The sequence below is a fragment of the Janthinobacterium sp. GW822-FHT07H10 genome, assembly GCF_058798675.1.
Map to the genome: position 1 here is coordinate 341,109 of NZ_JBXAKS010000001.1, position 43,549 is coordinate 384,657.

The following is a 43,549-nucleotide window of genomic DNA, read 5'->3' on the forward strand; positions in this document are numbered from 1 at the left end:
ATTGCCGGTTGGCATGGCGCTGGACCGCCACGGCCCCCGCGCGGTCCAAGTGTGGCTGCTGGCGCTGGCGGCCGTGGGCGTATGGCTGTTCAGCCGGGGCCACAGTTTTGCCGAGCTGATGTGGGCGCGCGCCATCATGGGCGCCGGGCTGGGCGGCTGCTTCATGGCGGCCGTGAAAGCGATCTCGTGCGCCATCGCGCCGGCGCGCCTGCCGTCCGTGCATGGTTACCTGATCGCCGTGGGCGGCCTGGGCGCGGCCACGGCCACCATGCCCGTCAAGCTGGCGCTGCACTACACGGACTGGCGCGGCGTCTTCCTGGGCCTGGCGCTGGCGGCGCTGGCCATCGGCTGCCTGATCCGCCTGCTGTCGCCGGCTCTGCCCGCGCCCGCCGCTGCCGCCAGCAAGGCTGGCAAGGCTGGCAAGGTCAGTGTCTGGAGCGTGTACCGCGACGCGGCTTTCCGCCGCACCATCGCGCTGATCCTGCTGCCGCACACGGTGTTCTTCGGCGTGCAAGGCTTGTGGATAGGCCGCTGGCTGGCCGACGTGGGCGGCTTGTCCGACGATAACGTGGCGTATCTGCTGTACCTGGGCATGGCGGCCGTCATCTTCGGCGCCATCGGCATGGGCATGCTGACGGAATGGGCGGCGCGGCGCGGCATCACGCCGATGCGGCTGGCGGCCGCGGGCATCGCCCTGTTTATCGCCGTGCAACTGGGCATGGCGTGCAATAGCGTGCCCAGCCTGCCTTTGCTGTCCGTGCTGTTTACCCTGCTGGGCACGGTGACGGGCCTCGAGTATGCGATCGTCGCGCAAAGCATGCCGGCCAGCTTGACGGGCAGGGCGGCCACCTGCCTGAACCTGCTGATCTTCACGGGTGCCTTCCTGGTGCAGGCCGGCTTTGGCCTGATCCTCGGCTGCTGGCCCCTGAACAGCCAGCAGCAATATCCGCCGCAGGCCTACCAGGTGGCGTTTGGCGTGTTGGCGGCCCTGCAGCTGCCGGGACTGGCGCTGTTTCTCATCCGCCATGGCAGGACGGCTTGCATGGCGCCAGCGGCGAACGGCGAGCCAGGCTGTGCAAGGTCTTCATTGCGAAAATCCGGACAGGGCAACGCCGCGCCTGACCGATGAGGGCGGCAGCGTCGCAAGGTGAACCCGGCCTGGCAGCATCGACTCGTCATGGAGAAAAAATTTGCTTTTTTGATACTTGAATAATATACACTCCTCGCTACCGACTATTTCCATGGGGAAATTCAAGACATGAAGGCACTTTGCTATCTCGCGATCGTCTCGCCTTTGCTGGCCCTGCAACCGCCTGTTAGGGGCAAGCCGCCGGCGGCATCGGCCACGCAGGCCGCCACCAGGGAGCAGCAGGTGGACGCCCTGTTTGCAAAATGGAACCGGGCCGATACGCCGGGCGCCGCGGTGATGGTCGTGAAGGATGGCCAGCGCGTCTACCGGGGCAGCTTCGGCATGGCCGACATCGAGCAGAACCGTCCGATCACGCCGTCGACCAGCTTCCACGTTGCCTCGCTGTCGAAGCAATTCACGGCGTTCGCCATCCTGCTGCTGGCGCAAGACGGCAAGCTGTCGCTCGACGATGACGTGCGCAAGCATGTGCCCGCGCTGCCGGACTTTGGCCAGACCATCCGCATCCGTCACCTGCTGACCCACACCAGCGGCTTGCGCGACCAGTGGAATCTGCTGGCGATGGCCGGATGGCGCATGGACGACGTCATCACGGACGACGACGTGCTGCGCCTGGTGCGCCGCCAGCGCGCGCTCAATTTCGTGCCGGGCAGCGACTTCGCGTACAACAACACGGGCTACACGCTGCTGGCCGCCATCGTGCGCAAGGTATCGGGCCAGCCGCTGGCCGCGTTTGCGCGGGAGCGCATCTTCGATCCGCTTGGCATGCGGCACACTTTTTTCCACGAGCAATATGCCACCCTGGTCGCGGGCCGCGCGCAGTCTTACCAGCCGGCGCCGCAGGGCGGCTACAGCCGGATCGCCCTGTCGTACTCCACGGTCGGCCCGACCAGCCTGGTCACGACCGCGGACGATCTGCTGCTGTGGGCGAATAATTTCAACGATGCCCGCGTCGGCGGTCCTGCGTTGCTGGCCCGGATGCAGACGTCGGCCACCTTCAACGATGGCAAGGCCACCGGCTATGGCGGCGGTCTCGACATCGGCGCGTACCGCGGCCTGAAAACCATCGACCACAGCGGCGCGGACGCGGGCTTTCGCAGTTATCTGGTTCGCTTTCCCGACCAGCAACTGACGGTCATCATCATGGGCAATGGCGCCGACGTGCAGGCAAGCCGGCTGGGCCAGCGCATCGCCGACATTTATCTCGATGGCCAGCTGCAACCCTTGTCCAAGCCTATGCCCGACTATTCGGACGGCGTGCAGGTGCCGCTCGCGCCCGCTCGCCTGGATGCCCTGCTCGGCACCTACGCGCTGGAAAACGGTTCGGCCATCACTTTCGCCAGGGAAGACGAGCAGTTGCTGGGCTGGACGGCGGGTGACGACAAGATGCCGTTCTACCCGGCGGGCGAGCGTGAATTCTTTGTCAAGCTGAGCAACGCCAGCTTTCGCTTCGATGCGCCGGACGCGGCGGGCGTCATCGGTGGCGGCACCTGGCTGCGCAACGCGCGCGCCATCCGCGCCAAACGCATGGCGCCGGCGCGGCTGCCGGATGCCGCGCTGCAGCCCTTGCTGGGGGAATACTACAGCGATGAACTGCATGCGCTGTACACGGTGACGGCGCAGGAGGGCAGCGTCGTGCTGGGTTTTTCGCGGGGCGACATCGCCCTGGCGCCATTCGGAAAAAACAGCTTCGTGGGGCCCTGGCCATTCGGTCTCGTGAGCTTCCAATGCCTGGCCGCCAGCGATTGCACGGGTTTCACGGTGACGGAAAGCCGCGCCAGCGACGTGCAATTTACCCGCGTCGCCTTGCCCGGCTTGCGCGGGAGCACGGCCACGCCCTGACGGTGGATGGCCGCACCTTGCGCTGTTTTTCATCGGCCGCCACAGGCGTGCCGGGCCATCCGGTAAAATGGCTGCCTGCACAGCGGCAATGATTAACTCCAAGGAAGACTATGAAACTCGTTCGTTATGGACGTCCAGGCAAGGAAAAACCGGGCCTGATCGATGAAGAAGGCAAACTGCGCGACCTGTCCGGCGTGATCGTCGATATTGACGGCGCGCAACTGTCCGACAAGGCCCTGCGCAAGCTGGCCAAGCTCGACGAAAAGACGCTGCCCCTGGTGCGCGGCAACCCGCGCTTCGGCGTGCCGCTGGCCAAGGTCGGCAAATTCATCGGCATCGGCCTCAATTACGCGGACCACGCGGCCGAAGCGGGCATGCCGATCCCGGCCGAACCGATCGTCTTCATGAAGGCGATCAGCTGCCTGAATGGCCCGGACGACAATGTCGTGTTGCCGAAAGGCTCGAAAAAGACGGATTGGGAAGTCGAGCTGGGCGTGGTCATCGGCACGCGTGCGCAATACGTGAGCGAAGACGATGCGCTGAAATATGTGGCCGGCTACTGTGTCGTCAATGACATTTCCGAGCGCTCGTTCCAGCTGGAACGGGGCGGCCAGTGGGACAAGGGCAAGGGCTGCGACACCTTCGGTCCCGTCGGCCCATGGCTGGTGACGCGCGATGAAGTCATCGACGAGCAGGACCTGGACCTGTACCTGGAAGTCAACGGCAAGCGCATGCAGACCGGCAATACGCAAACCATGATCTTCACGGTGGCGCAGATCGTCAGCTACCTGTCGCAATTCATGACCCTGGAACCGGGCGACATCATCGCCACGGGCACGCCGCCGGGCGTGGGCCAGGGCCGCAAGCCGCAGCGCTTCCTGAAAAAAGGCGACAGCCTGCGCCTCGGCATCGCCGGCCTCGGCGAGCAGCAGCAGGACGTGGTCGCCTGGACCGCCTGATGGCCGGTAGCGATATCGACCGCTTGCCGCCGCTGCCGCCGGACCAGCTGGACCGGCAGCAGCGCGCCGCCGCGCAAGCCATCATCGATGGCCCGCGCGGTGCCCTGTACGGCCCCTTCGTGCCGCTGATCCGCAGCCCCGAGCTGATGGAAACGGCGCAGCGCATGGGCGAGTACCTGCGCTACCGCAGCGCCATCGGCACGCGGCTGTCGGAACTGGCGATCCTCGTGACGGCGCGCCAGTGGGACCAGCAGGTCGAGTGGGCCATCCACGCGCCGCTGGCCGTGCAGAATGGCATCGCGCAAGCGGCCGTGGACGCCATCGCCGCGCGCCGCGCGCCCCCTGCCCTGAAAGAGGACGAGCAAGCCGTGCATGACTTCTGCATCGAGTTGCAGCAGAACAAGCGGGTCGGCGATGCCACGTATGCGCGCGCGCTGGCCCTGTTTGGCGAGCACGGCGTGGTCGACTTGATGGGCATCAATGGCTACTACACCCTGTTGGCCATGGTCATGAATGGCGCGCAGACGGCCGTGCCGGCATTGGGCGTGCCGCCGTTGCCGGCCTGATTGGCGCGGTTTTTGTGGAAGATGGACAAATTGTAATAATATTGCCGTTATTCAATATATAATTTTGCTTCCCTTCCATTGCGAAAAAGCTCAATGAAAACTCGTCCGTGCTCCACCCTGATGGGCCGCGCCTGCCTGGCGCTGGCCCTTTCTTTTTGCCCATTGATGATGGTCAATGCCGTCGCGGCGGAAACCAGCGCCGCGCCCAGCGCTTCCGCGCTGGAAAACTCCGTCGTCAAGGTGTTTTCCACCCTGCGCCGGCCCGACCCGTACAAGCCCTGGAGCAAGGCCGCGCCCCAGGATGTGACGGGCTCCGGCGTCGTCATCGATGGCCGCCGCATCCTGACCAACGCGCATGTGGTCGGCTACGCGAGCCAGGTGCAGGTGCAGGCCAACGGTTCCGGCGACAAGATACCGGCCACCGTGCTGGCCATTTCGCGCGGCATGGATCTGGCCTTGCTGAAACTCGACGATGACAGTTTTTTCGACAGCCACAAGCCGGCGCCGCGCGCCAATGTCTTGCCCGACGTGCGCGATGCCGTGCTCGCGTATGGCTACCCGCTGGGCGGCACCTCGCTGTCGATCACCAAGGGCATCGTCTCGCGCATCGAGTTCGTGCCCTACCGCTTTCCCGCGTCCGGCCTGCGCATCCAGATCGATGCGGCCATCAACCCGGGCAATAGCGGCGGCCCCGTGATTGCCGGCGACAAGATGATCGGCCTGGCCTTTGCGGGCGCGCAAAATGCGCAAAACATCGGCTACATCATTCCGAATGAAGAAATCGAACTGTTCCTGCGCGAGCAGGCGGCGGGCAAGACGGACAAGGATGGCGAAGGCAAGCCGGCCATGTTTGACGTGACGCAAACACTGGAAAATCCCGCCTTGCGCAGCCTGCTCAAACTGGGCAAGAATGTGGAAGGCGTGGTGGTCATGTCGCCGCTGAAAAAAGATGCCGGCTATCCGCTGAAAGAGTGGGACGTCATCACGCACATCGGCGACTCGGCCATCGACAACCAGGGCATGGTCAAGCTCAATGCCAACAGCCGCGTGCGCTTCCAGTACCGCGTGCAGCAAGTGGCGAGCCATGGCGCGGTGCCGCTGACGCTGGTGCGCAATGGCGCCGTCATGAAGGTCAGCCTGCCCGTGTCGGCGCAGCGTCCCATGCTGATCGGCGACTTGCAGGGCGATTACCCTTCGTATTTCATCTATGGCCCCATCGTCTTTTCGCGCGGCACGGCTGAATTCCTCGCCTCGGCCAGCAGCAATGCGACGACGCTGGCCGCCATGAGTTTTTATGGCAATCCGCTGGTGACGCGGCGCGGCGATGCGCCCGATGCGGCGCGCGAGGAACTGGTGGTGATCGCCGCGCCGTTTTTCCCGCACAAGCTGATGACGGGCTACAGCAATCGCTTTGGCGCCGTGGTGCAATCGATCAATGGCGTGCCCGTGCGCAGCCTGGCGCACCTGGTGACCTTGCTGCGCGACCAGACCGATGAGTTACTGACGATACGCTTCGACCAGCACGGCGGCGAAACCATCGTCGTGCCGCGCAAGGAGATGCTGGCGGCGACGGAATCGGTATTGACGGACAACGGCATCCGCTCGGAAGCGTCGCCCGACATGCTGAAAATCTGGCAAGAAAAAACGCCGGCAGGCAAATAAGCCTCCGGCGTCCGTGATACTGGAAGGCATGGCGCACGCCATGCCTGTTTGACCTTAAGCCACTACTTTTTTCAGCCACGCGCCGATGGCGTCGATCTCTTCCTGGCACAGCGAATGCTGCATCCGGTATTCATGCCATTCCACCTTGTAACCCATGCCGGTCAGCAAGTCGCGCGACTGTTGTGCGCGGCCCAGCGGCACCACGGGGTCGTCCGTGCCATGCGCCATGAAGATCGGTGTTTCCAGGCTGGCCGGCGTGCGTTCGGCAGCCGTCTTGTCGGCCAGCGGCAGGTAGCCGGACAGGCACATCAGGCCGGCCAGCGGCTCCGCGTGGCGCAAGCCCGTCTGCAGGGTCATGGCGCAGCCTTGCGAGAAGCCGGCCAGGATGATGCGGCTGGCGGGGATGCCGCGTGCCTTTTCGCGCGCGATCAGCGCCTCGATCTGCGTCTGCGAGGCGCGCAGGCCGGCTTCATCCTCGCGACGCACCAGGTCGTTGACGAGGATGTCGTACCAGGCGCGCATCACATAGCCGTTGTTGATGGTGACGGGCATGGTGCCGGCGCTGGGGAAAATGAAGCGGGTGGCGGGGCAGCCGCGCAAGTCGAGTTCTTTCACCAGGGGCACGAAGTCGTTGCCGTCGGCGCCCAGGCCGTGCATCCAGATGATGGAAACGGTGGGGTGCGGTGCGCTGTCGAGTTCTATGGTTTCCAGCAAGGTGCTCATGTATTTTCCTCAGGTAAAGGTTGCGCCGGACGCAGCGCTGATTTGGGACGGAAGGCCTTGCAGATGGCCGTGTCGGTTTCCATGTAGGGGCCACCGATGAGGTCGATGCAATACGGCACGGCGGCAAAGATGCCGTTTACCAATTGATTTCCATCAACATCCTTCAAGCCTTCCAGGGTTTCCTTGATGGCTTTCGGCTGGCCCGGCAAGTTCATGATCAGGGCGGCGCGCTCGGGCGTCTCGCGGATCACGGCCACCTGGCGCGACAAAATGGCCGTCGGCACGAAGCGCAGGCTGATCTGGCGCATCTGTTCGCCGAAACCAGGCATTTCCTTGGTTCCCACGGCCAGGGTCGCGTCCGGCGTCACATCGCGCCGCGCCGGGCCCGTGCCGCCCGTCGTCAGGATCAGGTGGCAATGGTTCAGGTCGACCATGTCGATCAGGGTGTTTTCAATCTGCGAGCGGTCGTCCGGAATCAGCCGCTTTTCCAGACGGAACGGCGTGCGGATGGCGGCCGAGAGCCAACTTTCCAGGGCAGGGATGCCCTGGTCTTCATACACGCCGCCGCTGGCGCGGTCCGAGATCGACACGAGGCCGATAATCAATTCGTCTTCGATGGTGGTGGGCATCTTGCACCTATAGAGTCTGGAGTGGCGTAAAAACAATAAAACCGGGATTATCCCGGTTTTTTGTCCATCCCTGCGTTTCGGACGGCCGATTATTCGTCGTCTTCTTGCTCAACGCCATCTTCGTCAGCATCATCCTTGCCGCCGTTTTGCTTCTTGGCGATCTGTTTCAGGATCTGGAAGATTTCGCGGTAGGCTTTTGGCGGCTTGTTCTCGGCCTGCTCCTTGCGGGCATTGCGGATCAGGGTGCGCAAATGCTGCACGTCCAGTTCCGGGTTTTCCGACAGCAAGACGGTCAGGGCTTTGTCATCCGTCAAGAGCTTGTCGCGGCGGCGTTCCATCGCGTGCATGGCGGCCGTGTCGGCTTTCGACAAGCCTTTCCAGCTATCGATGGTGCGTTGGATGGCGGCAACTTCTTCCTCATCCAGGGTGCGCATCTTCTTGCCCACGTATTGCAGCTGGCGGCGGCGGCCTTCGTGATCCTTGATCAACTGGCATTCGAGGATGGCGTCGCGTACGTCTTCCGGCATCGGGACGCGCTTGACGCGGTCGCGTGCTTCATTGACGAGTTCTTCGCCCAGCTTTTGCAGGACGGTCATCTGGCGCTTGAGTTCCGATTTCGACGGACGTTCATATTCCTGTTCGAATTCGGACGATTGGAAGCCGCAAGCTCCCCGGTTTGGATTTGGCATGATATATAAGGCGGGAGAGGACTTGTGGACCGCTCCTGTAAACTGTAAACGACTGCTATGATAACCTTTTTAGCGGCTTTCCGAAGAAAACAGCACATGAACGACTCCGTATTTACCCATAGCCAAGAGCAATTGAAGCAACTTGCCCGTGATGTGTTGTCTTTTGCGCGGGAAGCGGGCGGCACCGACGCCGCCGTCGAAGTCAGCGAAGGCGGTGGCCTGTCTGTTTCTGTACGAAAAGGCAAGATCGAGACGATCGAGCAAAACAAGGACAAGGGCATGGGCGTGACCGTGTTTGTCGGCAAGAAGCGCGGCAATGCCAGCACGTCCGACTTTTCGCCGTCGGCCCTGCGCGCCACCGTGGATGCCGCCTACAACATCGCCCGCTTCACGGCCGAGGACGATTGCGCGGGCCTGGCCGATGCCGAGCTGCTGGAAATGGCGCCCCGCGACCTGCAACTGTTCTATCCGTGGCTCATTTCCGCCGAGGAAGCCGTCGTGCTGGCCCAGCGGGCCGAAGCGGCCGCGTTTGCCGTCGACCCGCGCATCACGAACAGCGAAGGCGCCGGCGTGCACGTGCAGCAATCGCATTTCGTTTCCGCCAATTCGCGCGGCTTCATCGGCGGCTACCCGTTTTCGCGCCACACGCTGTCCGTGGCACCCATCGCCGGCAAGGGCGCGAAGATGCAGCGCGACGACTGGTATTCGTCCGTGCGCGATGCATCGAAAATGTCGAGCCCGGAAGCCATCGGCCGCTATGCCGCCGAACGCGCGCTGTCGCGCCTGAATGCGCGCAAGCTGGGCACGCGCACCTGTCCCGTGCTGTTCGAGGCGCCGTTGGCGGCCGGCTTGCTGGGTACCTATGTGCAAGCGACCTCGGGCGGCGCGCTGTACCGCAAGTCCACTTTCCTGCTCGATTCCCTGGGCACGCAGGTGCTGCCCGATCACCTGCAGATCTTCGAAGATCCGCACGTGATCGGCGGCGTCGGTTCGGCGCCGTTCGATGAGGAGGGCGTGAAGACCGTCAGCCGCGACGTCGTCAAGGATGGCGTGGTGCAAGGGTATTTCCTGTCGACCTATACGGCCCGCAAGCTGGGCATGCAGACGACGGGCAACGCGGGCGGTTCGCACAATCTCTACCTGACGTCGTCCCGCACGGCCGCCACCGACGATTTCGTCGCCATGCTGAAAAAGCTGGGCACGGGCTTGCTGGTGACGGAACTGATGGGACAAGGAACCAATTATGTGACGGGCGACTATTCGCGCGGCGCCTCCGGCTTCTGGGTGGAAAATGGCGTGATTCAATACCCGGTGGAAGAAATCACCATTGCCGGCAACATGAAGGACATGCTGCGCAATATCGTCGCCGTCGGCGCCGACGTGTTGCGCCGCGGCACCAAGCAGACCGGTTCCATCCTCATCGAGAGCATGGTGGTGGCCGGCGGCTGAGCGCTGCCAGCTCCTCCTTCCGCAACAAGGCGCCGTGGGCGCCTTTTTTCTTGTCCGCGTGCTTTCTGCTCCGTGATCCTGGCGTCATACGGGTGAAATATTCGCTTCGTATGATGGCGCCATCTGACGTTATTTGCGCAAATTAGATGCTTTTAATGTAAGTAGGCCGAACTTCGTGATATTTCATGCAAGATGCGAATCTTGCCCATCACGCGTCGTTGTTGATCCAATCCTGCATAGTGACTCTTTCCATGACCTACTCCCGTACCCGCATCGCCCGCGCGGTGGCCCTGTTGTGTGCCATGAACGCCGTCTTCGCCAGCCAGGCGCATGCCGATGGCGATGCGCCCGCCGTTTCCGCGTCCGCCGGCAATGCCCTTGAGGCGCCGCAAGCCGTGATCGTCACGGGCACGCGCGGCAGCAACCGCACGCAGTTCGACACCATGGCGCCCGTCGACGTGTTCAACCGCGAAGATATCGGCGCCGTCGAGTCGTCGGACTTGAACGATGTGCTGGCGCAACTCGTACCGTCGTACGTGGTACAGCGCTTGCCGATGGCCGATGGGCAAGTCTTCGTGCGTCCTGCAACCTTGCGCGGCCTGTCGCCGGACCAGACCCTGGTGCTGGTCAACGGCAAGCGTTTCCACCGCAGTGCCCTGCTCGGCGCGCGCGGCGCGCAGGCGGCCGACCTGGCGCAGATTCCCGTGTCTGCCATCAAGCGCATCGAGGTGTTGCGCGACGGTGCCTCGGCCCAGTATGGTTCCGATGCGATCGCGGGCGTGATCAACATCATCCTCGACGATACGCTGGGCACGGAACTCTCCGTGCACCATTCGCAATACTCGGAAGGCGACGGCAAGGGTAACGAGCTTAACCTGAAAACGGGCTTTACCTTTGGCGAGACGGGCAAGGCGACGATTTTCGGCGCGCTGGCCAAGTCCGACCCCACTTCGCGCACGCGCCAGCGGGCCGACGCCATTGCTTTCCAGAACGCGCATCCGGAGCTGAAGGTGCCGAATCCCGTGCAGCGCTGGGGCCAGCCTGAACTCGACAGCAAGCGCCTCGGCTTCAATGCCAGCATGGCCCTGTCCGACACCACGGCGCTGTACGGCTTTGGCCTGTTCAGCCGCAGCGACGGCACCTCGGACTTCAACTGGCGCAACCCGGACACGAGCACGGGCGCGTACAAGACCAGCAGCCTGTTCCCCGGCTGGGACTTGCGCAGCATCTATCCGCTCGGTTTCAGCCCCAGCTATTCCAATGACCAGGACGACCTGCAAGTGGTGGCCGGCGTGCGCGGCCGCTTCAACGACCGCTTCGGCTGGGATGTGAGCGCGTCCTACGGCCGCAACCGCATCGATTACCACCTGGCCAATTCCATCAATGCCTCGATGGGGCCGACCAGCCCGACGGCGTTTTACCTGGGCCAGCTGTCGCAGGAGGAAAAGATCCTCAACGCCAATTTCAACTATGAATTACCGGTGGCCTCCTTGCCGCAGCCCGTCAATATCGCGTTTGGCGCGGAAGCGCGCAACGAAACCTATGGCGTGCGCGCCGGCGATGCGGCGTCCTACCTGGTGGGACCGGGCGCGGCCATCGGCCTCGATGCGAACTCGAATGGCGCGCCCGGTTTCAGCGACCGCCAGGCGGGCAGCTGGGGCCAGGACAGCTATGCGGCCTACCTGGACGTGGAAGTGCCGCTGAGCCGCGCCTGGAGCGTGGGCGGCGCGGCCCGCTATGAGCATTTTTCGGAATTCGGCAGCACCGTCAACGGCAAGTTGTCGGCCCGCTACGCGCTGAGCGAGGACTTCGCCTTGCGCGGCTCCTACTCGACGGGTTTCCGCGCGCCGACGCCGGGCCAGTCGAATACCAACAGCACGAATCAGGGCCTCGATACCAAGACCTTGCTGCTGTTTACCAGCGGCCGCCTGGCGAATAACGATCCGCTGGCCATCCTGCTCGGCGCGCAGGCGCTGAAACCCGAAAAATCGAAGAACCTGTCACTGGGCTTTACGTGGAAGACGCCGGCCGGTTTTTCCGGTTCCGTCGACGTGTATGACATCAAGGTCAGCGACCGCTTCAGCACGTCCGCCGCGTTTGCCGTGCCGGCTGGCGTGGCCAACCCGCTGCGCTACACCTCCGTCAGCTATTTCACGAACGACTTCGACACCACCACGCGCGGCATCGATATCGTCGGCAGCCACCTGAGCCGCATCGGCGACGGCAAGCTGAACCTGACTCTCGCCTACAACTACAACACGACGCAAGTCGATGGCGGCAAGTCCAGCCTGGTCACCAATCCGGCCCAGCGGCAAGTGTTCGAAGAGCGCCTGCCGCGCCAGAAGGCCACCGTCAGCGCAAACTATGATCTCGGCAGCTGGAATACCCTGGCCCGCGTGCGCTACTATGGCGCCTGGACGGACAATTCCGGCAATGCCACGGGCGATATCTTCCAGCGCTTCGGCGCCATGCAATTTCTCGACCTGGCCGCCAGCTACAAGATCAGCGAGCAGCAGTCGCTGCGCGTGGGCGTCGACAATGTGCTGGATAAGTATCCCGACGAGGCAACGTTCCAGGCCAGCCGCGGTCTGATTTACTCGCGCAATGCGCCGTACGACACGGATGGCCGCAACCTGTATGTGGAATATAAAGTGAAGTTCTAGGCGTCACATTCTAAGGGGCACTTTTTGAAAATGAATCCTCAACGCCGCGCGCTGCTGTGCGCCGGTTCGCTGGCGGCGGCGCTGCCGTTTGCTGCGGGCGCCGCCGGCGCCGCGCCGCTGGCAGCGGTCTTGCCGCCGCTGCCAACGGTGCCGCCCGGCACCACGCCGGACATGCTGGCGACCAGGCCGGCATACTGGCAGGCCGTGGCCGCCCAATACGACACGACCGATGCGGTCGTGCAACTCGATAACGCCTTCTGGGGTTCGATGGCCAGGCCCGTGCTGGCACATTACGAGCAGCAACTGGCCATGGTCAACCGCGACAACGCCTGGTATGCGCGCATGCGCTTCCCCGCCGACTTCGAGGCGGCGCGCGCGGCGGCGGCGAAGGCGCTGGGCGTGGCTACCGATGAAATCGTGCTGACGCGGGGCGCCACGGAAGCGCTGCAAGTGCTGATCGCCGGCTACAACCGCTTGCAGCCCGGCGATACGGTGCTGTACGCGGACATCGATTACGACAACATGATCACCGTCATGCGTTGGCTCAGGCAGCGGCGCGGCGCCGACGTGGTGGCTATCACCATGCCGGAACCGTTTACGCACGATAGCGTGGTCGCCGCCTATGTGGCCGCCATGGATCGCCAGCCCAAGCTGAAGCTGATGCTGCTCACGCATGTGAACCACCGCAACGGCATGGTCTTGCCCGTCGCCGAGATCAGCCGCCTGGCGCGCGAGCGGGGCATCGATGTCATCGTCGATACGGCGCACGGTTTCGGCCAGCTGGACATGACGATTCCCGACTTGCAGGCGGACTTTGCCGGCATCAACCTGCATAAATGGATAGGCGCGCCCGTGGGCGTGGGCGCCGCCTACATCAGGCGGGGCAGGGTGGCCGATATCGACCCGTATATGGGAGAAACGGCGGGAGAGGATATCCGCACGCGCGTGCACACGGGCACGGTCAATTTCGCCGCTTACCTGAGCTTGCCGACGGCGCTGGACTTGCACGCGCAGATCGGCGTGGCCAATAAGCAGGCGCGACTGCGGCTATTGCGCAACCGCTGGGTGGACGCGGCGCGCGGCATCGACGGCATCGAGGTGCTGGCCTCGAGCGACCCGCGCCTGACGAGCGCCATCGCGTCGTTCCGCCTGAAAGGCAGGACGAGCGTGGCCGATAACTTTGCCTTGTCGAAAAAACTGGTGGAGGAACACGGCATCTTTGCCGTGCCGCGCGACGGTCTCGCTTCCGGCGCTTGCCTGCGCGTGACGCCCGGCATCTTTACGCCCGAGTCGCACGTGGACAAGCTGGTGGAGGCCTTGCGCAAGGTTGCCAGGGGCTGATGCGAAGCGCGGCCCGCCTGCGCGGGGCGGGCCGCGTGACCGCGGTGATGCTTAGGCGCGCAAGGTCGACAGGATAGGTTGCAGCACGGCAGCCCCCAGGGCGGCGCTGCGTGCACCGCTCCAGCCCGTTTGCGGGTCCGGATCGTTGGCGTTGTCCTTGAACGGCAGTTCCAGGGTCAGCGACAGGCAGCCGAAGGCGTGGGTGATGTGGGGCGAACCCATGGTCAGCACTTCCGGCGTGAACGGGCCGTCTTCATAGCCGTGTTCATCCTGGAAGTCGGGGCTGGCCACCTTGAAGTCGGCGATGAAGCGGTCTTGCTCGGCTTTTTGTGCTGGCGTGAAGTTTTCCAGCGCATCGCTGCCGGCCACGAACACGTACGGCAAGCCTTCGTCGCCATGCACGTCGAGGAACAGGTCGCAGCCGATTTCATGCATCTTCTGTTTCACCAGGAACACTTCCGGGCTGCGCTCCATCGTCGGCGTCATCCATTCGCGGTTCAGGTTGGCGCCGGCCGCGTTGGTGCGCAGGTTGCCATGCACGGAACCGTCCGGGTTCATGTTCGGCACCACGTAGAAGACGGCGTCTTGCAGGCATTGGCGGGCAAATGGATTGGCCTGGTCCAGCAGCGCCTCGAGCATGCCTTCGACAAACCATTCGGCCATCGTCTCGCCCGGGTGCTGGCGCGCAATGACCCAGACTTTCTTCTCGGCATCGGCATCGCCGACCACCAGCAGATTCATGTCGCGGCCTTCCACGGTGCTGCCCAGGTCGATCAAGCGCACCAGCGGCGACGCTTGCGCGCTGTCGATCAGGGCCAGGTGGCGATCCCATGGGTACGGTTCGAAATAGGCGTAGTACACGCTTTCCTCTTCCGGCGTGTGTGCGATGGTCATCACGGTGCCGTCAAAGCTGGTGGGCACGCGGAACCATGTTTCGCGGTCGTAGCTGGCGACCGCCTGGTAATCCTTCCAGCCGTCCGGGTAGGCCGACTTGCCTGCATTCATGAAGCGGATCGTGCACGCCTCGCCCTGCGCGCCTTGCAGGCGGAAATAAAACCACTGCGTGATGTCGGCGTGGGAATCCTTGCGAATGTTCAGCTCGATGGATTGGGCATCGTTGGCGCGCAGCACTTCGATCGCGCCGGCATCGAATTGCTGGCTGATTTTAATGGTCATGAGTGTTCCTGATAAAAACAAGAGAGGTTTTGCATCGTGTGCAATGGCGCGATGATACCTGTTTTGTCTGCGTCTTTGTGCTGGCGCAAACGACGCGCGATGCGCTTTGCTAAGGTGATAGCTCGAACATCGGGAGATCATCATGGACGACAACGGTAAACACATACGCGAGCTGGAAAAGAAAGTCAGCGCCCTCAGCGACGCGCTGGCGCACCTGGGCAAGGGCACGACCTTGCAGGAATTGCTGCGCATCCTGCGCTTTCCCGGCTACACGACGCCGGCCGAATTCACCTTCAATGCCGCCATCCTCGACACCATGCTGGTGCAGGCCAATGCGCTGGAAAAGCTGGGGCAGGATTTGCTGGCCGGGGCGAAACAGGTCGTCGTCAAGTAATGAGCGTCTGATGAATCGTCTGATTGATCGTCTGATTGATCGTCTGATTAATCAGCGCCTGTTGCAGCACGCCTGCCGAACGCCTGCAAAATGTTCGGGGCCCGGCGCAGGGCCGCAGGCAGCGCAAACGTAGGCTTGGGCCCTGCAGCGCCGCCATGGACGTTTTCTCAGCTGTTCAACCCGCCGAAACGTTCGTAGAACCACGGCTCCACATCGGGCGCCTGTGCATCCTCGCGCCGCAGGGTGGCCAGGATATGCTCCTCGGCGGCCGCATACGTGATGCGGTACAGCGCGCGCGCCAGCGCGTAGGCCTGCGTGCCGGGCCACGGTTCGGGCAGCAGCTCGACGGGCAGTTGCGGATCGTGCAATTGCACGCGGCGGTAGGCGTGCGTCAACAGTGAGCGGATGACGAACGCTTGTTCGGCGTCGAACACGGGGTTGTCTTGCAGCAAGGTCAGCAGCGGCTGGAAGCTGGCGATGAATTTTTCATAGCCGGCCATCACTTCCGACAAATCCCAGCATTCGCCCACCATGTCGCGCAGCGGGCGCGTACTGACGCCCGGCAATTCCGTGGTGTGGCACACATACAGCTTGCCCTGCACTTCGTTGCGCGCGAGGATATCCTCGAGCGCTTCCGCATTGCTGGCCGGATGGCCGAAGATGCCGGGCGCGATCAAGCCATAGCCAGCCCACAGCAATTCCTTGCGCAGGGCGCCCCGCTCGGCGGCGCCGATGCTGCCGGCCGGGCCGATCACCAGGGTCCAGCTGCCATCCCAGTGCGCGACCAGCGGCGCATAGATGCGGCGGTAGGCGCGCTCGAAGCGGGCCAGCGCGTCGGGACGTATCGTATAGGCGCTGCGGCGGCCATCCCTTTGCGAGCTGAGCCAGCCTTCCTGCGCCAGGCGGAACACGCTGGTGCGCAGCAAGCGGTCGTTGACGCCGAACGGCGCCAGCAATTCGATCAGGCTGCCGAGCCAGATGGCGCCGCCGCGCGGCACGATGGCATCGCCGAAAATCGTCATTACCAGCGACTTCGAGCGGGGCGGGTCGGTGGCGAGGAAGGCGGCTATCCATGTGCTGCAAGCGGTGTTCTTCATGTGGTCCTGGTCTGGCCGTATTGGTCGTTTCAATAAAAGCAGCAGTTTACTTTGCCATGCGCCGGGGCGTGGACTATTTTTTCACATCATACCCCCGTAAAAGGCTCATAAGATACGGATTTATGAAATGATTCAAATCAAGTGTATGCAAATCGTTTTATGTATCGTATTATCCGTGTATCGCTTTGCGCTATAGCAAAGAAACACGACATGGGAGACACATCATGTACGCACAAATGGTTGAAACCGGCCTCAAAAACGTCCGCTCGATCGACGACATGGGATCGGAAGAACGCGCTTTTCAGGCGCGCATCGACGAAGGCATCAAGATCGAAGCCAAGGACTGGATGCCGGACGCCTACCGCAAGACCCTGATCCGCCAGATTTCGCAGCACGCCCACTCGGAAATCGTCGGTCAATTGCCTGAGGGTAACTGGGTCACGCGCGCGCCTACCCTGAAGCGCAAGTCCATCCTGCTGGCGAAGATCCAGGACGAAGCGGGCCACGGCCTGTACCTGTACAGCGCCGCGGAAACCCTCGGTGTCTCGCGCGACGAGCTGCTGGCTGCCTTGCACTCAGGCAAAGCCAAGTATTCCAGCATCTTTAACTATCCGACCCTGTCGTGGGCCGACATGGGCGCCATCGGCTGGCTGGTCGACGGTTCCGCCATCATTAACCAGATTCCCCTGTGCCGCTGCTCGTATGGCCCGTATGCACGCGCCATGATCCGCGTCTGCAAGGAAGAATCGTTCCATGCGCGCCAGGGCTACGACATCATGATGTCGCTGTGCAAGGGCACGCCCGCGCAGAAAGCCATGGCGCAGGATGCGCTGAACCGCTGGTGGTGGCCTTCGCTGATGATGTTCGGCCCGTCCGACGCCGCTTCCGTCAACAGCGCCCAATCGGCGCAATGGCGCATCAAGCTGTTTTCGAACGATGAGTTGCGCCAGCGCATGGTCGACCAGACCGTGCCGCAAATCGAATACCTGGGCCTGACCGTGCCCGACCCCGACCTGAAATTCAATGCCGAAACGGGCCACTATGAATTCGGCGAGATCGACTGGTCCGAGTTCAACAATGTCTTGAAGGGCAATGGCCCGTGCAACCGCGAGCGCCTGCAAACGCGCGTGAAAGCGTATGAGGACGGCGAATGGTTCCGCGATGCCTTGGTCGCGTATGCAGACAAGCAAGCCGCTAACAAAGCGGCAGCGTAAACAGATAAGACAGATAGGGGAGAGCAACATGAGCAAAGAATGGCCATTGTGGGAAGTTTTCATCCGCAGCCAGCACGGGCTGGCGCACAAGCATGTGGGCAGCCTGCACGCTTCCGACGCCACCATGGCGGTCAACCATGCGCGCGACGTCTACACGCGCCGCAATGAGGGCGTGAGCATCTGGGTGGTGCGCGCAGCCGACATCGTCGCCAGCAGCCCCGGCGACAAGGGCGCGCTGTTCGAACCATCGAACAGCAAGGTGTACCGTCACCCCACCTTCTTCCCGATGCCGGAAGAAGTCAAGAACCTGTGATGGGAGCGCCTGCGATGGATGACAAGGTCAATTACCTCCTGCGCCTGGGCGACAACGCCCTGGTCCTCAGCCAGCAGCTGTCGCAGCTGTGCGGCAAGGGCCCGGCGCTGGAAGAAGACATGGCGCTGACCAACGTGGCGCTGGACCTGCTGGGCCAGACGCGCTTGTGGTTCAGCTATGCGGCCGAACTGGAAAACGCGGGGCGCGACGAGGACGATATCGCCTTCCTGCGCGACGCCCACGACTTCAAGAACTGCCTGCTGCTCGAGCAGCCGAACGGCAATTACGCCGACACCATGATGCGCCAGTTCTTCTTCGACACCTGGCACTACTTCCAGCTGCTGGAACTGACGAAATCGGCTGACGCGCGCATCGTCGAAGTGGCGCAGAAGTCGATCAAGGAAGTCACCTATCACCTGCGCCGCAGCGGCGATCTTGTTGTGCGCCTCGGCGACGGCACGGAGCAAAGCCACGCGAAAACGCAGGCCGCGGCCGATGCGCTGTGGATGTACACGGGCGAGATGTTCAAGTACGACGCCGTCGACCAGGCCATGGTCGCCGCCGGCATCGCACCGCCGTCCGACATCCTGCGCCAGGCTTTCCTCGAGCACGTGGCCGAGATCTTCGCCGAAGCCACCCTGACCATGCCGGCGCCGGACGCCTGGATGCAAAAGGGCGGCAAGCAGGGCACGCACACGGAGCACCTGGGCTTTATCCTGGCCGAGATGCAGTTCCTGCAGCGCGCCTATCCCGGGGCGGAGTGGTAATGAACACGGCCACGGCAGCGCTGGACGCGGCCCAGGTCTGGGCCTGGCTCGGCGACGTGCCGGATCCGGAAATCCCCGTCATTTCAGTGGTGGACCTGGGCATCGTGCGCGCCGTCGAAGTCACCGGCGGCGATGCGTGCATCGTGACGATCACGCCCACGTATTCGGGCTGTCCGGCCATGCAGGTGATCGCCGATGCCGTCACGGATGCCTTGCGCAGCCACGGCGTGGCCAAGGTGACCCTGGTGAACCAGCTGTCGCCCGCGTGGACCACGGACTGGATGAGCGAGGCGGGCAAGGTCAAGCTGCAAGGCTATGGCATCGCCCCGCCGCAGCAGCAGGTGATCGACATCAGCGGCTTGCGTGGTGGCGTCAAGCGCCAGGCCATGCCAAGGCTGGACGTGATCTGCCCGAACTGCGGCTCGACGCATACGCAGCTGACCAGCCAGTTCGGCTCCACGCCGTGCAAGGCCCTGTACAAATGTCTCGACTGCCGCGAACCGTTTGATTACTTCAAGTGCCACTAGCCACGCTAAAACAAGGCACGAAGAAACTGGAGATGAAGCATGAGTAAATTTTATCCGCTGTCCGTGGCAAACGTGCGCAATGAAACGCGCGACACCATCGCCGTCACGTTCGCCGTGCCGGCCGAGCTGGAACAGCAGTTCCGCTTCCAGCAGGGCCAGCACCTGACCCTGCGCGCCAATATCAATGCGGAAGACGTGCGCCGCTCGTATTCGATCTGCTCGGCGGTGCAGGACGGCACCCTGCGCGTGGCCATCAAGCGCACGCCGGGCGGCGCTTTTTCGACCTGGGCCAACGACACCCTGAAAGCGGGCGCCACCATCGAGGTGATGCCGCCCATGGGCCACTTCAACGTGCCGCTCGACTGCGTCAACCGCAAGCACTACCTGGCTTTCGCGGCCGGCAGCGGCATCACGCCCATCCTCTCCATCATCAAGACCACCTTGCTGACGGAACCCCTGAGCCGTTTCACGCTGTTTTACGGCAACCGCGCCTCGTCCTCCGTCATCTTCAAGGAAGAATTGACGGACTTGAAGGATGTGTACCTGGAGCGCCTGAACCTCGTGTATGTGATGAGCCGCGAGCAGCAGGACATCGAATTGTTCAACGGCCGCATCACGCAGGAAAAATGCGAGCAGTTCCTGCAGCACTGGATCAAGGTCGAGGACTACGACAACGCCTTCATCTGCGGCCCGGAAGACATGATGCTGGGCGTCTCCGCCGCCCTGCAGGCGGCCGGCATGCCGAAGCAGAATATCAAGATCGAACTGTTCGCGGCCAGCATCCCGAAAAACGCCCACAAGCCGCGCGCCCAGATGGACGCAGGCGTCGTGCAGGAAACGGAAGTGACCGTCATCATGGACGGCAACCACACCACCTTCACGATGGACAAGGACAAGGAATCCATCCTCGACGCCGGCCTGCGTCAGGGCATCGACATGCGCTACTCGTGCAAGGGCGGCGTGTGCTCCACCTGCCGCTGCAAGATCCTCGACGGCAAGGTCGAGATGGACGTCAACTATGCGCTGGAAGATTATGAAGTGGCGCGCGGTTTCGTCCTCAGCTGCCAGAGCTTCCCGCTGACCGACAAGGTCGTCGTCGACTTCGACCAGGCAGAATAAAGCCGGCGCAGGGCTGGTGCCCTGCCGTACCCATTAAAAAGCGAGACGCCATGAGCTACCAAAACATCCTCTTCACCATCGAGCAGGGCATCGCCACGCTCACCCTGAACCGCCCCGACAAGCTCAATAGCTTTACCCAGGCCATGCACGAGGAAGTGCGCGACGCCATCGCCAAGGTCAACGCCGACAGCGCCGTGCGCGTCTTCGTGCTGACGGGCGCGGGGCGCGGCTTTTGCGCGGGGCAGGACTTGTCCGACCGCGCCGTGGAGCCGGGTTCGAAAGGCGTGGACCTGGGCGAGTCGGTGGAAAAAAACTATGCGCCGCTGGTGCTGGCCCTGAAGGCCTTGCCGATGCCCGTGATCTGCGCCGTCAATGGCGTGGCGGCGGGCGCGGGAGCCAACCTGGCCCTGGCCTGCGATATCGTCATCGCCGGCAAGTCGGCCAGCTTCGTCGAGGTGTTCTGCAAGCTGGGCCTGATCCCGGACACGGGCGGCACCTTCTTCCTGCCGCGCCTGATCGGTTCCGCGCGTGCCATGGGCCTGGCCATGCTCGGTGAAAAACTGACGGCGGAAAAAGCGGAAGACTGGGGCCTGATCTGGAAATGCGTGGACGACGCGCAGCTGGCGGAAGAAACGCAGAAATTGGCCGTGCACTTTTCCACGGCGCCGACCAAGGGCCTGGCGTTCACCAAGCAGGCGCTGGCCGCCAGCGGCGCCAACACCCTGCCGCAGCAGCTGGCGCTGGAAGCGCGCATGATGAGCGAACTCGGTAACAGCGACGATTACCGCGAAGGCGTGGCCGCCTTCATGGAAAAGCGCGCACCGCAATTCAAGGGACACTGATATGACCGCATTGGCACACAACAGCATTGTCGCCGTCATCGGCAGCGGCGCCATGGGCGCCGGCATCGCGCAGGTGGCCGCTGCCGCCGGCTACCGCGTAAAGCTGTACGACACGCGCGCGGAAGCCGTCAGCAAGGCCTTGCTGGATATCGGCAAGATGTATGCGAAGCTGGCCGAAAAGGGCCGCATGACGGCTGACGACGCGGCGGCCGCCACGGCGCGCCTGCAGGCGGCGGGCAGCCTGGCCGACGTGGCTGACGCTTCCCTGGTGGTGGAAGCCATCGTGGAAAACCTCGACGTCAAGTGCGGCCTGTTCGCCGAGCTCGAAGCGGTGGTCAGCGACGACTGCATCCTGGCGACGAATACCTCGTCGATTTCCGTTACGGCGATTGCCGCCAGGCTGCGCCGCCCGGAACGCCTGGTCGGCATGCATTTCTTTAACCCGGTGCCCTTGATGGCGCTGGTCGAGGTGATCAGTGGCCTGGCCACCAGCGCGCAAGTCGCCGCCACCGTCCACGATACGTCGATTGCCTGGGGCAAGAACCCCGTGCATGCGAAATCGACGCCGGGCTTCATCGTCAACCGGGTCGCCCGTCCGTTTTACGCGGAAGGCTGGCGCTTGCTGAACGAGCAGGCGGGCGACGCCGCCACCATCGACGCCGTGCTGCGCGAAGCGGGCGGCTTCCGCATGGGACCATTCGAATTGATGGACCTGATCGGCCACGACGTGAATTTCTCCGTCACGCAATCCGTGTTCGGCGCCTATTTCAACGATCCGCGCTTCACGCCGTCCGTGCTGCAGCAGGAAATGGTCAACGCGGGCTTCCTGGGCCGCAAATCTGGCCGCGGCTTCTACCCATATGGCGAAGGCGCGGCCGCTCCCGTGGCGCAGGCGGAAGGTCCGCAGCCGAAGCCGGAGTTCGTTGCCATCTCGGCGGCCATCGGCAGCGACGGGCGTGGCCACAGCGGCATTGTGCATAGCCTGGTGCAGCGCCTCGAGCACGCCGGCCTCACTGTCAGCCGCCGCGTCGTGCAGGAAGGCGAAACATGCGATGAAGCGCCCGCCCTGCATTGCAACGGCGCCGCGATCTACCTTACCGACGGGCGTAGCGCCACGCAGCGCGCGCACGACAACCAGCATCCGGACACGGTGCTGTTCGACCTGGCACTCGATTACGCCGCTGCCAAGCGCATCGCCGTGGCGCGCGCCGACCAGTGCAGCGATGCGGCCTATGCGGCTGCCGTGGGCCTGTTCCAGGCCGCCGGTTTCATCGTGACCCGCCTGGACGACGTGCCTGGCCTGGCTGTCATGCGCACCGTGGCCATGCTGGCCAACGAGGCGGCCGATGCCGTCAACCAGGGCGTGTGCACCGTGGCGGCCGTCGATATCGCCATGCAGAAGGGCGTCAATTACCCGCGCGGACCGCTGGCCTGGGCCGACCAGGTGGGCGTTGCCCACATCGTGACCGTGCTGCACAACCTGGCGCAGGGCTATGGCGAGGACCGTTACCGCGTCTCGCCGCTGCTGCGCCGCAAACTCGCCAATGGAGCACCGTTTCATGCCGAATGATATGTCGAATGAAGATCGCAACCTGACCGCCCAGGCCCTGGCCGAAGCTTCCGCCGCGTCCATGCTGTCGCGCGATAACGCCACCGCCGCCATGGGCATCGCCCTGGCCGAAGTACGCCCGGGCTATGCGCGCATGACGATGACGGTGCGCGCCGACATGCTCAACGGCCACCAGACCTGCCATGGCGGCTTTATCTTTGCCCTGGCAGACAGCGCCTTTGCCTTCGCCTGTAACAGCTACAACATGAACACCGTGGGCGCCGGCTGCGCCATCGACTACCTGGCGCCGGGCCGCGAAGGCGACGTGCTGACGGCCGATGCCGTCGAGCAGGCGCTGGCGGGCAAGAGCGGCGTCTATGACGTCAAGGTCAGCAACCAGGAAGGGCGCGCGATCGCGCTATTTCGCGGCAAGTCGATCCGCGTGGCCGGCGAAGTCATTAGCGATTGAAGTAGCACAAGAGCAGGTTTGAACTGCCGCAGCTGATTTGAAAAATTGAAGAACCGATTAGGAGACAATGATGGTCCAACGCTATCCCGCCCCGAATGACCTGGAAGCGATCGAGCGCGCCAGCAAGGATGAACTGCAGGCGCTGCAGCTCGAACGCATGCAATGGTCGCTCAGGCACGCCTATGACAACGTGCCCCATTACCGCGCCGCTTTCGATGCGGCGGGCGTGCATCCGGATGACCTGAAGTCCCTGGCGGACCTGGCCAGGTTTCCGTTCACGGACAAGAAGGTCTTGCGCGACAATTATCCATTCGGCCTGTTCGCCGTGCCGCGCGAGCAGGTGGTGCGCATCCACGCCTCGAGCGGCACCACGGGCAAGGCCACGGTGGTTGGCTATACGCAGAACGACATCGACACCTGGGCCAATGTGGTGGCGCGCTCGATCCGCGCCGGCGGCGGCCGCGCCGGCGACATGGTGCATATCTCCTACGGCTATGGCCTGTTCACGGGCGGCCTGGGCGCGCACTACGGCGCCGAGCGCCTCGGTTGCACGGTCATCCCGATGTCCGGCGGGCAGACGGAAAAACAGGTACAGCTGATCCAGGACTTCAAGCCATCGATCATCATGGTCACGCCATCGTACATGCTCAACATCATCGAGGAATTCACGCGCCAGGGCCTCGACCCGGCCGAATCGTCGCTGAAGGTGGGGATTTTCGGCGCCGAGCCGTGGACGGACGCCATGCGTTCGGAAATCGAGGCGCGCGCCGGCATCGACGCCGTCGACATCTACGGCCTGTCCGAAGTGATGGGTCCTGGCGTGGCATCCGAATGCATCGAAAGCAAGGACGGCCCCGTCATCTGGGAAGACCACTTTTATCCGGAGATCATCGATCCGGAAACGGGCGAAGTGCTGCCCGATGGCGAAGAGGGCGAACTGGTATTTACGTCGCTGTCGAAAGAGGCGCTGCCCATCATCCGCTACCGCACGCGTGACCTGACCCGCCTGCTGCCGCCGACGTCGCGTTCGATGCGCCGCATCGGCAAGATCACGGGCCGTTCGGACGACATGCTGATCATCCGCGGCGTCAACGTCTTCCCCACGCAGATCGAGGAACTGATCCTCAAGATGCCGCGCCTGGCGCCGCAATACCAGCTGGTGGTCACGCGCGACGGCCATCTCGACAAGCTCGAAGTCATCGCCGAGCTGCGCATCGACCTGACGTCCACCATCTCTGCCAGCGAGACGGACGCCCTGGCGCGCGAGCTGGAGCACCGCATCAAGACACACGTGGGCGTGAGCACGCGCGTGCGCCTGGTGGCCGCTTCCGGCATCGAACGCACGCTGACGGGCAAGGCCCGGCGCGTGATCGACCAGCGCCCGAAGATTTTCTCCTGATCAGACAGAATAGACAGAACAAGGACAAACATGAACGACGCTTTTATCTGTGACGCCGTGCGCACGCCCTTCGGGCGCTATGGCGGCGCGCTCTCCGGCGTGCGCGCCGACGACCTGGGCGCGCTGCCGATCGCCGCGCTGATCGCGCGCAACCCGTCCGTCGACTGGTCCGCCATCGACGACGTATTTTACGGCTGCGCCAACCAGGCGGGCGAAGACAACCGCAACGTGGGCCGCATGGCCGCGCTGCTGGCCGGCTTGCCGGATGTGGTGCCCGCCAATACCATCAACCGCCTGTGCGGCTCCAGCCTGGATGCCGTCGGCATGGCTGCCCGCTCCATCAAGGCGGGCGAGGCGGAACTGATCATCGCCGGCGGCGTGGAAAGCATGACGCGCGCGCCTTTCGTCATGGGCAAGGCCGACAGCGCGTTCTCGCGCGCGGCGAAAATCGAAGACACCACCCTGGGCTGGCGTTTCGTGAACGGCAAGATGAAGGCGCAGTACGGCATCGACACCATGCCGGAAACGGCGGAAAACGTGGCCGTGGAATTTGGCATCAGCCGCGCCGACCAGGATGCTCTGGCCTTGCGCAGCCAGCAGCGCTGGGCAGCCGCCCACGCGGCTGGCGTGTTCGAGCGCGAAATCGTGCCCGTCGCCGTGCCGCAAAAAAAGGGCGATCCTAAAATGGTCAACAGCGACGAACATCCGCGCCCGGACACCTCGCTGGAGATGCTGGCAAAGCTCAAGGGCGTGGTCAAGGCGGACGGCACCGTCACGGCCGGCAATGCCTCGGGCTTGAACGACGGCGCCTGCGCCATCCTGCTGGCGTCCGCGGCCGCCGTCGACAAATACAAGCTGACGCCGCGCGCGAAGGTGCTGGGCATGGCCACGGCCGGCCTGGCGCCGCGCATCATGGGCTTCGGTCCATCGCCGGCCTCGCGCAAGGTGCTGGCGCAGACGGGCCTGAGCATCGAACAGATGGATGTGATCGAACTCAATGAGGCGTTTGCCGCGCAGGCGCTGGCCGTCACGCGCGACCTGGGCCTGGCCGACGATGCCGCGCACGTCAATCCGAATGGCGGCGCCATCGCCATCGGCCATCCGCTGGGCGCCTCGGGCGCGCGCCTCGTGATGGCCGCGCTGAACCAGCTCGAGCGCACGGGCGGGCGCTATGCGCTGTGCACCATGTGCATCGGCGTGGGGCAGGGTATCGCCGTCGTGATCGAACGCGTATAACAAAGTAAAAACAAAAAAGGCGCAGGCTTGTAAAAAAGCGCCGACCATACATTGACCGCAGTGCCAACCTGGTGGAGACCACAATGATTGCCAATATCTTCAAGAAAACCCTAATCGCCGGCGTGCTGGCCATGTCTGCCGCGGGCGCGTACGCGGCCGAGAATATCAAGATCGGTTCCGTGCTGTCCGTCACGGGGCCGGCCGCCTTCCTGGGCGACCCTGAACTGAAAACCCTGCAGCTGTACATCGAGAAGATCAACGCGGCCGGCGGCGTCCTGGGACGCAAGCTGGAACTCGTGCACTACGACGATGGCAGCGATGCGGCCAAGGCCAATGGCTTTACCAAGCGCCTGATCGAGTCGGACAAGGTCGATGTGCTGATCGGCGGTACCACCACGGGCGCGACGATGGCGATGGCGCCGCTGGTGGACCGCGCCAGCATGCCGTTCATCTCGCTGGCGGGCGCCGTGGTCATCATCGATCCGGTGAAGAAATGGGTCTTCAAGACGCCGCACACGGACCGCATGGCGGCCGAAAAAGTGTTCGAGGACATGAAGAAGCGCGGCATCAGCAAGGTGGGCCTGCTGTCGGAAACGAGCGGCTTCGGCGCCTCGGGCCGCAAGGAATCGCAGATCGTCGCCTCCAAGTATGGCATCACCCTGGTGGCCGATGAAACCTACGGTCCGAAGGACACGGACATCACGGCACAGCTGACGCGCATCAAGAATACCAAGGGCGTGCAAGCCGTATTCGTCTTCGGCCTGGGCCAGGGCCCTGCCGTGGTCACCAAGAACTACGGCCAGCTGGGCATGGCTGCGCTGCCGCTGTACCAGTCGCATGGCGTGGCCTCCGACGAGTACCTGAAGCTGTCGGGCAAGTCCGCCGAGGGCGTGCGCCTGCCGACGCCGGCCCTGCTGATCGGCGCCATGCTGCCCGACAGCGATGCGCAGAAAGCCGTCGTCGTCGGCTACGACAAGACCTACAAGGAGCGCTACAAGATCGAACCGTCGACGTTCGGCGGTTATGCGCTCGACGCCTTGAACCTGTCGGTGGACGCCATCAAGCGCGCCGGCGGCACGGACCGCGAAAAAGTGCGCGCGGCGCTGGAGCAGACCAAGGGCTTTGTCGGCACCACGGGCGTGTTCAACATGTCGGCCAAAGACCATATGGGCCTGGACCTGTCGGCGTTCCGCATGGTCGAAGTGAAGAACGGCGAATGGCAACTGTCGAAATAATGTAAGCCGGAAGTACCTGCGCGAGGCCGCCCTCGAAGGCGGCCCGCGCGTAGCCGAACATAATGGAGACACCATGGAAGTCGCTCAATTTCTACAATTTCTGTATTCCGGGATGACGGTCGGTTCCGCCTACGCGCTGGCGGCGCTGGGCTTCACCATCATCTACAACACCAGTGGCGTGATCAACTTCGCCCAGGGCGAATTCATCATGTTGGGCGGAATGCTGGCCGCCGTGATGTCGGCCGCCGGCGTGCCGCTGCCGCTGGCCATCATCCTGGCCGTCATCGCCACGGGCCTGGTCGGCCTCCTGATGGAAAAAACCGTGATCGAGCCGGCGCAGAACGCGCAGGTCATCACGCTGCTGATCATTACCATCGGCGCCTCGCTGGTGCTGCGCGGCCTCGTGCAAATCTGGCTGGGCAAGGATACGCATTCGCTGCCAGCCTTTTCCGGCGACGCGCCGATCGAATTCCTGGGCGCCAGCCTGCTGCCGCAAAGCCTGTGGGTGCTGGGCGTGACCGTCGTCATCGTGCTGGTGCTGGGCTGGTTCTTCGGCCGCACCCTGATGGGCAAGGCCATGCTGGCCACCTCGCACAACAAGCTGGCCGCGCAACTGGTGGGCATCAACACGCGCAAAGTGCTGCTGTTTTCGTTCGGCCTGTCGGCCCTGCTGGGCGCCGCGGGCGGCATCCTCGTCGCGCCGATCACCTACACCTCGTACGACGCGGGCATCATGCTGGGCCTGAAAGGCTTTGTCGCCGCCGTATTGGGTGGCCTGGGCGGCGGCGCGGGCGCGATTGCCGGCGGCCTGATCCTCGGCATCGCCGAAGCCATGACGGCCGGCTATATCTCGTCGGCGTACAAGGACGCCGTGCCCTTCGTGCTGATTCTATTGATCCTGTTCTTCCTGCCGCAAGGCTTGTTTGGCGCCAAAAATTCGGAGCGTGTATGAAGACGCAGTTGCCAACCTTCTTTAGCCGTTCGCGCCATGGCGGGCTGCTGGTACTGGCACTCGTGCTGGCCATCCTGCCGCTTTTCCTCAGCAATGCGTTCTACTATGACGTGGCGATCCGCATCGCCCTGAATGCCATCGTCGTCATCGGCCTGAACCTGCTGATGGGCTACACGGGCCAGATCAGCCTGGGCCACGCCGGTTTCTATGGCCTGGGCGCGTATGCGTCTGCCGTGCTGACCACGCACTATGGCTGGCCGCCGCTGGCGGCACTGGCCGCCGGAGCGGTCGCCACGGGCTTGCTGGCCCTGCTGCTGGCCCGTCCCGTGCTGAAACTCAAGGGGCATACCCTGGCCATGGCGACCCTGGGCCTGGGCATCATCATTTCCATCGTCATCAACAACGAGACGCAATGGACGGGTGGGCCGGACGGCATCGGCGTATCCGCCTTCACGGTGGCCGGCCTGGAAATCGCCGGCGAAAAATCGTGGTACATCGTGTGCGCCGTGCTGCTGTTGCTGGTCACGTGGCTGGCCCTGAACTTGATCGATTCGCCGGTCGGCCGCGCGCTGCAGGCCATCCACGGTTCGGAAGTGGCAGCCCGCGTGGTGGGCGTCGACACGACGCGCTTCAAGGTGCGCGTGTTCGTGCTGTCGGCGGTGATCGCCAGCATCGCGGGCAGCATCAGCGCCCACTACATCGGTTTTATTACCCCCAACCTGGCCGGTTTCTTCCACTCGATCGAGCTGGTGACGATGGTGGTGGTGGGCGGCATGGCGTCGATCTTCGGCTCCATCATCGGCGCGGCCCTGCTGACGGTCCTGCCGCAGCTGCTGTCCAGCTTTGAGGGCTGGGAAACGGTGGTGTTTGGCGTGATCCTGATGGCCACCATGATCTTCATGCCGAAAGGCCTCGTGCCCAGCCTGGCCAGCCGCTCGCGCAAGCGGGCAGGGGTGCCGCAGGCACCCAAAGCCCCCGAAGGCGCGGCAAAACCACCGGCGCAGGAGGTATGAAATGCTGACGATTAAGAACCTGAGCAAGAGCTTTGGCGGCGTGCACGCGGTGCAGGACGTGAGCTTCACGGTCAAGGAGGGCAATATCCACTCCGTGATCGGGCCGAACGGCGCCGGCAAGACGACCCTGTTCAACCTGATCACCGGTGTCTACACGCCGACCAGGGGAGAAATCCTGCTCAATGGCGAGAACGTGGCGGCCATGCCGCCCGACGCGCTGGCGCGGCGCGGCATGAGCCGCACCTTCCAGAACCTGCAGGTGTGCATGAACATGACGGCCATCGACAACGTGATGGTGGGCGCGCATTTGCGCCTGAACCAGAACCTGTTCGCCTCCATGCTGCGCCTGCCTTCCGTGCGGCGTGCCGATGCGGCGTGCCGCGACGAGGCGGCGGGCCTGATGGAGTTTGTCGGCGTGGGGCGGCATATCGACGACGAGGCGGGGCAGATGTCGTACGGCGCGTTAAAACGCCTGGAGATCGCCCGCGCGCTGGCGGCCAAGCCGAAGGTGCTGCTGCTCGATGAGCCGGCGGCCGGCTTGAACCACACGGAAACGGGCGAGATCGAAGCGCTGATCCGCAAGGTGGCGCAGTCGGGCGTGACGGTGGTGCTGGTCGAGCATGACATGAAGCTCGTGATGAATCTGTCGGACCATATCCTGGTGCTCGACTATGGCAAGAAGCTGGCCGAGGGAACCGCCGCCGAAGTGCGCGCGAATCCCGACGTGGTGGCGGCGTATCTGGGAGTGGCGGCATGATGCAGGAGAATCTCAACAAGCAATCGTCGCTGGTACTCGATATCCGGGGACTCACCAGCCATTACGGCCGCATCCAGGCCCTGCACGGCATTGACCTGCAGGTGCGCCAGGGGCAGCTGGTGGCGCTGGTGGGCGCGAACGGCGCCGGCAAGACGACCCTGCTGCGCGCCATCTCCGGCGTGCAGCCGATCAGCGCCGGCAGCATCGCCTTTGCCGGACAGGACGTGAGCCGCATGAGCGCCGACAGGCGCGTGCGCGCCGGCATTTGCCAGGTGCCGGAAGGGCGCCAGGTGTTCGGCCCCATGACGGTCGAGGATAATCTGCGCCTGGGCGCCTTTACGCGCCCCGCGCAGGACGTGGCGGGCGACATGGAGCGCATGTACGGCCTGTTCCCGATTTTGAAGGAAAAACGCGGCCTGCTGGCCGGGACGCTCTCTGGCGGCCAGCAGCAGATGCTGGCCATGGCGCGCGCGCTGATGGGCCGTCCGCAACTGCTGCTGCTCGATGAGCCGAGCATGGGCCTGGCGCCCCTGCTGATCGCGGAAATCTTCCGCATCGTCGCCGAACTGCGCGACCAGGGCATCACCATCTTCCTCGTCGAGCAGAATGCGCATGCGGCCCTGTCGATCGCCGACGTCGGTTATGTGATCGAGACGGGCGCCATTACGCTGTCCGGCCCCGGTCCCGAATTGCTGCATAACGAGCAGGTACAAAGCGCCTATCTGGGCATGTAAGGAGTTTGTATGGTCAAAGTGTATGAAATCAACGGCGTCACCCCCGTCGTCCACCCCAGCGCCTATGTGCATCCGAGCGCGGTGCTGATCGGCGACGTGATCGTCGGCCCGCGCTGCTATATCGGCCCGCTGGCCTCGATCCGCGGCGACTTCGGCCGCCTGATCCTGGAGGAAGGCGCCAATCTGCAGGACACCTGCGTCATGCATGGTTTCCCCGGCTGCGACACGGTGGTCGAGGTCGACGGCCATATCGGCCACGGCGCCGTGCTGCACGGCTGCCGCATCGGTCGCAATGCGCTGGTCGGCATGAACGCCGTGGTGATGGACAACGCCGTCATCGGCGAGGAATCCATCGTCGCGGCCATGAGTTTCGTCAAGGCGGGCATGATCGTCGCGCCGCGCAGCATGGTGGTCGGCACGCCGGCCAAGGTGATGCGCGCGCTGACCGACGATGAAATCAAATGGAAAAGCTCGGGCACCGGCCAGTACCATGAGCTGGCCGTGCGCTCCATGCAGACGATGCGCGAAGTGGAAGCCCTGACGGAAGTCGAGGCGAACCGCCAGCGCCTGAATTTTGAATCGGCCTTGCCGCTGCATTTGCACAAGAACGCCGCAGCGCAGTAAGCACGCAGTAAACCAACATAGGAGTAGTATCCATGGCTCAAATATCCACGCTGCAAAGCCTGATCGCCGGCCGCTGGCTGGGCGAAAGCGCCGCCGTGCCCCTGCACAGCGCCTTGAACAACCGCGTCATCTATCACACGCACGCGGAAAAGATCGATTTCGACGAAGCCGTCACCTATGCCCGCAAGACGGGCGTGCCGGGCCTGATGGCGCTGGACTTCCAGCAGCGCGCCGCGCGCCTGAAAGCGCTGGCGCTGTACCTGGTCGAACGCAAGGAAGAACTGTATGCGATCTCGCACCTGTCGGGCGCCACGCGCGCCGACAGCTGGGTCGATATCGAAGGCGGCACGGGCACCCTGTTCGCCTACGCCAGCATGGGCAGCAACGAGCTGCCGTCGTCGAACGTGCTGCACGAAGGCCCGGCCATCGCGCTCGGTAAAAAAGGTGGCTTCGCCGGCACGCACATCCTGGTGCCGCGCGGCGGCCTGGCCGTGCACATCAACGCCTTCAATTTCCCCATCTGGGGTCTGCTGGAAAAATTCGCCCCGAGTTTTCTCGCCGCCATGCCCTGCATCGCCAAGCCGGCCACGGCGACGAGCTACCTGACGCAGGCCGTCGTGCGCATGATGCACGAATCGGGCCTGCTGCCGGCCGGCAGCCTGCAGCTGGTGATCGGCTCCACGGGCGACTTGCTGGACCGCCTGAATGGCCAGGATTTCGTCACCTTCACGGGATCGGCCGCCACCGCCGCCAAGCTGCGCACGAATCCGAACCTGATCGCCCAGTCCGTGCCGTTCAATGGCGAAGCCGATTCGCTCAACTGCGCCATCCTGGCGCCGGACGTCACGCCCGACGACGTGGAGTTCGACCTGTTCGTCAAGGAAGTCGTGCGCGAGATGACGGGCAAGTCGGGCCAGAAGTGCACGGCCATCCGCCGCATCATCGTGCCCGAGCACCTGATGGACGCCGTCGGCACGCGGCTGCGCGAGCGCCTGGCCAAGGTGGTGGTGGGCGACCCGTCCATCGAAGGCGTGCGCATGGGCGCGCTGGCTTCGAAAGAGCAGCAGAACGACGTGGCCGAGCGTGTCGCCACCCTGTCGCAGGGCAATGAAGTGGTGTTCGGCGCAGCCGACGGCTTCAATCCCCTGGGTGATGGCGCGCAGGAGGGCAGCTTCTTTTCGCCGACCCTGCTGCTGTGCCGCGACGCCTTCGGCAACGATGCCGTGCATGACGTGGAAGCGTTCGGCCCCGTCAGCACCATGATGGGCTATACGGATATCGACGAGGCGCTGGCGCTGGCCGCGCGCGGCAAGGGCAGCCTGGTGAGCACCCTGGTGACGCGCGATCCGAAGATCGCCGCGCGCGTGGTGCCGCAAGTGGCGGCCACGCATGGCCGCGTGCATGTGCTCGAGCGCGTGGCGTCCGTCGATTCGACGGGCCATGGCTCGCCCCTGCCGCAACTGAAGCATGGCGGCCCTGGCCGCGCGGGCGGCGGCGAAGAGCTGGGCGGCGTGCGCGCCGTGCGCCACTACCTGCAACGCGCGGCGGTACAGGGTTCGCCGACCATGCTGGCGGCGATCACCGGCGAATACGTGCGCGGCGCGGACGTCAATGAAAGCCCGATCCACCCGTTCCGCAAGCATTTCGAGGACCTGAAGACGGGCGACTCGCTACTCACGCACCGCCGCACGGTCAGCGAAGCGGACATCGTCGCCTTCGGCGGCATCTCGGGCGACTTCTTCTACATGCACTTCGACGAGATCGCGGCCAAGGAATCGCAGTTCGGCAAGCGCATCGCCCATGGCTACTTCGTGCTGTCGGCCGCCGCCGGCCTGTTCGTTTCGCCCGGTGTCGGCCCCGTGCTGGCCAACTATGGCCTGGACAACCTGCGCTTCGTCGCGCCCGTCGCCATCGGCGACACCATCCGCGCGCGCCTGACCTGCAAGCGCAAGGTCGACCGCAACCGCAAGGACGTGTTTGGCGTGGGCCAGGGCGTCGTTGCATGGGACGTGCAGGTGACCAACCAGAACGAAGAACTGGTGGCCAGCTACGATATCCTGACGCTCGTCTCGAAGCGCGAGTAAGCGTCTCAGGCAGGACTGGTTTGACCGGCGCCGCCCGCGATATTCGCGCGGGCGGCGTTTTTTATGGGCGCCGCGCGATTCATGTAGGGCTCCGTTATTTTTGTCTTGAATTATCCATAAGTGTATGAAAAATAGGGATAAAGTGTGGTTTCACGCGGCGTGCTATTTAGAAAATCTCCTCTAGAAAGCGTGCTTTTTCCTGCAAAAACGGCGAAATGGCTCATTGCCTCAGGAAAACTTTCCAAAGTAAAACCTTTTCTCTGTAGCATGGTTTGACTCACTGGTCACGCTGCCATGCACCCGATGCACGGCGATGGCGGCGTGCAAAAAATGGACCCGGCCTGTCACGGCCGGTGAGCCTTCGACCGCGAGTCCACTCCACGATTAACGTTCTCCGCTACGGGTATTTGATTACTATGAATAAACACGTCCTGCTTTTGCTGCTGGCCATGCCCCTGGCTATCAGCCATGCCTACGCCGAAGATGCCGCCAGCGGCCCCACCGTCAAGATCAGCGGCTACGGTACGGCCGCGCTGACCATGGCCGATACGGACAGCGCGCAGTTTGCGCGTCCCAACCAGGCCAGCGGCGCGGGCCGCACCGCCCGCACGGGCGTCGATTCCAACCTGGGCCTGCAGGCCAGCGTCACCGTCAACCCGTGGCTGTCGGCCACCGCGCAAGGCCTGGCGCGCAAGGATGGCGAAGATGATTTCGGCGCCGAACTGGCCTGGGCCTTCGCCAAGGCCAAGGTGTCGGACAGCTTCAGCGTGCGCATTGGCCGCATGGGCCTGCCCGTCTTCATGATTTCCGATTACCGCAACGTGGGCTATGCCAACACCATGCTGCGTCCGCCCGGCGAGATGTATTCGCAGGTGCCGCTCAACAGCATCGACGGCATCGACGGCACGTATCAGTTCAGTGCGGGCGACACCAGCGTGACGACGCAGCTGGCGCTGGGCAGCACCAAGGCGACCCTGGCGACGGGACCCGATTCGACCGTGCATGTCAAAGGCAAGTCCATCGTTGCCCTCAATGTGGTGGCCGAACATGGCCCGGTCACCGTGCGTTTCGGCCGCGCCGAGACCAAGCTGACCATCGACGATTCGCCGAGCCAGAATACCCTGATTGCCAGCCTGCGCGCGGCCGGTTCCGGCTACAAGTTCGCCCAGCTGGGCGCCCTGGCCGATGCGCTGGTGGTGAAGGACAAGAAAGCGTCGTTTACGTCCGTCGGCCTGGGCCTGGACTGGAACAATGTGCTGCTGCAGTCCGAATATGCGAAGCGCAAGACCGACAGCTATGTCAGCGACAGCACCTCGTGGTACGTGATGGCCGCTTACCGCATCGGCGCTTTCCTGCCGTACTACAGCCACGCCAGCCTGAAGGCCGATGGACGCGTGAACAACACCGTGCCTGCCGCATGCCCGCCAGGTTACCCGGCCGCCTGCACGCCGACCCTGCGCGCGCTGTCGGCCGGCGTCGACACCATGGCCAACACGCGCAACCAGCTGGAACAATCGACGGACAGCATCGGCGTGCGCTGGGATTTCCACCGCTCGGCCGCCTTGAAAGTGCAGATCGACCGCATCAAGCCGAAAAATGGCCAGGGCCTGTTCGTGCAAGCCAAGCCAGGCTTCCATGGCCCCGTCACGGTGGCTGCCGCCGCCATCGATTTCGTTTTCTAAGGAGCGCCGCATGAAACCAATGATTGTGAATGTGGCTGCCTTGCTGGCGCTGGCAATCGCCGTTCCCGCCATGGCCGAAGTGGTCGTGGTGGTCAATACGAAGAATGCCGCAGCTGCCATGACGAATGAGCAGGTGGCCCAGTTCTTTCTCGGTAAATCGACGACCATGACGCCGATCGACCAGCCGGAAAGCGCCCCCGTGCGCGCCGAGTTCTACAAGAAAGTGACGGACAAGGAACCGTCGCAGGCGAAGGCGCTGTGGTCCAAGCTGGTTTTCACGGGCAAGGCCACCTTGCCGAAGGAAGTGGCGAATAGCGCCGACGTGAAGAAGGCCGTCGCCGCCGATCCGAAAGCCATCGGCTATATCGAGAAAAGTGCCGTCGACGGCACGGTGAAAGTGGTGCTGACGACGCCATAAGGCCGTCATGGCGGCATGCGGCGACGCATGCCGCCTTTTGCACGAGATAACATCAGGAGACAGCAATGAGCATCAAACGCAAGATATGGGCGCTACCTGTCGTCTCGGCCGTCATTTTCGGACTGGGACTGGCAGTCAGCGCCTATCTGTCCACGGCCGCACTCAATTCCATTCACGCCACCGAAAGCGTGGACTATCCGGTGCTCGACATGGCCAAGTCGCTGACCCTGGACGTAGCCGCCGTCGGCGACGCCTTGCGCGACGCCGTCAGCGAAGGCGACAAGGAGCGCATCGCCCAGGTCGATGGCCAGGCCGTCAAGCTGCGCGCGAAGCTCGACGCCTTTGCCGCGATTCCGGGCCAGCGCGAGCATGGGCTGCGGCTGGCCAGGGAATTCGATGCCTACTATGCGCCGGCCCTGAGCGCGGCGCGCATCATGCTGGAAATGGAAGAGGGCGACCCGCAAGCCACCGTGGCGCGCATGCAGGGCGCGCTGGCTGCGCTCAATACGGACCTGGCGAAGACCAACGAGCAGGCGCAATCGCAGTTCAAGCAGGGCATCGAACGCAGCGCGGCCAATGTGCGCAATGCGCTCAATACCAGTATCGCCGTGGCGCTGATTGTCATCGTCTGCCTGGTGGCCGTCTCGCACTTCGTCGTGCGCGCCATCTGGCAGCAGCTGGGCGGCGAGCCCGAATACGCGCGCCAGATCGCGCGCGCCGTGGCCGACGGCGACCTCTCGATGGATATCGCCACCGAGGCGGGCGACCAGGCCAGCCTGCTGGCGGCCTTGAAGGACATGCGCGGCAAGCTGGGCGGCATGGTTTCCGACATCAAGGCGTCGGCCGAAACCATCCAGGTAGCCAGTGCTGAAATCGCGCAGGGCAATGCGGACCTGGCCGCGCGCACGGAATCGCAGGCGGGCAGCCTGGATCAGACGGCCCGCAGCATGGACAGTCTCACAAGCACCGTGCGCGACAACGCCGCCAACGCGGGCCAGGCGCATGCACTGGTGGTGTCGGCGTCCTCGGTGGCGGTCAAGGGCGGGCAAGTGGTCAGCCAGGTGGTGACCACCATGGGCGAGATCAACGACTCATCGAAGCGCATCGTCGACATCATCGGCGTCATCGACAGCATCGCCTTCCAGACGAACATCCTGGCGCTGAATGCGGCCGTGGAAGCGGCGCGCGCGGGCGAACAGGGACGCGGCTTTGCTGTCGTGGCCTCCGAGGTGCGCAACCTGGCGCAGCGCAGCGCCGGCGCGGCGCGCGAAATCAAGCAGCTGATCGGCGATTCGGTGGCGAAGGTGAATGTCGGCTCGAAGCTGGTCGACGAGGCGGGGCTGACCATGGGCCAGATCGTCGATTCGGTGAAGAAGGTGGCCGATATCATGGCCGAGATCAGCGCCGCCAGCCAGGCGCAGAGCGCCGGCATCGGCGACATTGGCGTGGCCATCGGCAGCATGGACCAGATGACGCAGCAAAATTCCGCGCTGGTGGAGGAAGCATCGGCGGCGGCCGAATCGCTGCAGGAACAGGCCGTGCAACTGGGTACGGCGCTGGCCGTGTTCAAGCTGGCGCAAGTGAGCGCTGTGTCGGATTACGCGCAGGGCGCTAATCCGACCTACCTGACATTGCGGTGATGCCAGCTTGACCTGCCTGGCATGGCGTAGGTTGGATTAGCGCAGCGTAATCCAACACCTGGACTACGCCTGCAGGCCGAACGGATCGTCGATGCTGTGCGCCGGCTGCGTGAACCAGCGCGGACCATTCTCCGTCATGTAGAAATGGTCTTCGTGACGGATGCCGAATTCGCCGGGGATGCAGATCATCGGCTCGTTCGAGAAACACATGCCCACGTCCAGCGGCGTGGTGTCATTGCCGACCAGGTAAGGCCATTCGTGGATGTCGAGGCCGATGCCGTGGCCCGTGCGGTGCGGCAGGCCGGGCAGCTTGTAGCCGGGGCCAAAGCCGTCGGCCTCCAGCGAGACGCGGGCGGCGCGGTCGACGTCGCCGCAGGGAACGCCCAGCCGGGCGGCGGCAAACGCTGCGGCCTGCGCCGCCTTTTCGCTGTTCCACACGGAGCGTTGGCGCTCGCTGATGGCGCCGAACACATAGGTGCGCGTGATATCGGAGATGTAGTTCATCACCTGGCAACCCGTGTCGATCAACACCGTGTCGCCCGCCTTCAGCGTCTGCACGTAATTGACGCCATGCGGGTAGGCGGTGGCTTCGCCGAACAGCACGATGCAGAAGTAGGAGCGCGGCGCGCCTACCTTGCGGTGCGCGCGCTGGATGAATTCCTCCACTTCCACCGTCGTGATGCCTTCGTACAGCATGCTGGCCGTGGCCACGTGCACGGTCAGGGTCATGTCCATCACGCGCTGCATCAGGGCGATTTCCGCCTCTGACTTGCGGCTGCGGCAGTATGCCGTCACGGCGCGCGCGTTTTCCAGCGCGTAGCCGGCGGCCAGCGGCTTGATGCCGTCGTAGATGAAAAAGGCTGCGCTTTCGCAAATGCCCACGCGCGGCGGCCTGGCCACATCCTGCGCCACGCCCATGCGGGCCAGCACGTCGACGAACAGCTGGTACGGGCTTTCATGCTCTTCCCAGCAATTGACCTTGCCCTCGATGAGCATGAAGCCCTTCAAGGTGCTTTCCTCGAAGGCGGGAGCGATGTATTCGATCTCGCCGCTGGCCGGCAGGATGGCGCCCACCATGCGTTCGCTGGCATACCATTTGGTGCCCGTGAAGTAGGTGAGGTTGGCGCCCGCGTTCAGATAGATCGCGGCGATGCCCTGTTCGCGCATATAGGCTTGCGCCTTGCCGATGCGTTGCGCGTGTTCGTCCTTGCCGATGGCGACCATGCCGCCTGTCATGTCCGACAACGATGCCAATGCCTGTTCGATGGAAGTGCCACCTATGCTCATGCCTGCTCCTTTGTGCGATGCGCGATGCTGAAAGCGAGCATGATATCAGTTCGGGGCTTTCGGCTTGAGCCCGGGCGCGCCGCCGGCGGCATCGGGCGGCGTCAGCACCAGGTCGTGCGGATAGGTGAATTGCCAGTCCGCGTAGCGCTGCTTGCGGCGCAGGCTGGCGTCTTCATCGAGGAAGTTGTCCTGCTTGACCGGCAGCTGCGGCGACAGCGAATGGATGCCGACGATGCGTCCCTCCTGCCGCAGCAGGCCCCATTCCGCCTTGCCGGTGACGGGATCCGCATACAGGCGGCGCAGGTGCCGTCTGGCGTTGGCGAAGCGCGGATCCTTCAGCAATTCCTGCATGGTCAGCGGATAGCGGGGGCGTCCGTCATCGGGCGTGCTTTCATAGTAGCGTCCCAGCGCATTGCGGAATTCATGGCCGATGAACAGCAGTGCGCGTTCCTTGTCGCGCCGCGCGGCCGTGGCATGCAGTTCGCTGGCCAGCACCAGGCCCACGCCCATGAAGGCCACCAGCATCAGGGTCCAGATGTAGGCGAAGCCTGCTGCCCGCCGCCGCATTTTCCTAGAGCTGTTCAAAGGGGATGCCCTCGCGCGTCTTGCCCTTGGCGCCGCTGCGCACGTCGGCCACGCCGCTGATCTCGCCATTGGGTGAAGGGATCAATTGCCAGGTGGCGGCGGACTCCGTGACGGGGTCCAATGGCACGCTGCGGAAGTAATGGTGGGTCACGAGGTCGGCCAGCGCGGCCGGATACTCCCCCTTGTCGGCATAGTATTTATCCAGGCCGCTCCGGAGCACCTGCAGGTTTTCCTTCAGGGCGACTTCCTTCGACTTTTCCACCGAACCGAAGTAGCGGGGAATGGCGATCGTCAGCAGCAGCGAGATGATCGCCAGCACCACCAGCAGTTCGACCAGGGTGAAGCCGCGCAGGCGGCGCGGGGAGGGCAGGCGCATGGCAGTCACCATTCGTTGAGCGGCACGCCGTTCAGGCCCACCTTGGTCGAGCGCGAGGCGACGTCGAACACGTCCTCGCCTTCGCTGGGATTGTCGGGCGGCGAAGCGTAGGCGCGCTTGCTCCAGCTGTCGGCGGCGCTGCCGGCCTGGCCATCCGTGCCTGTTGCGTGAAACGGGTCGCGCGGCAGGCGGCGCAGGAAATAGATGTTCTGCTTGGACGGGCTGCGCTGGTCGGGCACGCCTTCGACCAGTTCATCGAGTTTTTTCGGATAGCCCGATCCTCCCAGCGACAGCTTGATGCGGCCGTTGTCGGACGCGCGCTTGTAGGCGTCGATGGCTTCGCGGATCTCGATCAGAGCCGAACGCAATTCGTGCTCCTTCGCCCGTTGCAGCGCCACCTGCGCCATCGGCACGGCCACCGTGGCCAGGGTCGCCATGATCGCCAGGGTGATCATCAGCTCGATGAAGGTAAAGCCACGCTGAAGACCATGCCGCTTCACTGGCCACCCTTGACGGTGGCGCTGGGCGTGGCGGCAGGCTTGTCGCCGACAGGCGCTTCGTCGCCGCCCGTCATGGGCGAGACGGCGCGCGGCGCTGCCTGCTCGGGCGCGGCGCTGGCTTCCGCGGCGCCGCCCACGCTGGCGCGGCCGCCCACGGCCGCCTCGGTGCCGGAATTGAATTCGGCCGTCATCAGGTCCGGCCTGCGGATGCTGCGCAGCAGGCGCGGCGTGATCGACAGCACGATCTCGCTGCGCATGGCATCGTCCTTCTGGCTGCCGAACAGGCGGTTCAGCACGGGCAGCTCGCCCACGCCGGGCACCTTGTTGGCCGTGCCCCGGTCCTCGTCGCTGATCAGCCCGGCCAGCACCTGCGTCTCGCCATCCTTCAGGCGCAGCACGGTCGACGCGCTGCGCGTGCCGATCTGGTAAGCCTGCGTGCCCGTCTTGCTGATCACTTCCTTGACGACGTTCGACACTTCCAGGTTGATCTTGATGGCCACTTCGTCGTCCAGGTAGACATTCGGTTCGACGTCGAGCTTCAGGCCCACGTCGATGTAATTGACGCTGTCGGAGCTGACGCCGTTATTCGTCGTGACGGTAATGACGGGCACGCGGTCACCGATCAGGATCTTGGCCTTTTCCTTGTTGCGCACGCGGATGCGCGGATTGGCCAGGATATTGCTGTCGCTGTCGGTCTTGTTGGCATTCAGGGTAACGCCGCCGATGCCCAGGTTGATATTGTCGCCATTGATGCGGTGCAGGTCCGCCACCTTCAAGCCACCGAGTCCGCTGCCGACGCCGGCCAGTGTCAGGCTGGCCTGGTCCGGCCAGCGCACGCCCAGCTCCATCAGGCGCGTGCGTTTCACTTCCAGCACCTCAACCTCGAGCATCACTTCCGGGTCGGCCAGGTCCTGCACGTTGATGATGCGTTCGGCCATGCGCACCATTTCCGGCGTATCGCGCAGCATGATGATGCCCAGGCGTTCATCGGTAACGACGTCCTTCGCCTTGAGCAGGGTCTTGATGGAAAACGCCACGGTCTTGACGTCGGCATTGGTGATGAAAAAGGTGCGCACCACCAGCTGCTGGTAGTCCTTCACCTTTTGCGGCGTGTTCGGGTAAATCGTGATCGACTTGTCGCTGGTGACGCTTTGCTCGAGCTGATTGGCCCCCAGCAGCATGGCGATGGCTTCCTCGATGCTGGTGTCGCGCACGGAAATGGTGGCGCGCAGGGCGGGGTCGACTTCCTTGTCGAAGACGAAATTCAGGCCCGAGACCTTGCTGATGAAGTCGAAGACGGAGCGCAGCGGCGCATCGCGGAACTCCAGGGTCACGGGTTTGCGGTAGGCGGCCGCCAGCTTGCCGCCGGCCGGCAGGCTTTTCGCCTGCGCCTCGCCGATGCGGGCTTTCAGCAGCAAGGCGTCGCGCTGGGCGGGACGCTCCTGCAGCACCTGGCGCAAGGTGTCCTGCGCCTGGGCGATATTCGCCTCGCCGCCGCGCTGGTAGCTGGCCTGCGCTTCCTGCACCAGCTTGCGGTGGCGCTCATCCTGCGCCACGCCGGCCAGGCCCCGCTGCGCCACGTCGTTGCTGGCGTCCAGCGCCAGCGCCTGGCGATACAGCGCCTGCGCCTCGGGCAGGCTGCCTTGCTGGCGCAGCGCATCGGCGCGGCCGTTCAGGCTATTGAGCGCGCGCATCCTGCCATTCGTGACGGCGATGCGGTACTTGGCGTTGGTCGGTTCCGCCTGCGCCGCCTGCTCCAGCAGGGCCAGTCCCTGTTCCGTGCGGCCGGCGCCCAGCATGGCCTGGCCGTCGTTAAAAGCCTGGTTGCCGGCGCAGGCGGCCAGCAAGGACAGCAAGGGCAGCAAAGCAAGACTGCGTGGCATACGTGGCGCGCATCGTTTCAATTGAGGTCCCCTACGGCGAGTGTCTGTTTCTGGTTGAGCGGTAGATAGGTAAATTGCAGGGCGCCCTGCACCACGCCGTCGAAGCGATAGCGCTCCTCGAGCATGTCGCCGGGCCGCGCCACCACATTGCGTTCGCCCGCCTGCAGGAAGTAGGCGGCCTTGCCTTCGTCGACAAAGCGCCCGAGGAACTGGAACGGCAGGGGTGGCGGCGCATTCGCATCGACGGCCGCCGCAGGCAGCGCAGCCTTGGCCGCCTGCTGGTCGAGCATGATCTTTTTCGGCGTCTCCGGCTGCCAGCTCTGCTTGGTAAACAGGGTGGCCGCCTCTTCATCGTCGAGCGCGCGGCGCGGATGGATGGCCAGCGCCGACGGGGGAGCGGGTGGCGCGGCCACGGCAAGCGCAGGCGCCGCCGGTACCCGCTCCACCTGGCGCGTGGTGGCGGTGGCCGGTCCGACGATGCTGCCTTCGTCTTCCGGCGCGAAGAGGGCGGCCAGCAAGGTCGCCACGGCGGCGCCGGCCAGCACGACTTTTTTCATGGCCGCACCTCCGGCTTTTTCACCAGCAGGATGAACTGGATGCGCGCCTCGATTTCTCCCGCTTCGATCTGTTCGCGCTTGAAGATCACGGAGTCGAGGGTCAAGGTAGGCAATTCCTGCAAGGCGTCGACGATGAAGGTTTGCAGCTGCATGTATTCGGCCTTCACGGGCAGCGTGATCTGGTAGCGCAGGAACGCCATGTTGCCGTCCTCCTGCGGCTTGTAGTCGGCCTTGGCGAGGGTCACGCCGCTCTTCTGCGCCACGGCCAGCAATTGCTGCAGCTGCTCGGGGATGCTGTCATGCGCGGGCAGGTAGGCATGGAAGGCGGCCAGGCTGTCGGCGTCGCCGTCCGTGCTGACGGGTGCCTGCGGCAGTGCCGCCTGCCTGGCGGCCGTCGCCAGCTGTGCCGCCAGCTGCTGCTGGCGCGCCGCCAGTGCGCCGCCTTGCTGCACGGCGAAGGCGGCCAGCGCCAGGCATGCCGCGCCGATGGCGCTGGGCCAGCCCAGCCTGCGCCCCAGGCGCGCCGCTTCCCATGCGAGACGCGGCGGCATGCGCAGTTGCAGGCGTGGACGAGCCAGCGGCGTATTGGCTTTGAATACGGGTTTTATTGCCGCCATTGCGCCTCCAGTTGAAAACGATACGGGTGTTCCGGCGCGTTGGCGTTCATTTCATGCTTGAGCAGGTACACGGAGCTGAACATCGGCTGCTGGTTCAGGAAGGCCAGGTAATTGAGCATGTCCTGCGGCGTTTCCGCTTCGGCGGCGATCTTCAGGGCGCTGGCGCCATCCTGTCCCTGCTGCGCATTCAGGTCCAGACCCAGCAGGGCGATGCGCACGTCGCGTGGCGGCTGCACCGTCTTGATCAGGCGCGTGACGGGCAGATTGAGCTGGCGCACGGCGGTGGCCACCAGTTTCAGTTCGATGTCGCGCTCGCGCTGCTGGCTGGCCGACAGCGGCGGGCGCACCGCGCGCGCGGGCTGCAGTTGCGCCAGTTGCGCTTCCAGGCGCCGCGTTTCCTGCGCCTGCACCAGCCACAGCACGGTGGCCGGCAGCAGGACGGCGATGCCCGTCAGGCACAGCGCCAGACGCCAGCCGGAAAACGCCTGCGTCGCGCCAGGCGGCAGGAATTCGAGACGGCTCAGGCCCATGCCGCCTCCCGCATCAGGTGCGCGGCGCTGGCCACGGCGACGGGCTCGAAGCGTTCCGGCACGTTCGCCTGCGGCACGCCGCTCAAGTCGATCAGCGTCACGCGTTCGATGGCGTCGAGCTGCGGCGCGCGCAGGTTCCAGCGCCGCCACGCCCGTTCCAATTCATCGCCCCAGGCCTCGGCGCAGGGCTGGCTGTGGATGGCGGCAATGCGCCCGCCGCTGCTGGTGGCCAGCAGCAGCCGTCCCGCCTCCACCAGGGCGAAGGCGGCCAGCTTGCCGCAGGGGAGGGGGGGGGTGGGGGGG

General features: G+C 64.2%; 42 protein-coding genes and 1 pseudogene (1 of these 43 running past the window's edge). 29 read left to right on the forward strand and 14 right to left on the reverse strand.

The features are described from left to right. The 5 genes from AC1RDJ_RS01570 to AC1RDJ_RS01590 form a co-directional block, all read left to right on the forward strand. Positions 1-1,129, forward strand: partial view of an MFS transporter gene (locus AC1RDJ_RS01570; protein ID WP_493026310.1) — the 3' portion only. It extends 206 nt beyond the left edge of the window; the window shows 1,129 of its 1,335 coding nt (coding positions 207-1,335); its start codon lies beyond the left edge, outside the window; the stop codon is at positions 1,127-1,129. Between the two features lie 129 nt (positions 1,130-1,258). Continuing rightward, positions 1,259-2,989, forward strand: a complete 1,731-nt coding sequence (locus AC1RDJ_RS01575) for a serine hydrolase domain-containing protein (protein ID WP_493026311.1) — start codon at positions 1,259-1,261, stop codon at positions 2,987-2,989. A gap of 110 nt (positions 2,990-3,099) precedes the next feature. Next, positions 3,100-3,948 carry a fumarylacetoacetate hydrolase family protein gene (locus AC1RDJ_RS01580; RefSeq protein ID WP_071321916.1) on the forward strand — a complete coding sequence of 283 codons (849 nt, stop codon included), beginning with the start codon at positions 3,100-3,102 and terminating at the stop codon, positions 3,946-3,948. Then, entirely contained in the window at positions 3,948-4,514 is a 567-nt protein-coding gene (locus tag AC1RDJ_RS01585; protein ID WP_493026312.1) for a carboxymuconolactone decarboxylase family protein, read from the forward strand. The genes AC1RDJ_RS01580 and AC1RDJ_RS01585 overlap by 1 nt, the downstream gene beginning before the upstream one ends. Positions 4,515-4,607: 93 nt before the next feature. Then, on the forward strand, positions 4,608-6,176 hold the full coding sequence (locus AC1RDJ_RS01590) for a S1C family serine protease (RefSeq protein ID WP_493026313.1): 1,569 nt from the start codon (positions 4,608-4,610) through the stop codon (positions 6,174-6,176). Between the two features lie 54 nt (positions 6,177-6,230). Here AC1RDJ_RS01590 and AC1RDJ_RS01595 read toward each other — a convergent pair whose 3' ends face one another. The 3 genes from AC1RDJ_RS01595 to yjgA all read right to left on the reverse strand — a co-directional run bounded on the left by AC1RDJ_RS01595 (position 6,231) and on the right by yjgA (position 8,217). Continuing rightward, entirely contained in the window at positions 6,231-6,899 is a 669-nt protein-coding gene (locus AC1RDJ_RS01595) for an alpha/beta hydrolase (RefSeq protein ID WP_493026314.1), read from the reverse strand. Continuing rightward, positions 6,896-7,528: a molybdopterin adenylyltransferase gene (gene mog, locus AC1RDJ_RS01600; protein WP_071321921.1), complete on the reverse strand. Its 633-nt coding sequence runs from the start codon at positions 7,526-7,528 to the stop codon at positions 6,896-6,898. The genes AC1RDJ_RS01595 and mog overlap by 4 nt, the downstream gene beginning before the upstream one ends. An 89-nt stretch (positions 7,529-7,617) precedes the next feature. Continuing rightward, positions 7,618-8,217 (reverse strand): ribosome biogenesis factor YjgA, encoded by a 600-nt coding sequence (gene yjgA / locus AC1RDJ_RS01605; RefSeq protein ID WP_071321922.1) that lies wholly within the window; start codon positions 8,215-8,217, stop codon positions 7,618-7,620. Positions 8,218-8,313: 96 nt separating this feature from the next. Between yjgA and pmbA the strand changes: the two genes are divergently transcribed. From pmbA to AC1RDJ_RS01620, 3 genes are all read left to right on the forward strand, one after another. Beyond that, positions 8,314-9,666 (forward strand): metalloprotease PmbA, encoded by a 1,353-nt coding sequence (gene pmbA, locus AC1RDJ_RS01610; RefSeq protein WP_071321923.1) that lies wholly within the window; start codon positions 8,314-8,316, stop codon positions 9,664-9,666. Between the two features lie 251 nt (positions 9,667-9,917). Next, on the forward strand, positions 9,918-12,329 hold the full coding sequence (locus AC1RDJ_RS01615; RefSeq protein WP_493026315.1) for a TonB-dependent receptor plug domain-containing protein: 2,412 nt from the start codon (positions 9,918-9,920) through the stop codon (positions 12,327-12,329). 30 nt (positions 12,330-12,359) lie between these two features. Continuing rightward, positions 12,360-13,670, forward strand: coding sequence for an aminotransferase class V-fold PLP-dependent enzyme (locus AC1RDJ_RS01620; protein WP_493026557.1), 1,311 nt, complete (start codon positions 12,360-12,362; stop codon positions 13,668-13,670). A gap of 51 nt (positions 13,671-13,721) precedes the next feature. On the opposite strand, the gene AC1RDJ_RS01625 is transcribed toward AC1RDJ_RS01620, so the two are convergent. Next, positions 13,722-14,846, reverse strand: coding sequence for a M14 family metallopeptidase (locus tag AC1RDJ_RS01625; protein ID WP_493026316.1), 1,125 nt, complete (start codon positions 14,844-14,846; stop codon positions 13,722-13,724). A gap of 142 nt (positions 14,847-14,988) precedes the next feature. Here AC1RDJ_RS01625 and AC1RDJ_RS01630 point away from each other — a divergent pair, with 142 nt between their 5' ends. Beyond that, a complete protein-coding gene (locus tag AC1RDJ_RS01630; protein WP_071321926.1) occupies positions 14,989-15,240 on the forward strand; it encodes a hypothetical protein in 252 nt (83 codons plus the stop codon). A gap of 167 nt (positions 15,241-15,407) precedes the next feature. On the opposite strand, the gene paaX is transcribed toward AC1RDJ_RS01630, so the two are convergent. Then, on the reverse strand, positions 15,408-16,337 hold the full coding sequence (paaX, locus tag AC1RDJ_RS01635; protein ID WP_071321927.1) for a phenylacetic acid degradation operon negative regulatory protein PaaX: 930 nt from the start codon (positions 16,335-16,337) through the stop codon (positions 15,408-15,410). A gap of 224 nt (positions 16,338-16,561) precedes the next feature. Here paaX and paaA point away from each other — a divergent pair, with 224 nt between their 5' ends. The 20 genes from paaA (at position 16,562) to AC1RDJ_RS01735 (ending at position 36,911) form a co-directional block, all read left to right on the forward strand. After that, positions 16,562-17,551, forward strand: coding sequence for a 1,2-phenylacetyl-CoA epoxidase subunit PaaA (gene paaA / locus AC1RDJ_RS01640; protein ID WP_289884740.1), 990 nt, complete (start codon positions 16,562-16,564; stop codon positions 17,549-17,551). A gap of 28 nt (positions 17,552-17,579) precedes the next feature. Further along, complete coding sequence (paaB, locus tag AC1RDJ_RS01645; protein ID WP_034746356.1) at positions 17,580-17,864, forward strand: 1,2-phenylacetyl-CoA epoxidase subunit PaaB; 285 nt, start codon at positions 17,580-17,582, stop codon at positions 17,862-17,864. A 14-nt stretch (positions 17,865-17,878) separates the two neighbouring features. Next, positions 17,879-18,631, forward strand: coding sequence for a 1,2-phenylacetyl-CoA epoxidase subunit PaaC (gene paaC, locus AC1RDJ_RS01650; RefSeq protein WP_493026558.1), 753 nt, complete (start codon positions 17,879-17,881; stop codon positions 18,629-18,631). Then, the gene (gene paaD, locus AC1RDJ_RS01655) at positions 18,631-19,158 is read left to right on the forward strand and encodes a 1,2-phenylacetyl-CoA epoxidase subunit PaaD (protein WP_493026317.1); all 528 of its coding nucleotides are present in this window, start codon (positions 18,631-18,633) and stop codon (positions 19,156-19,158) included. The genes paaC and paaD overlap by 1 nt, the downstream gene beginning before the upstream one ends. A gap of 39 nt (positions 19,159-19,197) precedes the next feature. Next, positions 19,198-20,277: a 1,2-phenylacetyl-CoA epoxidase subunit PaaE gene (gene paaE, locus AC1RDJ_RS01660; protein WP_493026318.1), complete on the forward strand. Its 1,080-nt coding sequence runs from the start codon at positions 19,198-19,200 to the stop codon at positions 20,275-20,277. Positions 20,278-20,327: 50 nt separating this feature from the next. Continuing rightward, the gene (paaG, locus tag AC1RDJ_RS01665) at positions 20,328-21,119 is read left to right on the forward strand and encodes a 2-(1,2-epoxy-1,2-dihydrophenyl)acetyl-CoA isomerase PaaG (protein WP_289884744.1); all 792 of its coding nucleotides are present in this window, start codon (positions 20,328-20,330) and stop codon (positions 21,117-21,119) included. A gap of 1 nt (position 21,120) precedes the next feature. Further along, positions 21,121-22,689 (forward strand): 3-hydroxyacyl-CoA dehydrogenase PaaH, encoded by a 1,569-nt coding sequence (gene paaH / locus AC1RDJ_RS01670; RefSeq protein ID WP_493026319.1) that lies wholly within the window; start codon positions 21,121-21,123, stop codon positions 22,687-22,689. Beyond that, complete coding sequence (gene paaI, locus AC1RDJ_RS01675) at positions 22,679-23,137, forward strand: hydroxyphenylacetyl-CoA thioesterase PaaI (protein WP_493026320.1); 459 nt, start codon at positions 22,679-22,681, stop codon at positions 23,135-23,137. The genes paaH and paaI overlap by 11 nt, the downstream gene beginning before the upstream one ends. 70 nt (positions 23,138-23,207) lie before the next feature. Then, positions 23,208-24,536, forward strand: coding sequence for a phenylacetate--CoA ligase PaaK (gene paaK, locus AC1RDJ_RS01680; RefSeq protein ID WP_071326197.1), 1,329 nt, complete (start codon positions 23,208-23,210; stop codon positions 24,534-24,536). A gap of 30 nt (positions 24,537-24,566) precedes the next feature. Continuing rightward, positions 24,567-25,772 carry a 3-oxoadipyl-CoA thiolase gene (gene pcaF / locus AC1RDJ_RS01685; RefSeq protein ID WP_493026321.1) on the forward strand — a complete coding sequence of 402 codons (1,206 nt, stop codon included), beginning with the start codon at positions 24,567-24,569 and terminating at the stop codon, positions 25,770-25,772. An 83-nt stretch (positions 25,773-25,855) separates the two neighbouring features. Then, on the forward strand, positions 25,856-27,007 hold the full coding sequence (locus tag AC1RDJ_RS01690) for an ABC transporter substrate-binding protein (RefSeq protein ID WP_493026322.1): 1,152 nt from the start codon (positions 25,856-25,858) through the stop codon (positions 27,005-27,007). A 73-nt stretch (positions 27,008-27,080) separates the two neighbouring features. Then, complete coding sequence (locus AC1RDJ_RS01695) at positions 27,081-27,959, forward strand: branched-chain amino acid ABC transporter permease (RefSeq protein WP_046684305.1); 879 nt, start codon at positions 27,081-27,083, stop codon at positions 27,957-27,959. Next, positions 27,956-28,972, forward strand: a complete 1,017-nt coding sequence (locus tag AC1RDJ_RS01700; RefSeq protein ID WP_493026323.1) for a branched-chain amino acid ABC transporter permease — start codon at positions 27,956-27,958, stop codon at positions 28,970-28,972. Before AC1RDJ_RS01695 ends, AC1RDJ_RS01700 begins: the two co-directional genes overlap by 4 nt. Before the next feature lies 1 nt (position 28,973). Beyond that, positions 28,974-29,729: an ABC transporter ATP-binding protein gene (locus AC1RDJ_RS01705; protein ID WP_289884749.1), complete on the forward strand. Its 756-nt coding sequence runs from the start codon at positions 28,974-28,976 to the stop codon at positions 29,727-29,729. Next, on the forward strand, positions 29,726-30,463 hold the full coding sequence (locus AC1RDJ_RS01710) for an ABC transporter ATP-binding protein (RefSeq protein ID WP_493026324.1): 738 nt from the start codon (positions 29,726-29,728) through the stop codon (positions 30,461-30,463). The genes AC1RDJ_RS01705 and AC1RDJ_RS01710 overlap by 4 nt, the downstream gene beginning before the upstream one ends. Positions 30,464-30,472: 9 nt before the next feature. Beyond that, positions 30,473-31,087 carry a phenylacetic acid degradation protein PaaY gene (paaY, locus tag AC1RDJ_RS01715; protein WP_071321940.1) on the forward strand — a complete coding sequence of 205 codons (615 nt, stop codon included), beginning with the start codon at positions 30,473-30,475 and terminating at the stop codon, positions 31,085-31,087. A 32-nt stretch (positions 31,088-31,119) separates the two neighbouring features. Continuing rightward, on the forward strand, positions 31,120-33,171 hold the full coding sequence (paaZ, locus tag AC1RDJ_RS01720; protein ID WP_493026325.1) for a phenylacetic acid degradation bifunctional protein PaaZ: 2,052 nt from the start codon (positions 31,120-31,122) through the stop codon (positions 33,169-33,171). A 416-nt stretch (positions 33,172-33,587) separates the two neighbouring features. Continuing rightward, entirely contained in the window at positions 33,588-34,853 is a 1,266-nt protein-coding gene (locus AC1RDJ_RS01725; RefSeq protein WP_493026326.1) for a porin, read from the forward strand. Between the two features lie 10 nt (positions 34,854-34,863). Continuing rightward, the gene (locus AC1RDJ_RS01730; protein WP_493026327.1) at positions 34,864-35,271 is read left to right on the forward strand and encodes a type 2 periplasmic-binding domain-containing protein; all 408 of its coding nucleotides are present in this window, start codon (positions 34,864-34,866) and stop codon (positions 35,269-35,271) included. 65 nt (positions 35,272-35,336) lie between these two features. Continuing rightward, positions 35,337-36,911 carry a methyl-accepting chemotaxis protein gene (locus tag AC1RDJ_RS01735; RefSeq protein WP_493026328.1) on the forward strand — a complete coding sequence of 525 codons (1,575 nt, stop codon included), beginning with the start codon at positions 35,337-35,339 and terminating at the stop codon, positions 36,909-36,911. A 63-nt stretch (positions 36,912-36,974) separates the two neighbouring features. Here AC1RDJ_RS01735 and AC1RDJ_RS01740 read toward each other — a convergent pair whose 3' ends face one another. From AC1RDJ_RS01740 to AC1RDJ_RS01780, 9 genes and pseudogenes are all read right to left on the reverse strand, one after another. Then, positions 36,975-38,198 (reverse strand): M24 family metallopeptidase, encoded by a 1,224-nt coding sequence (locus AC1RDJ_RS01740; protein ID WP_493026329.1) that lies wholly within the window; start codon positions 38,196-38,198, stop codon positions 36,975-36,977. Positions 38,199-38,243: 45 nt separating this feature from the next. Next, positions 38,244-38,765 (reverse strand): type II secretion system protein, encoded by a 522-nt coding sequence (locus AC1RDJ_RS01745; RefSeq protein WP_071321946.1) that lies wholly within the window; start codon positions 38,763-38,765, stop codon positions 38,244-38,246. A 4-nt stretch (positions 38,766-38,769) separates the two neighbouring features. Continuing rightward, on the reverse strand, positions 38,770-39,159 hold the full coding sequence (locus AC1RDJ_RS01750; protein WP_083412091.1) for a type IV pilin protein: 390 nt from the start codon (positions 39,157-39,159) through the stop codon (positions 38,770-38,772). 5 nt (positions 39,160-39,164) lie between these two features. Next, on the reverse strand, positions 39,165-39,659 hold the full coding sequence (locus AC1RDJ_RS01755) for a type II secretion system protein (RefSeq protein WP_493026330.1): 495 nt from the start codon (positions 39,657-39,659) through the stop codon (positions 39,165-39,167). Then, positions 39,656-41,542: a secretin GspD/PilQ domain-containing protein gene (locus tag AC1RDJ_RS01760; protein WP_493026331.1), complete on the reverse strand. Its 1,887-nt coding sequence runs from the start codon at positions 41,540-41,542 to the stop codon at positions 39,656-39,658. Before AC1RDJ_RS01760 ends, AC1RDJ_RS01755 begins: the two co-directional genes overlap by 4 nt. Before the next feature lie 17 nt (positions 41,543-41,559). Beyond that, complete coding sequence (locus AC1RDJ_RS01765; protein ID WP_493026332.1) at positions 41,560-42,099, reverse strand: hypothetical protein; 540 nt, start codon at positions 42,097-42,099, stop codon at positions 41,560-41,562. Further along, entirely contained in the window at positions 42,096-42,716 is a 621-nt protein-coding gene (locus AC1RDJ_RS01770; RefSeq protein ID WP_071321951.1) for a type 4a pilus biogenesis protein PilO, read from the reverse strand. Before AC1RDJ_RS01770 ends, AC1RDJ_RS01765 begins: the two co-directional genes overlap by 4 nt. Next, positions 42,704-43,246, reverse strand: a complete 543-nt coding sequence (locus AC1RDJ_RS01775; protein WP_493026333.1) for a hypothetical protein — start codon at positions 43,244-43,246, stop codon at positions 42,704-42,706. The genes AC1RDJ_RS01770 and AC1RDJ_RS01775 overlap by 13 nt, the downstream gene beginning before the upstream one ends. Further along, positions 43,237-43,549 (reverse strand): annotated as a pseudogene (locus AC1RDJ_RS01780) (hypothetical protein); the annotation flags it as partial. The pseudogene AC1RDJ_RS01780 and the gene AC1RDJ_RS01775, both read right to left, overlap by 10 nt.

Excerpts from the sequence above, each read along its gene's own strand:
- paaI (WP_493026320.1), top strand. The coding sequence starts at position 22,679 with ATGCCGAATGATATGTCGAATGAAGATCGCAACCTGACCGCCCAGGCC.
- AC1RDJ_RS01710 (WP_493026324.1), top strand. The coding sequence starts at position 29,726 with ATGATGCAGGAGAATCTCAACAAGCAATCGTCGCTGGTACTCGATATC.
- AC1RDJ_RS01690 (WP_493026322.1), top strand. The coding sequence starts at position 25,856 with ATGATTGCCAATATCTTCAAGAAAACCCTAATCGCCGGCGTGCTGGCC.
- AC1RDJ_RS01615 (WP_493026315.1), top strand. The coding sequence starts at position 9,918 with ATGACCTACTCCCGTACCCGCATCGCCCGCGCGGTGGCCCTGTTGTGT.
- AC1RDJ_RS01630 (WP_071321926.1), top strand. The coding sequence starts at position 14,989 with ATGGACGACAACGGTAAACACATACGCGAGCTGGAAAAGAAAGTCAGC.
- AC1RDJ_RS01730 (WP_493026327.1), top strand. The coding sequence starts at position 34,864 with ATGAAACCAATGATTGTGAATGTGGCTGCCTTGCTGGCGCTGGCAATC.
- paaB (WP_034746356.1), top strand. The coding sequence starts at position 17,580 with ATGAGCAAAGAATGGCCATTGTGGGAAGTTTTCATCCGCAGCCAGCAC.
- AC1RDJ_RS01735 (WP_493026328.1), top strand. The coding sequence starts at position 35,337 with ATGAGCATCAAACGCAAGATATGGGCGCTACCTGTCGTCTCGGCCGTC.
- AC1RDJ_RS01625 (WP_493026316.1), bottom strand. The coding sequence starts at position 14,846 with ATGACCATTAAAATCAGCCAGCAATTCGATGCCGGCGCGATCGAAGTG.
- paaC (WP_493026558.1), top strand. The coding sequence starts at position 17,879 with ATGGATGACAAGGTCAATTACCTCCTGCGCCTGGGCGACAACGCCCTG.
- AC1RDJ_RS01585 (WP_493026312.1), top strand. The coding sequence starts at position 3,948 with ATGGCCGGTAGCGATATCGACCGCTTGCCGCCGCTGCCGCCGGACCAG.
- AC1RDJ_RS01775 (WP_493026333.1), bottom strand. The coding sequence starts at position 43,246 with ATGGGCCTGAGCCGTCTCGAATTCCTGCCGCCTGGCGCGACGCAGGCG.
- AC1RDJ_RS01620 (WP_493026557.1), top strand. The coding sequence starts at position 12,360 with ATGAATCCTCAACGCCGCGCGCTGCTGTGCGCCGGTTCGCTGGCGGCG.
- AC1RDJ_RS01595 (WP_493026314.1), bottom strand. The coding sequence starts at position 6,899 with ATGAGCACCTTGCTGGAAACCATAGAACTCGACAGCGCACCGCACCCC.
- paaZ (WP_493026325.1), top strand. The coding sequence starts at position 31,120 with ATGGCTCAAATATCCACGCTGCAAAGCCTGATCGCCGGCCGCTGGCTG.
- paaD (WP_493026317.1), top strand. The coding sequence starts at position 18,631 with ATGAACACGGCCACGGCAGCGCTGGACGCGGCCCAGGTCTGGGCCTGG.
- AC1RDJ_RS01580 (WP_071321916.1), top strand. The coding sequence starts at position 3,100 with ATGAAACTCGTTCGTTATGGACGTCCAGGCAAGGAAAAACCGGGCCTG.
- yjgA (WP_071321922.1), bottom strand. The coding sequence starts at position 8,217 with ATGCCAAATCCAAACCGGGGAGCTTGCGGCTTCCAATCGTCCGAATTC.
- paaX (WP_071321927.1), bottom strand. The coding sequence starts at position 16,337 with ATGAAGAACACCGCTTGCAGCACATGGATAGCCGCCTTCCTCGCCACC.
- AC1RDJ_RS01745 (WP_071321946.1), bottom strand. The coding sequence starts at position 38,765 with ATGCGGCGGCGGGCAGCAGGCTTCGCCTACATCTGGACCCTGATGCTG.
- paaA (WP_289884740.1), top strand. The coding sequence starts at position 16,562 with ATGTACGCACAAATGGTTGAAACCGGCCTCAAAAACGTCCGCTCGATC.
- paaY (WP_071321940.1), top strand. The coding sequence starts at position 30,473 with ATGGTCAAAGTGTATGAAATCAACGGCGTCACCCCCGTCGTCCACCCC.
- AC1RDJ_RS01590 (WP_493026313.1), top strand. The coding sequence starts at position 4,608 with ATGAAAACTCGTCCGTGCTCCACCCTGATGGGCCGCGCCTGCCTGGCG.
- paaG (WP_289884744.1), top strand. The coding sequence starts at position 20,328 with ATGAGCTACCAAAACATCCTCTTCACCATCGAGCAGGGCATCGCCACG.
- paaE (WP_493026318.1), top strand. The coding sequence starts at position 19,198 with ATGAGTAAATTTTATCCGCTGTCCGTGGCAAACGTGCGCAATGAAACG.
- AC1RDJ_RS01750 (WP_083412091.1), bottom strand. The coding sequence starts at position 39,159 with ATGCGCCTGCCCTCCCCGCGCCGCCTGCGCGGCTTCACCCTGGTCGAA.
- AC1RDJ_RS01740 (WP_493026329.1), bottom strand. The coding sequence starts at position 38,198 with ATGAGCATAGGTGGCACTTCCATCGAACAGGCATTGGCATCGTTGTCG.
- AC1RDJ_RS01765 (WP_493026332.1), bottom strand. The coding sequence starts at position 42,099 with ATGAAAAAAGTCGTGCTGGCCGGCGCCGCCGTGGCGACCTTGCTGGCC.
- pcaF (WP_493026321.1), top strand. The coding sequence starts at position 24,567 with ATGAACGACGCTTTTATCTGTGACGCCGTGCGCACGCCCTTCGGGCGC.
- AC1RDJ_RS01770 (WP_071321951.1), bottom strand. The coding sequence starts at position 42,716 with ATGGCGGCAATAAAACCCGTATTCAAAGCCAATACGCCGCTGGCTCGT.
- AC1RDJ_RS01575 (WP_493026311.1), top strand. The coding sequence starts at position 1,259 with ATGAAGGCACTTTGCTATCTCGCGATCGTCTCGCCTTTGCTGGCCCTG.
- AC1RDJ_RS01760 (WP_493026331.1), bottom strand. The coding sequence starts at position 41,542 with ATGCCACGCAGTCTTGCTTTGCTGCCCTTGCTGTCCTTGCTGGCCGCC.
- AC1RDJ_RS01725 (WP_493026326.1), top strand. The coding sequence starts at position 33,588 with ATGAATAAACACGTCCTGCTTTTGCTGCTGGCCATGCCCCTGGCTATC.
- mog (WP_071321921.1), bottom strand. The coding sequence starts at position 7,528 with ATGCCCACCACCATCGAAGACGAATTGATTATCGGCCTCGTGTCGATC.
- AC1RDJ_RS01700 (WP_493026323.1), top strand. The coding sequence starts at position 27,956 with ATGAAGACGCAGTTGCCAACCTTCTTTAGCCGTTCGCGCCATGGCGGG.
- AC1RDJ_RS01695 (WP_046684305.1), top strand. The coding sequence starts at position 27,081 with ATGGAAGTCGCTCAATTTCTACAATTTCTGTATTCCGGGATGACGGTC.
- pmbA (WP_071321923.1), top strand. The coding sequence starts at position 8,314 with ATGAACGACTCCGTATTTACCCATAGCCAAGAGCAATTGAAGCAACTT.
- paaH (WP_493026319.1), top strand. The coding sequence starts at position 21,121 with ATGACCGCATTGGCACACAACAGCATTGTCGCCGTCATCGGCAGCGGC.
- paaK (WP_071326197.1), top strand. The coding sequence starts at position 23,208 with ATGGTCCAACGCTATCCCGCCCCGAATGACCTGGAAGCGATCGAGCGC.
- AC1RDJ_RS01705 (WP_289884749.1), top strand. The coding sequence starts at position 28,974 with ATGCTGACGATTAAGAACCTGAGCAAGAGCTTTGGCGGCGTGCACGCG.